The organism is Dactylosporangium sp. NPDC006015 (assembly GCF_040614215.1).
Lineage (GTDB): Bacteria > Actinomycetota > Actinomycetes > Mycobacteriales > Micromonosporaceae > Dactylosporangium > Dactylosporangium maewongense.
Genome location: NZ_JBEXUD010000015.1, coordinates 166,242 through 223,715 on the forward strand (window position 1 = coordinate 166,242; position 57,474 = coordinate 223,715).

General features: G+C 73.2%; 48 protein-coding genes, 1 pseudogene and 1 riboswitch (1 of these 50 cut by a window edge). Of the genes and pseudogenes, 31 read left to right on the plus strand and 18 right to left on the minus strand.

Features of this window, described 5'->3' with window-relative positions; translation table 11 throughout:
• Both ABZ321_RS26865 and ABZ321_RS26870 read left to right on the plus strand, forming a co-directional pair.
• On the plus strand, positions 1 to 17 hold the final stretch of the coding sequence (locus ABZ321_RS26865; RefSeq protein ID WP_344505627.1) for an aminoglycoside phosphotransferase. Its footprint begins 958 nt before the window's first position; 17 of the gene's 975 nt are visible here — the last part of the coding sequence; its start codon lies off the left edge, out of view; its stop codon occupies positions 15 to 17.
• A 10-nt stretch (positions 18 to 27) separates the two neighbouring features.
• Complete coding sequence (locus tag ABZ321_RS26870) at positions 28 to 885, plus strand: hypothetical protein (RefSeq protein ID WP_354896011.1); 858 nt, start codon at positions 28 to 30, stop codon at positions 883 to 885.
• Here the strand turns inward: ABZ321_RS26870 and ABZ321_RS26875 are convergent.
• The 9 genes and pseudogenes from ABZ321_RS26875 to ABZ321_RS26915 form a co-directional block, all read right to left on the minus strand.
• Complete coding sequence (locus ABZ321_RS26875; RefSeq protein ID WP_344505629.1) at positions 860 to 988, minus strand: hypothetical protein; 129 nt, start codon at positions 986 to 988, stop codon at positions 860 to 862. The two genes, ABZ321_RS26870 and ABZ321_RS26875, sit on opposite strands and share 26 nt — an antisense overlap.
• Positions 985 to 2,415: an aminotransferase class V-fold PLP-dependent enzyme gene (locus ABZ321_RS26880; protein ID WP_344505630.1), complete on the minus strand. Its 1,431-nt coding sequence runs from the start codon at positions 2,413 to 2,415 to the stop codon at positions 985 to 987. Before ABZ321_RS26880 ends, ABZ321_RS26875 begins: the two co-directional genes overlap by 4 nt.
• Positions 2,415 to 3,035, minus strand: coding sequence for an XRE family transcriptional regulator (locus ABZ321_RS26885; protein ID WP_354896014.1), 621 nt, complete (start codon positions 3,033 to 3,035; stop codon positions 2,415 to 2,417). Before ABZ321_RS26885 ends, ABZ321_RS26880 begins: the two co-directional genes overlap by 1 nt.
• Positions 3,036 to 3,193: 158 nt before the next feature.
• Positions 3,194 to 3,286 (minus strand): annotated as a pseudogene (locus ABZ321_RS26890) (transposase); the annotation flags it as partial.
• Between the two features lie 396 nt (positions 3,287 to 3,682).
• On the minus strand, positions 3,683 to 4,294 hold the full coding sequence (locus ABZ321_RS26895; protein ID WP_344505633.1) for a hypothetical protein: 612 nt from the start codon (positions 4,292 to 4,294) through the stop codon (positions 3,683 to 3,685).
• Between the two features lie 34 nt (positions 4,295 to 4,328).
• Positions 4,329 to 5,561 (minus strand): MFS transporter, encoded by a 1,233-nt coding sequence (locus ABZ321_RS26900; protein ID WP_354896016.1) that lies wholly within the window; start codon positions 5,559 to 5,561, stop codon positions 4,329 to 4,331.
• A gap of 141 nt (positions 5,562 to 5,702) precedes the next feature.
• Positions 5,703 to 6,509 carry a HEAT repeat domain-containing protein gene (locus tag ABZ321_RS26905; protein WP_354896018.1) on the minus strand — a complete coding sequence of 269 codons (807 nt, stop codon included), beginning with the start codon at positions 6,507 to 6,509 and terminating at the stop codon, positions 5,703 to 5,705.
• Positions 6,510 to 6,530: 21 nt separating this feature from the next.
• Positions 6,531 to 7,193, minus strand: a complete 663-nt coding sequence (locus ABZ321_RS26910) for a response regulator transcription factor (RefSeq protein ID WP_344505636.1) — start codon at positions 7,191 to 7,193, stop codon at positions 6,531 to 6,533.
• Between the two features lie 529 nt (positions 7,194 to 7,722).
• Positions 7,723 to 8,790, minus strand: coding sequence for a sensor histidine kinase (locus ABZ321_RS26915; RefSeq protein ID WP_354896021.1), 1,068 nt, complete (start codon positions 8,788 to 8,790; stop codon positions 7,723 to 7,725).
• Positions 8,791 to 8,903: 113 nt separating this feature from the next.
• On the opposite strand from ABZ321_RS26915, the gene ABZ321_RS26920 reads away from it, so the two are divergent.
• The 4 genes from ABZ321_RS26920 to ABZ321_RS26935 all read left to right on the plus strand — a co-directional run bounded on the left by ABZ321_RS26920 (position 8,904) and on the right by ABZ321_RS26935 (position 16,040).
• Complete coding sequence (locus ABZ321_RS26920; RefSeq protein WP_354896024.1) at positions 8,904 to 11,723, plus strand: PAS domain-containing methyl-accepting chemotaxis protein; 2,820 nt, start codon at positions 8,904 to 8,906, stop codon at positions 11,721 to 11,723.
• Positions 11,720 to 13,231, plus strand: a complete 1,512-nt coding sequence (locus tag ABZ321_RS26925; protein ID WP_354896027.1) for a chemotaxis protein CheW — start codon at positions 11,720 to 11,722, stop codon at positions 13,229 to 13,231. Before ABZ321_RS26920 ends, ABZ321_RS26925 begins: the two co-directional genes overlap by 4 nt.
• The gene (locus tag ABZ321_RS26930; RefSeq protein WP_344505640.1) at positions 13,182 to 13,946 is read left to right on the plus strand and encodes an aminotransferase class IV; all 765 of its coding nucleotides are present in this window, start codon (positions 13,182 to 13,184) and stop codon (positions 13,944 to 13,946) included. The genes ABZ321_RS26925 and ABZ321_RS26930 overlap by 50 nt, the downstream gene beginning before the upstream one ends.
• A gap of 93 nt (positions 13,947 to 14,039) precedes the next feature.
• Complete coding sequence (locus tag ABZ321_RS26935; RefSeq protein WP_354896030.1) at positions 14,040 to 16,040, plus strand: MMPL family transporter; 2,001 nt, start codon at positions 14,040 to 14,042, stop codon at positions 16,038 to 16,040.
• Positions 16,041 to 16,219: 179 nt separating this feature from the next.
• Here ABZ321_RS26935 and ABZ321_RS26940 read toward each other — a convergent pair whose 3' ends face one another.
• Positions 16,220 to 18,409, minus strand: coding sequence for a discoidin domain-containing protein (locus tag ABZ321_RS26940; RefSeq protein ID WP_354896033.1), 2,190 nt, complete (start codon positions 18,407 to 18,409; stop codon positions 16,220 to 16,222).
• Between the two features lie 224 nt (positions 18,410 to 18,633).
• Here ABZ321_RS26940 and ABZ321_RS26945 point away from each other — a divergent pair, with 224 nt between their 5' ends.
• From ABZ321_RS26945 to ABZ321_RS26960, 4 genes are all read left to right on the plus strand, one after another.
• A complete protein-coding gene (locus ABZ321_RS26945) occupies positions 18,634 to 19,545 on the plus strand; it encodes a hypothetical protein (RefSeq protein WP_344505643.1) in 912 nt (303 codons plus the stop codon).
• Between the two features lie 36 nt (positions 19,546 to 19,581).
• Positions 19,582 to 20,769 carry a HEAT repeat domain-containing protein gene (locus ABZ321_RS26950; protein WP_354896036.1) on the plus strand — a complete coding sequence of 396 codons (1,188 nt, stop codon included), beginning with the start codon at positions 19,582 to 19,584 and terminating at the stop codon, positions 20,767 to 20,769.
• Between the two features lie 5 nt (positions 20,770 to 20,774).
• Positions 20,775 to 21,155: a VOC family protein gene (locus ABZ321_RS26955; RefSeq protein ID WP_354896039.1), complete on the plus strand. Its 381-nt coding sequence runs from the start codon at positions 20,775 to 20,777 to the stop codon at positions 21,153 to 21,155.
• Positions 21,156 to 21,267: 112 nt separating this feature from the next.
• Positions 21,268 to 22,185, plus strand: coding sequence for a hypothetical protein (locus tag ABZ321_RS26960; protein ID WP_354896042.1), 918 nt, complete (start codon positions 21,268 to 21,270; stop codon positions 22,183 to 22,185).
• A gap of 374 nt (positions 22,186 to 22,559) precedes the next feature.
• Here the strand turns inward: ABZ321_RS26960 and ABZ321_RS26965 are convergent, their stop codons facing one another.
• Positions 22,560 to 23,615 carry a DUF2855 family protein gene (locus tag ABZ321_RS26965; protein ID WP_354896044.1) on the minus strand — a complete coding sequence of 352 codons (1,056 nt, stop codon included), beginning with the start codon at positions 23,613 to 23,615 and terminating at the stop codon, positions 22,560 to 22,562.
• A 150-nt stretch (positions 23,616 to 23,765) separates the two neighbouring features.
• On the opposite strand from ABZ321_RS26965, the gene ABZ321_RS26970 reads away from it, so the two are divergent.
• Positions 23,766 to 24,263 carry an HIT domain-containing protein gene (locus ABZ321_RS26970; protein ID WP_354896047.1) on the plus strand — a complete coding sequence of 166 codons (498 nt, stop codon included), beginning with the start codon at positions 23,766 to 23,768 and terminating at the stop codon, positions 24,261 to 24,263.
• Positions 24,264 to 24,311: 48 nt separating this feature from the next.
• On the opposite strand, the gene ABZ321_RS26975 is transcribed toward ABZ321_RS26970, so the two are convergent.
• Positions 24,312 to 27,050, minus strand: a complete 2,739-nt coding sequence (locus tag ABZ321_RS26975) for a beta-L-arabinofuranosidase domain-containing protein (protein WP_354896050.1) — start codon at positions 27,048 to 27,050, stop codon at positions 24,312 to 24,314.
• 273 nt (positions 27,051 to 27,323) lie between these two features.
• Positions 27,324 to 27,541: riboswitch (cobalamin riboswitch) on the plus strand.
• A gap of 174 nt (positions 27,542 to 27,715) precedes the next feature.
• Here ABZ321_RS26975 and ABZ321_RS26980 point away from each other — a divergent pair.
• The 8 genes from ABZ321_RS26980 to ABZ321_RS27015 all read left to right on the plus strand — a co-directional run bounded on the left by ABZ321_RS26980 (position 27,716) and on the right by ABZ321_RS27015 (position 41,169).
• Entirely contained in the window at positions 27,716 to 30,034 is a 2,319-nt protein-coding gene (locus ABZ321_RS26980) for a ribonucleoside-diphosphate reductase subunit alpha (protein WP_354896120.1), read from the plus strand.
• A gap of 38 nt (positions 30,035 to 30,072) precedes the next feature.
• Entirely contained in the window at positions 30,073 to 31,068 is a 996-nt protein-coding gene (locus ABZ321_RS26985) for a ribonucleotide-diphosphate reductase subunit beta (RefSeq protein WP_354896053.1), read from the plus strand.
• Positions 31,069 to 31,384: 316 nt separating this feature from the next.
• Positions 31,385 to 33,157, plus strand: coding sequence for a thiamine pyrophosphate-dependent enzyme (locus ABZ321_RS26990; protein ID WP_354896056.1), 1,773 nt, complete (start codon positions 31,385 to 31,387; stop codon positions 33,155 to 33,157).
• Positions 33,158 to 33,162: 5 nt separating this feature from the next.
• Positions 33,163 to 36,171, plus strand: coding sequence for an FAD-binding and (Fe-S)-binding domain-containing protein (locus ABZ321_RS26995; RefSeq protein ID WP_354896123.1), 3,009 nt, complete (start codon positions 33,163 to 33,165; stop codon positions 36,169 to 36,171).
• Positions 36,168 to 37,277, plus strand: a complete 1,110-nt coding sequence (locus tag ABZ321_RS27000; protein ID WP_354896059.1) for an enolase C-terminal domain-like protein — start codon at positions 36,168 to 36,170, stop codon at positions 37,275 to 37,277. Before ABZ321_RS26995 ends, ABZ321_RS27000 begins: the two co-directional genes overlap by 4 nt.
• Before the next feature lie 44 nt (positions 37,278 to 37,321).
• A complete protein-coding gene (locus tag ABZ321_RS27005) occupies positions 37,322 to 37,903 on the plus strand; it encodes a TetR family transcriptional regulator (protein ID WP_344505652.1) in 582 nt (193 codons plus the stop codon).
• Positions 37,900 to 38,559 (plus strand): maleylpyruvate isomerase family mycothiol-dependent enzyme, encoded by a 660-nt coding sequence (locus ABZ321_RS27010; protein WP_354896062.1) that lies wholly within the window; start codon positions 37,900 to 37,902, stop codon positions 38,557 to 38,559. The genes ABZ321_RS27005 and ABZ321_RS27010 overlap by 4 nt, the downstream gene beginning before the upstream one ends.
• Positions 38,560 to 41,169, plus strand: a complete 2,610-nt coding sequence (locus ABZ321_RS27015; RefSeq protein WP_354896065.1) for an AAA family ATPase — start codon at positions 38,560 to 38,562, stop codon at positions 41,167 to 41,169.
• A gap of 7 nt (positions 41,170 to 41,176) precedes the next feature.
• Here the strand turns inward: ABZ321_RS27015 and ABZ321_RS27020 are convergent, their stop codons facing one another.
• A complete protein-coding gene (locus ABZ321_RS27020; RefSeq protein ID WP_344505655.1) occupies positions 41,177 to 41,773 on the minus strand; it encodes a VOC family protein in 597 nt (198 codons plus the stop codon).
• Between the two features lie 151 nt (positions 41,774 to 41,924).
• On the opposite strand from ABZ321_RS27020, the gene ABZ321_RS27025 reads away from it, so the two are divergent.
• Positions 41,925 to 43,367 carry a TerD family protein gene (locus ABZ321_RS27025; RefSeq protein ID WP_354896068.1) on the plus strand — a complete coding sequence of 481 codons (1,443 nt, stop codon included), beginning with the start codon at positions 41,925 to 41,927 and terminating at the stop codon, positions 43,365 to 43,367.
• A gap of 4 nt (positions 43,368 to 43,371) precedes the next feature.
• Here the strand turns inward: ABZ321_RS27025 and ABZ321_RS27030 are convergent, their stop codons facing one another.
• Complete coding sequence (locus tag ABZ321_RS27030) at positions 43,372 to 44,325, minus strand: NADP-dependent oxidoreductase (protein WP_354896070.1); 954 nt, start codon at positions 44,323 to 44,325, stop codon at positions 43,372 to 43,374.
• Positions 44,326 to 44,422: 97 nt separating this feature from the next.
• Between ABZ321_RS27030 and ABZ321_RS27035 the strand changes: the two genes are divergently transcribed.
• Both ABZ321_RS27035 and ABZ321_RS27040 read left to right on the plus strand, forming a co-directional pair.
• On the plus strand, positions 44,423 to 45,022 hold the full coding sequence (locus ABZ321_RS27035) for a helix-turn-helix domain-containing protein (RefSeq protein ID WP_344505658.1): 600 nt from the start codon (positions 44,423 to 44,425) through the stop codon (positions 45,020 to 45,022).
• Positions 45,023 to 45,074: 52 nt separating this feature from the next.
• Complete coding sequence (locus tag ABZ321_RS27040; RefSeq protein ID WP_354896073.1) at positions 45,075 to 45,854, plus strand: NAD-dependent deacylase; 780 nt, start codon at positions 45,075 to 45,077, stop codon at positions 45,852 to 45,854.
• Here ABZ321_RS27040 and ABZ321_RS27045 read toward each other — a convergent pair.
• Positions 45,835 to 46,131 (minus strand): hypothetical protein, encoded by a 297-nt coding sequence (locus ABZ321_RS27045; protein ID WP_354896076.1) that lies wholly within the window; start codon positions 46,129 to 46,131, stop codon positions 45,835 to 45,837. The genes ABZ321_RS27040 and ABZ321_RS27045 overlap by 20 nt on opposite strands.
• Before the next feature lie 2 nt (positions 46,132 to 46,133).
• A complete protein-coding gene (locus ABZ321_RS27050) occupies positions 46,134 to 46,796 on the minus strand; it encodes a DJ-1/PfpI family protein (RefSeq protein ID WP_344505661.1) in 663 nt (220 codons plus the stop codon).
• Positions 46,797 to 46,891: 95 nt separating this feature from the next.
• On the opposite strand from ABZ321_RS27050, the gene ABZ321_RS27055 reads away from it, so the two are divergent.
• Positions 46,892 to 47,830, plus strand: a complete 939-nt coding sequence (locus ABZ321_RS27055; RefSeq protein WP_354896079.1) for a helix-turn-helix domain-containing protein — start codon at positions 46,892 to 46,894, stop codon at positions 47,828 to 47,830.
• A gap of 136 nt (positions 47,831 to 47,966) precedes the next feature.
• The gene (locus ABZ321_RS27060; protein WP_344505663.1) at positions 47,967 to 48,473 is read left to right on the plus strand and encodes a GNAT family N-acetyltransferase; all 507 of its coding nucleotides are present in this window, start codon (positions 47,967 to 47,969) and stop codon (positions 48,471 to 48,473) included.
• A 33-nt stretch (positions 48,474 to 48,506) separates the two neighbouring features.
• Here the strand turns inward: ABZ321_RS27060 and ABZ321_RS27065 are convergent, their stop codons facing one another.
• Positions 48,507 to 49,124, minus strand: coding sequence for a DUF4386 domain-containing protein (locus ABZ321_RS27065; protein ID WP_354896082.1), 618 nt, complete (start codon positions 49,122 to 49,124; stop codon positions 48,507 to 48,509).
• Positions 49,125 to 49,269: 145 nt separating this feature from the next.
• Here ABZ321_RS27065 and ABZ321_RS27070 point away from each other — a divergent pair, with 145 nt between their 5' ends.
• Together ABZ321_RS27070 and ABZ321_RS27075 are read left to right on the plus strand one after the other, a co-directional pair.
• Positions 49,270 to 51,996 carry a BTAD domain-containing putative transcriptional regulator gene (locus ABZ321_RS27070; protein WP_354896084.1) on the plus strand — a complete coding sequence of 909 codons (2,727 nt, stop codon included), beginning with the start codon at positions 49,270 to 49,272 and terminating at the stop codon, positions 51,994 to 51,996.
• Positions 51,996 to 52,667, plus strand: a complete 672-nt coding sequence (locus tag ABZ321_RS27075) for a hypothetical protein (protein ID WP_354896087.1) — start codon at positions 51,996 to 51,998, stop codon at positions 52,665 to 52,667. The genes ABZ321_RS27070 and ABZ321_RS27075 overlap by 1 nt, the downstream gene beginning before the upstream one ends.
• On the opposite strand, the gene ABZ321_RS27080 is transcribed toward ABZ321_RS27075, so the two are convergent.
• A complete protein-coding gene (locus ABZ321_RS27080; RefSeq protein ID WP_354896090.1) occupies positions 52,657 to 53,154 on the minus strand; it encodes a hypothetical protein in 498 nt (165 codons plus the stop codon). The genes ABZ321_RS27075 and ABZ321_RS27080 overlap by 11 nt on opposite strands.
• Before the next feature lie 98 nt (positions 53,155 to 53,252).
• Between ABZ321_RS27080 and ABZ321_RS27085 the strand changes: the two genes are divergently transcribed.
• From ABZ321_RS27085 to ABZ321_RS27105, 5 genes are read left to right on the plus strand one after another with little or no spacing between them, the layout of a single operon-like run.
• Entirely contained in the window at positions 53,253 to 53,912 is a 660-nt protein-coding gene (locus ABZ321_RS27085) for a helix-turn-helix domain-containing protein (protein WP_354896093.1), read from the plus strand.
• A 1-nt stretch (position 53,913) separates the two neighbouring features.
• On the plus strand, positions 53,914 to 55,362 hold the full coding sequence (locus tag ABZ321_RS27090; RefSeq protein ID WP_354896096.1) for an MFS transporter: 1,449 nt from the start codon (positions 53,914 to 53,916) through the stop codon (positions 55,360 to 55,362).
• Positions 55,277 to 56,455: a GNAT family N-acetyltransferase gene (locus tag ABZ321_RS27095; protein ID WP_354896099.1), complete on the plus strand. Its 1,179-nt coding sequence runs from the start codon at positions 55,277 to 55,279 to the stop codon at positions 56,453 to 56,455. Before ABZ321_RS27090 ends, ABZ321_RS27095 begins: the two co-directional genes overlap by 86 nt.
• Before the next feature lie 44 nt (positions 56,456 to 56,499).
• A complete protein-coding gene (locus tag ABZ321_RS27100; RefSeq protein ID WP_354896102.1) occupies positions 56,500 to 57,012 on the plus strand; it encodes a GNAT family N-acetyltransferase in 513 nt (170 codons plus the stop codon).
• A complete protein-coding gene (locus ABZ321_RS27105) occupies positions 57,009 to 57,458 on the plus strand; it encodes a DUF2004 domain-containing protein (protein ID WP_354896105.1) in 450 nt (149 codons plus the stop codon). Before ABZ321_RS27100 ends, ABZ321_RS27105 begins: the two co-directional genes overlap by 4 nt.
• Positions 57,459 to 57,474 lie beyond the last annotated feature (16 nt).

Consider the following 57,474-nt stretch of genomic DNA (forward strand, 5'->3'; position numbering starts at 1 on the left):
TCGCCGCCGTCCAGTAGCGTCGCCCGCATGGACGACTGCCTGCGGCTGGCGCTGCTGGAATGCGACTACACGTCGCCCGTGCGCAGGTCGCTGTCGCGGCAGAACGTCCAGGACCGGCAGGCCCGCCACGGGGAGCTGCTGCGGGCACCGGTCGCCGGGAGCGTCGGCGAGGCCCGCTGGACCGAACACGCCCTGCTGCGCAGCGCCGTCCCCGCCGGCGCCGACCCGGTGATCCGCGGCCTGGACGGCATCGCCGCCTTCCCGGACCTGCGGGTGCTGCACCTGCCCGCGTCGGCCGTCCCCGACCTCACGCCGCTCACGGAGCTGCCCTCGCTGGCCCTGCTCAGCGTCGGCGTCACCCCGGCCACCGACCTGCGGCCGCTGCTGGACTGCCCGCGCCTCACCCGCGTCGACGTGCCGGCGTCCGCCGCTCAGCATGATGTGCTGGTCGCGCTGGCCGCGCGCGGCGTCCACGTCGACCAGCTGCTGCCCGCCCGCGACGCGGCGCCGCTCGGCAACCCGATCCTCAAGCTCGCCGTCCTCGACCTCCTCGGGGTGCCGCTGTCCCTGCCCGAGCCGTTCGACGAGTACAACCTGGACGACGCCAACCTGACCCGCGTCCTCGCGATCGAGCTCACCCAGCAGCAGCTGGACTCCGTCGAGCGGCTGCACTGGGCCGGCGGCGGCTACGACATCCAGCACGCCGTCTGGCCCCAGTGGGACGGCGAGACCGGCGAGTTCGACCTGCGCTCGCTGCGGGGCATCGAGTCCCTGCGCAACCTCAAGCAGCTGCAGGTGACCCCGCTGTCGCTCCTCCCGCCCGCCGACCTCGCCGCCCTGCGCGCCACCGGCGTCACCGTCACCGAGCTGTACGGCGGGCACTGACGTCCTTCCGCCCACATGCCTGGGCGAGCCGTTCGAGCCGGCGGGCGTGATCGAAGTGGAACACCACACCGCCGAGGTCGACGACGAGGTAGCCGGTGCTCATGGGTGGATCTCCGCGGTTGCGGTGGTCGCCGCGCCGCGGATCTCGTCGAGCAGCAGGACGAGGTCGTCTTCGGTGGTCGCCGGGTTGAGCAGGCAGGCGCGAAGGGCCTCGGCCCCGGCCAGCCGGGTGCCTGTCAGGAAGGCGCGCCCGCGGTGCTGGACAATCGCGGGGATCCGGCGGTTGAGGTCGTCCAGCCGGTCGTCCCGGTCGACGGGGTGGCACCTGAACGCGACGATCGAGGTGCTGACGGGGGCGAGCAACTCGAAGTCGGGGGCGGCCTCGATCATCGCGGCCAGGGTGTGCGCGAGCCGGACCGTCGTGCCGACCAGCCGGATGATGCCGTCCCTGCCGAGGTGCGACATGGTGGCCCAGGTCCGCAGCGCCCGGAACGGGCGGGTCTGCTCGGGGCCGTACTCGGAGAACCATCCGAGCCCGTCCTCGTGATCGTCGCGCAGGTAGGCGGGTATGAGGCTGAACGTGGCCCGGGCCAACGCCGGATCACGCCAGAGCACGCACCCGCAGCCGACCGGCACACCGAGCCACTTGTGCGGGTCCAGGACGAGCGAGTCGGCCCGCGCCATACCCGCGTAGCCGGCGGACGCGGCGCCGGAGGCGAGCGCACCGAGCGCCCCGTACGCGCCGTCGACATGGAACCACAGCCCGTGGGCGGCGGCGACGTCCGCGATCTCGTCCAACGCGTCGACGGCGCCGGTGTTGACGGTGCCGGCGCTCGCCGCCACGCAGAACGGTCGTAGCCCCGCCCGCACGTCACGGGTCACCAAGGCCCGCAACGCGTCGACGTCCATGCGGAACCCGCCGTCCACGGGCACCACCCGCACGTGACGGCTGCCCAGGCCCAGCAGTTCGGCCGCCTTCCGCAGACAGCTGTGCCCCTCCGCGGACACGTACAGGACCATCGGCGGGAGACCGTAGAGCCCTTCCTCACGGACGTCGGCGCCGTCCCGGCCGACGGCGCGCTGACGGGCGGCGGCCAGCGCGACCACGGTCGCCATCGAAGCGCCGCTGGTCAGCAACCCGCCGCCCGGACGGTGCGGGAAACCGACCAGCTCGGCAAGCCACCTCAGCACGGTGTGCTCCAGCAGCACGCCGGCATGGTCGCCGCCGGCGCAGCTCGGGTTCAGGGCGGCGGCGATGGGTGCGACCAGCACGCCGGCCGCGGACGGTGCGGAGTTCACCCAGCCGAAGAACCGGGGATGACCGTTGCCCATCGGGTACGGCAGCACACGGGTGCGGATGTCGTGGACCAGATCGGTCAACGGCCGGCCCGCTGCAGGCAGATCCTGACGCATCAGCCAGCTGCGGTCGGCCTCCGTCACCGGTTGCCAGACCGGCCGGTCACGGACACCACCCAGATGATCGGCCGTGACGTCGGCGGCGAGCCGGCCCGCACGCCTCAGCTCATCCATCACCGCTCCCTGTCCGGCCAGGCCGCGTGCGGCCCGGCCGTCCCGAGATCCATCACCAGGTAGTAGACGCACTCGACGTCCCCGCTGTTGGCGAACGCGTGCCGGCAGTCGCCGGGGTAGTAGACCGAATCACCCGCCTCCAGCGTCGCTGCCTGACCGTCGATCGTGAGCGTGAGACGGCCCGACTCGACCGCCACGTATTCGCGCGAGCCCGGACGGTGCGGCGAGAACTCCCCGGCATCGACACCGGGTCCCAGCACCGTGCGCATGAACTCGAACTCGACGCCGGGCAGCACCGGCGAAAGGATGCGCCGCTCCCACCCCGCGGGGTCGCGGACCACCCGTTGTTGTCCGTTGCGCAGCAGCACGAATGCGTTGCCGGCAGGCTCATCCAGCAGGCGGGAGATCGACGTGCCCAACGCCGTCGCAAGCCTGTCCAGGACCAGGACGGTCGGCGTTTTCGTGCCTCGCTCCACATCCGACACCATGCTGCGGCTCACGCCGCTCAGCTCGGCCAGCTGCTCCAGCGCGAGCCCTTGCGCGCGCCGCCGAGCCCGTATCCGCAACCCCAGCTCAGTCATCGACAACCCGCTGGAGAGGAAGCCCGCACCACCTGCCACGAATCCACTATAGCGGAGGTTTATCCACTATCAAGGAACGCGACTCGACGACCGTGCGACCGGCCGTCGCACCCCGCGGCGGGCTGGGGGTGCCGGCCCACCGCGGCGCGCAGTTCGGCGCGGAGCCGGTCGGTCAGGGTGATGGTGGACAGGTCGTCCGACCAGCGGGCCAGGAATCCCACCACGGTCCGCCAGGGCGGGAAGTCCGCAGGCAGCGCTCGCCAATTCACGCCGTTGTCGACCAGGTAGAGATCGCGTCGATGATCGCGCGGCGGTGATGACGTTCCGGCTGGCCGGGCTGCGGCAAGCCGATGCCGGCAGCAGCGGCTCCAGGACCGCCCACTGCGCGTCGGTGGTACCGGTCGGACACCTCCTCGCGCGAGTGGCACAGCCGCACGGACACGACCCGCCGGGACGTGGCTTCCCGCCCCGGCGCAGGGCAGAGTGCAATGACATCGCGGGCCCTCGAGGGCAGTTGGTGCAGGAACCCTGCCCCTATCAAGTGCCCGCGTTTGTTCCCCATCGCCACGCTGTCACCCGGCCACCACAACCCACCGCCAAGGTTCAGACACAGGCTCCCGGCCACGGCAGCCAGGCGTCGCCGCTGGTCGTGGTGGCTGGTCACGTCCGTCAGGGTGCGGCACCGGTCAGTCGACGGCGTCGATCAACCTGACCCGCTCGTGGAGGCCGCGGCGCAGACTGACGGCGCGCTGGAGGGACAGCGGGGGTAAGCGGAGCTTGTGGCCGCGCCAGTGGACGAGATCGAGGTGGGCGGCGGCGGCCGGGCCGAAGTCGGTCGGGGCGGGCTGGTCGGCGGCGGGGCCGACTCCACCGACCCACTCCACCCGGGCGCCGAGCATCGCTCTGCCCCACCAGTCGCAGAACCAGTCGGCCGGGGCGACGGGCTCGATCAAGCCGTCCAGCAGCAGGTCGCCGACGCGGCGGGCGTCGGCGGCGGAGACGACCAGGTCGAGGTCGCCCGGGGTGAGCGGGAGGCCGCGGACGGCGAGGGCGGCGCTGCCGGTGAGCCACCAGTCGACGCCCGCGGCATCCAGGCGGCGGCAGACCTCGTCGAGTGCCGTGTCCCACGGGACCGGATCGAGGCCGGCGGACTGGCGCAGCATCAGGACGACCAGGCGGGCGAAGTTTTCCCAGGCGCGGTCCAGGTGCGGGGTGTCCGCCGGGAACCGCTTCAGCCAGTGGCCGTCCTCGCGGGTGAAGCCCGCCTTGCGCACCGCGGGGACTAGGGTGTCGGCCACCTGCGTGAGCCGGAACTCCGAATGTGAACCTGTGTCATGCCGGACCGCCACCGCTTCCATGCCGTCGATACCACCACACGGGTATGACAAAAACGCCGAGGGCGATCGTCGCGGCCGCACAGGCCAGCAGGGTGGGGCGGGCGCCGAGCAGGGCGACGAGCGGGCCGCCGAGCATCGTGCCGAGCGGGACCGCGAGCACGAGGACGGCGCCGTTGGCGGCGAGAACCTGCGGCAGGTCGGCGGCGGGCGTGGTGCGTTGGAAGAGCGCCATCGACGTCGCCATGTACGGTGCCCAGATCGCGCCGGCGAGCGCGAAGCTGCCGATCGCCACCGGGGTCGGCACGTCGAGGCCGAGCGGCAGCATCGCGGTGCCGAAGGCGAGGACGATGCCGATCGTGGTCGGCCACAGTGACAGCCGCCGCAGGTATCCGGTGACGAGGCCGCCGAGCAGCGCCCCGGCGCCGAACGCGGTGTAGTAGCCGCCCAGGAGTGTCGCCGAGCCGTGCAGGTCGGTGGCGACGTGGACCGGCATGGCGACGTAGAACGGGCCGAACAGGAAGAAGAACGCGAACGACAGGGCGAGCAGGCCGAGCAGCGTGCGGTCGCGCCGCAGGGCCGCGAACCCGGCCCTGGACGACGAGCCGTCCGCCGCGGGAGCGCCCGGCGGCACCGCCAGGCGGTAGGTCAGCGCGAGCACCGCGAAGCTGGCCGCGTCGATCGCGATGACGGTCGCCGGGCTGGTCCAGCCGATGAGCAGCCCGGCGAGCGGCGGCCCGGCGATGGTGGCGCCGTTGGCGATCGTGGTGAGCACGGCGTTCGCCGGCAGGTGGTGTACTGGCGGCAGCAGCTCCGCGATGAGCGTGTAGTGCCCGGCGGATCCCCACGCCGCCAGCAGCGACGAGACGGCGAGCAGCGCCACGTACAGCGGCAGGTGCAGCGCGCCGAGCGCGGCGGCGAGCGCGATCGCGCCGAGGGCGGCCGCCCGCAGGATGGCGTTCCACCCGGCGAGCTGGGCGCCGCCGCGGTGCCGCAGGAACCGCCCGAAGAGGACCCCGCCGGCGGCGCTCGGCAGCGAATACGCGGCCACCGCCACCGCCACCCAGGTGCCGCGGTGCTCCTGCGGGGCGAGCCGCAACGCGAGCCACGTGACGGCGACGAGGGACATGCCGTCGCCGAGCGCGGAGACGACGAGTCCGGGCAGGATCCGGCCGAGCTTCGGATGGCTGACGACGGGCCAGTACGGCGACGAACGGACTCCGATGCTCATCCGCCCACTCGACCGCGCCCGCAGCCATCGATCAAGAGTGGTTCACCGGTGGCGGAATCCGCCCACAGCCGAACCGCGGCCGACGCGGCCCACAGCGGAGCCGGCGGCCGACGGCGGGCCACAGCGGAACCGGTGGTGGAATCAGCCCGCGGCCGAGTCGGCGGAGCCGGTCGCGCGCGCCGCCACGGCGGCCTGGATGCGCCGCAGGGTGCGCAGGGCCTTCTTCGCCGCGACGTCGACGCGGCCGTCGAAGACCGTGGCGGCGTGGTCGGTCGCCATGAGCCGCTCGAGGATCGGAGCCGCGAACGAGTCGCCGGTGGAGCCCAGCGCGACCGCCGCCCAGTACCGCACGTTGGGGTCGGCGCTGGTGGCGGCCTCGGCCAGGCGGGGCAGCACGGCAGGGGTGAAGCGGGCGAGGTTGCTGGCGATGTAGCCGATCCGGGGGAAGCGCCGGTGCTCCAGCTCGTGCCACAGCGCCTCGAGCGCCTCGGGCCCGCCGATGTCGGCGAGGGCGTCGGCGGCGTACTGGCGGGGATGCTCCTGCGGGTCGCGCAGCAGCGGCGCGAGCGCGGGGACCACGGACGCGTCGCCGAGCCGGCCCAGCGCGCGGACGGCCTGCTCGCGGATGTTCCAGTCCCGGTCGTCCAGCAGGTCCAGCAGGGTCGGCACCGCCTCGGTGAAGCCTCCGGCCGCGCAGCCCATGGCCGCCCACGCCTGGCAGTTGTAGCGGGTGTCGGCGAGCGCCGCGAGCAGCGGTTCGCGCAGCGACGCGTCGACGAAGGCGTCCGCGCGGTTCAGGGCTCTGGTGTACAGCGACCGGTGATGATCCTGGTAGTCGCGCACGACGGCGCGGACCGTCTCCGCCGCGGCGGGGTCGACGGGTGCCCGGTCGAGCAGCTCGTACAGCAGCTCCTCGCGGTCTTCCAGGGTGCCGGAACGCAGATCCACCGACCACACGCTACACACGTCTCACAGCGGGGCTGCGGGGCGGACCAGCCCGGACTCGTATGCGACGACGACCGCCTGCACACGGTCGCGGAGGCCGAGCTTGGACAGGAGGCTCGAGACGTGGGTCTTGACGGTGTGCTCGGTGACGAACAGCTCCGCGGCGATCTCGGCGTTGGACAGGCCGCGGGCGACCTGGCGCAGCGTGTCCAGCTCGCGCGGGGTGAGGGCGGCGAGCGGGGCGAGCGTCGCGACGACGGGTGCCCGCTGGCGCAGGACGTCGGCGATGAGGCGGCGCGTGACGGTCGGCGCGAGCAGCGACTCCCCCGCGGCGACGGTCCGCACGGCGGCGACCAGCTCCGTGCGGTGCATGTCCTTGAGCAGGAAGCCGGAGGCGCCGGCACGCAGCGCGTCGTAGACGTACTCGTCGAGGTCGAACGTGGTGAGGACGAGCACGCGCGTCGCCGGTGAACAGGCGCTGATCTCCCGGGTGGCGCCGATGCCGTCGAGGTTGGGCATGCGCACGTCCATGAGGACGACGTGGGGGTGGTGCGCGCGGGCGGCGGCCACGGCCTCGACGCCGTCGGCGGCCTCCGCGACGACGGTGATGTCGGGCTGGGAGGACAGGATCATGCACAGGCCGTCACGCACGAGGGCCTGATCGTCGGCGACCACGACATTGAGCACAGCCGTCAACCTACCCGCGCCGGACTCGACCGGGCAGCGGCCACGACACCCGGCGGGCAGCACGGCCATCGCAGCGCCCCGGCGGCCGATCCGGGCAGGTCATCGCCGTCTGTGCCGGCAACGCCACCGGACGCGACGGCACCCGGCCGCCAGGACGGCGACACGCACACGCCGTCGCACACGGGCCCGCCGGCCGGCACGCAGCGCACGCCGCTCAACCGGTCCGCCCCGGCACGCCCCGACCCGGACAGGCCACCGCCTCGAGACCCCGCGGCGCCGACGCGACCGGCAGCGGCCCCGACGCTCGGCTGGCAGAACCTCCGACGGCGCACAGCAGGGCGGCCGGCCGCCCTGCCCGGCACGGTAGAGGTGGATCGCGGAGCGGTCCCGGCCCACCGGCACGCAGGCCGCCGCTCGTCCAGGTCATGGCTGGTGGCCCCGCGGGCCTCCACGACCCCGCGCGACGACTTCCCGGGCCGGCCCGAGACCCCTCCGTCCGGGATCGAGGCCGCCGGGGAGCGCACGCGGGTCAACCGGCCACGGCCGGCAGCAGCGCGGACACCTCGAAGCCCGGGCCCGGATCGGCGGGCCCGGTCCGCAGGGTGCCGCCGGCCGCCGCGACCCGCTCCGCCATCCCGGACAGGCCGTGGCCGCCGGGTTTGGGGGTGCCGCCGCGGCCGTCGTCACGGATCCGGACGCGTAAGGACGGGCCTTCCGCGGCCAGCTCCACGGCGACATGACGCGCACCGGCGTGCTTGACCGCGTTGGTGAGGGCCTCCTGCACGACCCGGAACGCGGTCGCGCCGACCTCGGCCGGTACAGGCGGGACGGCGTCGCGGGTGAGGGTGACGTCGAGGCCGGTCCGGCGGGCGCGCTCGACCAGCGACGGGACGGCGTCGAGGCCGGGCGTCTCGGGGCGCTCGTCGCGCAGGACGCCGAGGGCGTGGCGCAGCTGCACGAGCGCCTCGCGGCCGGTGTCGGCGATCGCGTCGAAGGCCGCCTCGGCGCGCACCGCGTCGGTGCGCACGACCGATGCGCCGCCCTCGGCCTGCACGACCATCAGGCCGACGGAGTGGGCGAGGACGTCGTGCATGTCGCGGGCGATCCGCGCCCGCTCGGCGGTGGCCGCGCCGGCCTGCTCCTCGGTGAGGCGCAGCGTGCGCTCCTCCAGGAACGCGATCCGGTCGCGGCGGGCCCGCATGCCGGTGCCGAGCGCATAGGCGGCAACGAACATCATCCCGACATAGGCGAAGGACGGCGGGCTCTCCTGCGGCACGACGAGGGACACGGTGACCCCGATGGCGGTGCCGGCGGCGGCGAACAGCCGCCATCCGGGCGTGGCGAGCTCGGCCCACGTGTAGGTGGCCACGAGCTGGCCATAGGGCTGGTCGAACAGGTGGTCGGTGACCGAGAGCCAGGTGGTGCCGACGCCACAGGCGAGCGCGACGAGGATCGGGGCCTGCCGGCGCCACAGCAGCGGCACGGACGCGACCAGGGCCAGCGCGACGTCCAGGGTCGTGCCCCACAGCACCGCCGGATACACGCTGGCGGCGGTGACCGCGACGGTGATCAGGATGTCCACGGCCCGGATGCGCATGGCAGCCATTGTCATCGGCGCCCGGTCTGGGCGCCTCAGTCGTAAGAATGGTTCCTCTCAAGGCGGGTGGGCGGCGGCCGAAGATCAGGTCGAAGCGCACCCGAGGAGCAACCGTGCCGGAACCGATCAGCCTCGTGAACGACAGCCACACGCCGGCGCTCTCGGAGGCATCACTGAGCCTGCTGGTGCAGGAACGCATGATCGTGGTGCTGAACGCGAAGAACGGCACGGTCGTGTCCGTGAACGACCGGGTGCTGGAGACGACCGACCTGCCGCCGGCGGACCTGGCCGGCAAGCGGCTGGAGGAGGTCTGGCACCTGCAGTCGCAGATCATGGACCAGCTCCTGGACAGCGCGCGGGCGGGGCGGTTCCTGGAGCAGGTGACGTCGATCGTCGACAGCGGCGGGCGGCAGCGGTGGCTGCGGTTCAACAGCGGGCCGGTGCGCGGCGCGGGCAGGGAGCCGGACGCGATCCTGCTCACCGCGTACGACATCACCGACGACCGGCGCGTCCTGGCGGAGCTGCGCGGGCGCTACACGGCGGTCGACCGGGCGCAGGCGGTGGTCGAGTTCGACCTCAACGGCGAGGTCATCGGCGCCAACGAGAACTTCCTGAACCTGACCGGCTACTCGCTCGGTGACGTGGTCGGCAGGCACCACCGGATGTTCGTCGACGAGGCGTTCGCCAACAGCGCCGAGTACGGCAAGTTCTGGGAGCGGCTGGTCCGCGGGGAGTCGGAGAGCGGGGAGTTCAAGCGGGTCGGGCGCGGCGGCCGGGAGGTGTGGCTGCGGGCGAGCTACAACCCGATCCTCGACCTGGAGGGCCGCCCGTACAAGATCATCAAGTACGCGATGGACGTGACCGACCAGAAGCTGCGTACGGTCGAGTTCGAGGGCAAGGTCGCCGCGGTCGACCGGGCGCAGGCGGTCATCGAGTTCGAGCTCGACGGCACGATCCGGCAGGTCAACAAGCACTTCCTCGACGCCACCGGCTACACCGCCGACGAGCTGATCGGGCAGCACCACAAGATGCTGGTCCCCGAGGACGAGGCCCGTGGCACCGGCTACCGAAACTTCTGGCAGAAGCTCGCCAAGGGCCGCTACGAGGCCGGCGAGTACCGGCGGATCGGCAAGAACGGCCGGGAGGTGTGGCTGCAGGCGTCCTACAACCCGATCCTCGACCTGGAGGGCCGCCCGTACAAGATCGTCAAGTACGCCACCGACATCACCGCATCGAAGCACCGCAACGCCGAGTACGAGGGCAAGGTCACCGCGATCGACCGGGCGCAGGCGGTCATCGAGTTCGACCTCGACGGCACGATCGTCGATGCGAACCGCAACTTCCTGCACCTCACCGGCTACACCAACGTCGACGAGGTGCGCGGCAGGCACCACCGGATGTTCGTCGACCCGGCGCAGGTCGGCGGCGACGAGTACCGGGCGTTCTGGGAGGCCCTCTCGCGCGGCGAGTTCCAGACCGGCGAGTACAAGCGGATCGGCAAGGGCGGCAAGGAGGTGTGGCTGCAGGCGACGTACAACCCGATCTTCGACCTGGAGGGCCACCCTTACAAGATCGTCAAGTACGCCACCGACGTCACCGCGCAGAAGTCGCGCAACGCCGAGTTCGAGGGCAAGGTGGCGGCGCTGAACCGGGCCCAGGCGGTCATCGAGTTCGACCCCAAGGGCATCGTCCTGGACGCCAACCGCAACTTCCTGGACCTGTTCGGCTACACCATCGACGACCTGCGCGGCAAGCATCACCGGATCTTCGTCGAGCCCGCGGAGGCGGCCTCGGAGCAGTACGAGGAGTTCTGGGGGCGGCTGCGGCGCGGCGAGTACGACACCGGCGAGTACAAGCGGATCGCCAAGGACGGCCGGGAGATCTGGATCCAGGCGTCCTACAACCCGATCCTCGACCTCGACGGCCAGCCGTACAAGATCGTGAAGTTCGCGGCGGACGTGACGGAGTCGCGGCTGCGCAACGCCGAGTTCGAGGGCAAGGTCACCGCGATGGACCGGGCGCAGGCGGTCGCCGAGTTCGACCTCGAGGGCAACATCCTGACCGCCAACGACAACTTCCTGCGCACCATGGGCTACACGCTGCGCGAGATCGTGACGCAGCACCACAGCATGTTCTGCACCCAGGACTACATCACCTCGCCCGAGTACCGGGACTTCTGGCTGCGGCTGAGCCGCGGCGAGTTCCTCGCGGGCCGGTTCCACCGGGTCGGCAAGTACGGCCGCGACGTGTACCTGCAGGCCACGTACAACCCGATCTTCAACCTCAAGGGCGAGCCGGTGAAGGTCGTCAAGTACGCGCAGGACATCACCGAGCAGATCACCCTGGAGCACCGGCTCACCACGAAGACCAGGGAGATGAGCGGCGCCATCGACGACCTGTCGACGTCGATCGCGCAGATCGTCGGCAACGCCGGCCACGCCAGCGAGCTGGCCGGGCAGACCCAGTCCAACGCGCAGCGCGGCTTCGAGGAACTGCGCAAGTCGATCGACGCCATCGATCTGATGGAGCGCTCCTCCGACCAGATCGCGGCGATCGTGCAGGTCATCGGCGAGATCGCGTCGCAGACGAACCTGCTGGCGTTCAACGCCTCGATCGAGGCGGCCCGCGCCGGCGAGCACGGCGTCGGGTTCTCCGTCGTCGCCGGTGAGGTGCGCAAGCTGGCCGAGCGGTCCTCGGAGTCGGCGCGGGAGATCAGCCGGCTCATCGTGGAGTCGGCGACCCGGATCAACCAGGGCGCGCAGGTGGCGCACCGGGCCCAGGACGCGTTCGAGGAGATCCTGCGCAGCGTCGGCAAGACCTCCGAGTCGATCCACCAGATCGTCACGTCGACCCGCCACCAGCAGGAGACGTCGAAGACCGTGAACACCCTGATCGGCGACCTGATCGGCGCCGCGCCCACCGAACAGTCATGACCGGGACCCTCTACGGGGTGTTCACCGTCGCCGACGTGCAGGTGGCGCTGCCGCTGTCGGAGCTGCGCGAGGTGATCCCGTGCCCCGCCGCGTTCGACCCGCTGCTCGCCGTCGCGCCCGGCCTCGTCGGCGCCGTCAACCTGCGTCACCAGGTGATCCCGGTGCTGGACCTGCGGCTGTTGCTGGGCCGCCGGGAGGCCACCGGCGCCGAGGTCGTCGTGGTCGTCACCTACGACGGGTCGGTGTTCGGCCTGCTCGCCAACGTGGTCCGCGGCGTCGTCCTCATCGAGGACGACGCGCACCTGGACATCAGCGTCAACGCCGACCTGCCGCTGTTCAGCCGCACGTTCGAGCGGCCCGACGACAGCGCCGTCGTCAGCGTCCTGGACTGCGCCGCGGTGAAGCACACCCCGGGCATGGTCCTCGCCGCCGACACCGGCGGGCCGAGCGGCGCGGTCGCCCAGGCGCAGCAGGCGGCGGCGGGGATCTCCGCCGGCGGCCGGCGCATGATGATGCTGCTGCGCTGCGGCGAGATCGGCCTGGCCGTCGACGTGTCGCACATCCACTCGGTGGTGCCGGAGCTGGTGCTCAAGTCCTCGCCGCTGGACGGCCCCACGATCCACGGCGTCGTCCAGCTCGGCGACCGGTTCGTGCCGACGGTCGACACCCTCGCCGTGCTGGGCCTCGGCGCGCTCACCCCGGTCGACGTCAAGCGCGGCGTGTCGCTGTCGTTCGAGCGGGGGCTGCTCGCGTTCGCCGTCACGGAGGTCGTCAGCATCATCGCCGTGCCGGACGCCGACGTGCTCCCGATGCCCGGGTTCGGCCTGCCCGCCGCGGGCCACGCCATCGGGATCCTGCCCGGCCAGGAGGGCGGCTCCTACCTGGTGCTCGACGGCGCGGCGCTGCGGGCGGACGAGGACCTCGGCACGATCGCCGCGCTCGGCACCCCCGTCGGTGGCGCGCCGCCCGTGACCCGCGTCGCCGAGCGCCCCGAGGCGGCCGACCCGCGCTTCGACGGCCGCGCGATCGAGACCAGCGTGCGGAAGTTCCTCACGTACGACGCCGGCGTCGAGCTCGCCACGCCGCTGACCCAGATCAGCGAGATCGTGCCGTACCCCACCGACGTCATCCCCTTCGTCGGCGGCGGCCCGCTGCGCGGCGTCTTCACCCACCAGCGGGCGTCGGTGCCGCTGTTCTGCCTGACCGGCCTGCTCGGCGGGCACCTCGAGGTCGACGAGGCGACCGCCCGCGTGCTGCTCGTCGAGGCCGGCGACGCCCGCGCCGGCTTCATCGTGCCGCAGCTGCGCGCCATCGAGGAGTCCGCGTGGGAGGAGCGCCGGACCGGCACCGACCCCGGCGCGCCCGTCAGCCTCGCCGGCAGCCCGCTGGTGAAGATCGACGGCCGGATGCTGCCCCGCATCGATCTGGAGCAGGTCCTGCGGACTATGGTGGGCGATCATGGACGGTCTGATCCGGCTGGAGATCGACGGGCACTCGCCAACGCCTGAGGAGCTGTACTTCCCGGCGCTGGTGAACTACGGGCACCTGACCGCGCTGCAGGTCCGCTCCGGCCGCGTGCAGGGCCTCGGCCTGCACCTGAGCCGCCTCGCGTCGGCGTCGCTCGCCCTGTTCGACACCGCCCTGGAGCCGGAGCACGCCCGCTCGCTGCTGCGCCACGCCGTCCGCGACACCCCGGACGCCGCCGTGCGGGTCAACGTCTATCAACCGAGCCCGGGCGGCCCGCTGTCGGTGCTCGTCGCCGTCCGCCCGCCCGCCTACCCGTCACCCACGCCGCTGCGGCTGATGTCCGTGCCGTACCAGCGCCCGGTCGCGCACATCAAGCACCTCGGCGGCTTCGGCCAGATCTACTGGGGCAGGGCCGCGGTCGAGCACGGCTTCGACGATGCGCTGCTCACCACCCCTGAGGGCGAGATCACCGAGGCGGCGGTCCACAACATCGCGTTCTTCGACGGCACGCACGTCGTCTGGCCGGACGCCCCCGCCCTGCCGGGCATCACGATGCAGCTCCTCGAACCGCTCCTGCCCTCCCGCCGCGCCACCGTCACCCTCGAGGACCTGCCGCTCTACACCGCCGCGTTCGTCACCAACTCCATCGGCGTCGCCGCCGTCTCAGCCGTCGACGAGCACGTCTTCGCCGTCGACGAGGCCCTCATGGCCGGCGTACGGCAGACGCTGCAGGACGTCCCCTGGGACGAGCTCTGACGCCGCCTCACTCCTGAGAGGGAGGGCGAAGACCGCTCCCCACGGCGAGGTGCCGGCACGGTCGCCGCGACCAATATCGTCGGCATGTTCCGGATGTTGACAGCGCTGGCGTTGCGCCGGCCCGTGATGGTCATCGTGTTCTGGGTGGCGGTCGTCGCCGTGGGGTTCGGCGTCGGCGGCGGGGTGTTCATGAAGCTGACCGCGCAGGTCGCGACCGTGCCCGGGTCGGAGACCGAGCGGGCCCTGAAGCTGCGGGACGAGGCCGCCGGGCCGCAGCCGGCGCAGCTGACGGTGGTGGCGACCGGTGGGGTGGACCTGACGGCGGCGCTCGCCGACGTGCAGGGGTTCGACGGGGTCAGCCAGGTCGGTGCGCCGCTGCCGGCCACCGACGGTCAGGCGACGCTGCTGCAGGTGACGGTCAAGGACGCCGTCGTAGCGCAGAAGGTCGCGGACCGGCTGCGGTCGGCGGACGTGACCGTCACCGGCGGGATGCTCACCGACGCGGAGTTCGGCGGGCAGGCCCAGTCCGACGTGCAGCGGGCCGAGCTCTACACGATGCCGGTCGTGCTGGTGCTGCTCGTGGTGGTGTTCGGCGGGCTGCTCGCCGGGGCGATGCCGCTGCTGGTCGCGCTCGCCGGGATCGGCGGCACGTTCGGGCTGCTCTACGCGCTCAGCTTCGGCACCGACATCTCCGTCTACGCGATCCAGGTCGCCACGATGCTCAGCGTCGGTCTCGCCGTCGACTACGGGCTGCTGCTGATCAGCCGGTTCCGGACCGAGCGCGCGAACACCGGCGACGTCAAGGAGGCGCTCGCCGCGGCCGTGGACAAGGCGGGCCGCACGATCGCGGTCACCGGCCTGACGGTCGCCGCCAGCCTGCTGGGGCTCGCCGTGTTCCCCGACGCGTTCCTGCGGTCGATGGGTCTCGCCGGTACGGGCGTCGTGCTGGTCAACATGGTCGCGGTGCTCACGCTGCTGCCGGCGGTGCTGGCGCTCGTCGGCCGGCGGGTCAAGCCCGCGAAGCCCCGAGCGGGCGACGGCGTCTTCGGCAGGATCGCGGTCGCCGTGCAGCGCCGGCCGCTGCTGACCACCGTGGTGACCGCGGCCGGGCTGCTCGCCCTGGCCGTCCCGGCCCTGGACATGCGCCTGGGCAACAGCGACGCGCGGGCGCTGCCGGCCTCGACGCAGACCCGACAACAGCACGACCAGCTGGCCGCGCACTTCCCCGAGCTCGTCGGGCCGGGCGACATCGTCGCCGTGGTCCGCGCCTCCGCCACCGACCCGGCGACAGTGCAGTTCGCCGAGCGCGTCCGGGCGGTCCCGGGCGTGACGAAGGTCGAGGTCGAACCCCTGTCGGCGACGGTCGCTCTGGTACGGGCCGCGCCCGCCCACCGCCCCGAGACCCCGGAGGGCCGGGCGACGGTGAACGCGGTGCGGGACGTGCCGGCGCCGTTCGAGGTGCTCGTGACCGGCGCCGCGGCCCAGCTCGTCGACTACCGGGGGATGCTGGCCGACTACGGCCCGATCGCCGCGCTGGTGGTGGTCGCGGCGACGATCGCGCTGCTGGCCGCGTTCACCCGGTCGGTCCTGCTGCCGGTGAAGGCGGTCGTCACCAGCGTCCTGAGCATCGGCGCGGCGCTGGGCGTGGTGACGCTGGTGTTCCAGGAGCGCGGCGACCTCGGCATGATCGACCTGACCGTGCCGGTCCTGGTGGCGGCGATCGCGTTCGGCCTGTCGGTCGACTACGAGGTGTTCCTGCTCGCCCGCATCCGCGAGCACCGGCTCACCGGCGCGGACTCCCGCCGGTCGGTGGCGGTCGGGCTGCAGGAGACCGGCCGGATCGTCACGTCGGCGGCGCTGCTGCTCGTGGTGGTGTTCGCCGGGTTCCTGGTCGGCGGGTTCGCCCCGATCCGGGAGATCGGCCTGGGCCTGGTCGTGGCGATCGTGCTGGACGCGACCGTGGTCCGGATGCTGCTGGTCCCGGCGACGATGACCCTGCTCGGGAAGGCCGCCTGGTGGCCCGGCCGGGTCCCGCCCGCGGTCACCGCCGTCCAGGAGGACGTCCGTACACCGGCGGCGGCAGCGACAAGGTAGGCCTGACCCGACTTGAATGGGCCCGCCCGGCGCTCCCATGCCGGACGGGCCCTGTCTGCGCGGTCATGAGGAACCTGCCCGGGCCGGTGGCGGCCGACCCGGGCAAGCCTGCTGAGAGCGCTCTCACAGTGTTGTACGTCGATGGAGCGGAAATGTCAAACGGTGTTAACAGAAATCGGTCACGGGAAGCTGACCAGGTACACGGGGACCGTGTTCTGCCCCTGCGCCGGGCCGCCGGTGGTGTTGATGACGTGGGCGATCGTGCCCTTGCCGCCGAGTGAGACCGTGAGCAGGTCGTGGAACTTCACGCCGGCGGTGACCGGGGTCTCGAAGCCGTGCTCGGCGACGATCGTGGACTCCACGTTGAAGTTGCAGTAGCTGCCCATCCCCCACGCCTCGTGGGTCGTCACACTGTTCGCCACCTTGTACGCGGCGTAGCCGCGCGCCCCGGTCCGCCAGGCGGACTGGCTCGGCGGGTCGTACGGCATCTCGTTCTGGAAGAAGATCGTCCGGCCGCCCTGGCCGTTCCAGACCACCTCGTCCTTCTGGTAGTGCTCGACGAACAGGCCGTAGGCGGAGACGTCGTCGCCGTTGACGATCAGCCCGGTGTCGGCGGTGTTGACGGTCCAGCCCACACCGGCGCCGTGGTCGGCGCGCCAGGCCCAGATGTGGTCGATGATCGTGTTGTCGGAGTTGACCACCAGGCTGTTGGTCGCCTTGCCGGGGCCGGCGCCGCCGATGCGGAAGAACACGTCCTGCACGGTGGTCGGGTTGGTGGCGTGGCTCGCGCCCGAGCCGGCCGGGCCGATCGTGAGCAGCGTGTCGGAGTTGGCCGTGCCGGCGTCGAAGAGCACCCCGGCGATCTTCACCCCGTCGACGTCGGCGACGGTCATCGCGTTGACGCCGTTGTCCGGGATGAGCGTCGGGTACCCCTCACCCAGGATGACCGTGTTGGGGTTGGTCACGTTGAGCGTCTGGTTCAGGTGGTAGATGCCCGGGGTGAAGAACAGGTGCCGGCCGCAGGCGAGGGCCGCGTTGATCGACGCGGCGGTCGCGCCGGGCTGCACGACGTAGAAGCTGCTCAGCGGGATCGACGTGCCCGGCGTCGAGCCGCCCGACCAGGTGGTGCCGGCCGCGTTGGTGCGCAGGTTCGGCACGAACACGTTGTAGGCGCCGCCCGACTGGTACAGGTAGGGCTTCTCACGGATCACCGGGGTGGTGGGCAGGACGGTGTAGGGCGGGCTCGGGAAGCTGTTCGCCGGGGCGCCCTGCACGCCGGAGAACACCATGTTCCACACGCCGTTGACCCAGCCGCCGATCGAGCTGTCGCGGGTGTACCACTGCTGCTGCGAATACGGCCCGACGCTGCCGTCGATCTTGCTGTCGGCGATGTAGCCGCCGCTGGCCCAGCCGTAGCCGTTGGGGGCCAGGTTGAGCTTGCCGCGGATGTGCACCCGCCGCATCGGCGCGGCCTGCGCCACCGCCCACCGGTCACCGTTGTTGGCGTTGCTCGGCACGATCGACAGGTTCTCGATCGAGCGCCAGAAGTTCTGCGTCGCGTTGCCGCCGAACCAGCCCGCGTCCACCGTCACGTCGCCGTTGATGACGACGTCGTCCGGGTCGCGACCCAGGCCGATCACGGAGGTGTAGAAGCCCGTGTTGACGTTGATGCCACTGTACGTGCCGGGCTGGAACGCCAGCACGTAGCGCTGCGCACCGAACTGGTTGGACTCCTGCGCCGTGAAGACCTCGTTGACGCGGGCCTGGATGGTGCTCGCCGGCATCGACGGGTCGAACACGATGAAGTTCGGCGGCAGGGTCGGGTTCGCCGGCTGCGTCGGGCAGACCGGCGGCTCGACCGGCGTGCCGCTGTAGACCGCGAGCTCCTTGATGGAGTAGCCGTAGTTGTTGGCCCGCTGCGTGCCGTACACGCGCAGGTAGCGGCCACTGCCACTGACGGTGAGCGTCTGCGTGCCGCCGGTGCTGGTGGTGGTCGAGTAGATCGAGGTCCAGCTGCCGGCCGCGCCGGTCGGCGACACCTCGACGCTGAACGCCCTGGCGTAGGACGTCTGCCAGGTGATGACGACCTGGCAGACGTCGGTGACCGCACCGAGGTCGACCTGCAACCACTGCGGGTCACTGAAGGCGCTGGACCACCGGGTCGCGGTGTTGCCGTCGACGGCCTTGTTGGGGGTCAGGTTGCCGTTCTCGTTGGACGAGGAGGTGGCGGGCTTGTTGAGCGCGACGTTGGTCGTGCCGCAGGCGGCGTGCGCCGCGCCCGCGGTGGCACCGATGACGGCGACCGTGCCGCCGAGCATGAGCACCGCACTGAGCAGGGCTTTCGCCGCCCTGCTGGGGGCATGGGGCATTGATGCATCTCCCTCGGTTGGCGGGGTGGGGACATGTGCCTCGGACGGTAGTGACGCCCCGACGGCGACGGCAATCGTTTGCCATCCATTTGCCAAAATCGATCTTCGCCGGTCACGTTGAGTCAGAAACCTGACGAACCGGCACCGAGATGGGGACCCGGGTGTCACTCGGCGCGGCGGATGCCTACGCTCACCTGCGAATGCTTCTCCGGGGAGGAAGACAGATGGCCGTTCACGTCGACCTGCAGGCAACGCCCGAGGTGCTCCGCCAACGCCTGTATGACGGTCACCTTCTGGTCATGACGAAGCTGCCGTCCGTGGCGAAGTTCGTCGACCACGCCCGGCAGCAGCTGACCGAGCTCTTCGCTCCGCACGACCCGGAGCACGCCCACGAGCACTTCGAGCCGGCCGCGATGGCCACCCTGCTCGGGCCGTGGAAGCCGCGGTTCATCCACGACGAGCGGTCCAAGAAGCTGGTCCGCAACATCATCGAGGAGGCCGGCTTCACCGCCGAGGAGACCCACTTCGACGTGCCGAAGCCCCGCACCTCGTTCCCTGTCGGCCACCTGACCACGGGCGTCGCGTTCGCCTTCCCGTGGCACCGCGACGTCTGGTACTCCGCGCCCAACCAGCAGCTCAACTGGTGGCTGCCGATCTTCCCGGCCCGCGACACCAACGCGATGTCCTTCGACCTCGACCGCTTCAACGCGCCGGTCGCGAACAACTCCGGCGACTTCGACTACTACGCCAACAACGTCGGCCGGCTCACCACCGCCGCGTCGGTCAAGCGGGAGGCCCAGGTCCGCCCCGGCGCCACCGACCACAACCCGCCCAACGAGCTGGTCGTGCTGCCCGCGCCCGGCCAGGTGCTGCTGTTCTCCGGCGCCCACCTGCACCGGTCGACCCCGAACACGTCGGGCCTCGCCCGCTACAGCGTCGACTTCCGCACCGTGCACGTCCCCGACGTCGTCGCCCGCCGCGGCGCGCCGCTCGCCGACACGTACTGCACCGGCACCGCGATCCGCGACTTCGTCAACGTCGCCGACGAGACCCGCTTCGACGAGGCCACCGTCCGCTCCATCTACGGCGAGCCCCCGGCGGACGCGATGCTCGTCTTCGAGGCCCCGAAGGCCTGACGCGCGACCCACCCCCGTTGTGGCAGGGTGGCGCGGGTGACCGACACCCGGGCCGCCCTCGCCACCGTGCTCCGCCACGCCGCCGCCGAGTTCGCGGAGCTCACGAACGGCCCGCTGGACGCCGATCCCGTGGAAGCCGGCGCCTTGGCGGCGGCCCTGGACGCGCTGGCCGGGTCCGGCGACACCTCGCTGGTGCCGGAGCTGCACGCGCACCTTGCCCGGTTCCTCGACGAGGGCAACCCCGCCGGCCGGGACCTGATCGCCTCGGTGCTCGCGGCGATCGCCGGCCCGGACGCGCTGCCGGCGCTGCTGGAGGCCGCGGCCCGCGACCTCTGCGACAGCCAGGTGGACCTGGACAACACCATCGCCGAGCTGCTGCGGGCCGACCCCTCGCGCGGGCGCCGGCTGGTGACCGAGTACGCCACCGACGGCAGCGTCGAGCGGCGGCGGGTCGGGCTGCACGCCTTCGGGCACCTGCCGGGCCCGAAGGACATCGACCTGCTCGCCGCGGCCCTCCACGACACGGACCGGTCGGTCCGGTTGAGCGCCGCCGGGCAGCTCGACCTCGCGGTGCGGCACGACGCGGCGTACGCGGCGCTGGTCGAGGCGCTGCGCAGCCCGTTCGAGGAGACCCGGGCGGCGGCGGTCGAGTCGCTGCGACGGTCCGGGCGGCCCGGCGCCGTCACCGACCTCACCCCGGCCGCCGACGACCCGTCGCCGCAGGTGCGGGCGGCGGTGGCGAACGCGCTCGGCCGGCTCGGCGGGGCCGCCGCGGTGACCCTGCTGCGCCGCCTCGCCGACGACACCGAACGCTCCGTCCGCGAACACGCCCGGGCCGCGCTCGCCCGCCTCGACGACCTCGACCCACTCCTGGTGCTCGCCGCCGATCCCTCGCCCGGCAACCGGCTCTCCGCCGCCAAGGCCCTCGGCGCGGCCGTCGACGCCGACCCCCTGGCGGCCCGGCGACTCGCGGAGCTGCTGCGCGACGACGTGGCGGCGGTGCGGGCGGAGGCCGTGAGCGCGCTGTTCGCGACCCGGGACCGGGGCCGGTGGGCGCCGCTGGTGCTCGGCCTCGCCGACGACCCCGACCCCGTCGTGCGGCAGCGGGTCGCCGTCATCCTCAGCCACCTGGACCGGGTCGCGGCGGGGCCGGTGCTCCGGCGGTACATGAGCGACAACGACCCCACGGTGCGCTGGGTCGCCTCGACGCGGCTGGCACAATGACGCGGATGCTGACAGTTGGTGCGATCGTCCTCGGCGTCGACGACGTGGCGCGGGCCACCCGCTTCTGGCAGGAGGCGGTAGGGTACCGTCGGCACGAGACCGGGTTCGGTGGTGCCGCGACGATCCTGGTGCCACCGGACGGCGTCGGCACGCCGATCGCGCTGCAGCGCAACGTCACTGCCCCGCAGGCCCACCCGCGGATCCACCTGGACCTGCACGTCGCCGACGCCGCGCAGCAGTCGGCCGAGGCGGCGCGGCTGGAGTCGCTCGGCGCGTCCCGTGTGGACTGGGACAGCTTTCCGGCCGACCCCGACTTCGTGGTGCTCGCCGACCCTGACGGGAACCGGTTCTGCATCGTGAATCTGGGTCACGTTCCTTCGACGTAGTCCACAGTGGACACTGCCGCAGATCTGACTGTTGCCGGCAACAGGGTTGTGATGTTTCGGTGGGACAATGACGGGGTACCGGGCGAGCTCGCGCGGGGAGAAGGGGGAGCCGATGCGATTGGCCGTGCTTGACGTGGGCTCCAACACCGCGCACCTACACGTGGTTGACGCCCACCCGGGAGGCCCGCCGCAGTCGGTGTTCCGGCTCAAGGCGCCGACGCTGCTCGCCGACTCCGTCGACGCGGACGGTGCGCTGTCCGACGAGGCCGTGGACCGGCTGGTGTCCGCCATCACCGAGACCGTCGACGCGTCCCGCCGGCACGCCGTCACCGACCTGATCCCCCTCGCCACGGCGACGATCCGCGACGCCACCAACGTCGAGGAGATCCGCGACCGGGTCCGCGAGGTCACCGGCATCGAGCTGCGCTCGCTCAGCGGCGAGGACGAGGCCCGCGTGACGTTCCTCGCCGTCCGGCGCTGGCTCGGCGACTCCTCCGGCGCGCCCGGCGCACCCGCCGCCCCGCTGCTCCTGCTCGACATCGGCGGCGCGACGACCGAGATCGCGGCCGGATCCGGCGAGCAGCCCGGGTTCGCGGTGTCGCTGCCCCTCGGCGCGGCCCGCATCACCCGCACCATGCTCCCCTGCCATCCCGCCCGCCGCCGCGACGTCGAGGCCGTCCACCGGCACGTGCTGCGCTCCGTCCGGCCGTATGCGTCGGCCGTGCCCGCCGGCGCGCTGCAGGTCGCGACGTCGAAGACGTTCAAGCAGCTCGCCAGGGTCGCGGGCGCCGAGGGCCGGCTCACGCTGCGCGGCCTGCACGACTGGATCCCCCGGCTCACCGCGATGCGCCCCGAGGAGCGCGCCGCCCTGCCCGGCGTCGCCGCGAGCCGCTCCCGCCAGCTCCTCGCCGGCGCGGTCATCGCCGCCGCCACCATGGAAGCCCTCGACATCGACCACGTCGACGTCTGCCCCTGGGCCCTGCGCGAAGGCCTCCTGCTTCGCCGCATCACGGAGCTGTCCCACTCCTGACCGGCCGGCTTCCCGGTGTCAGGCGCCTGCGCCGGTTGGGTCGCCGGTCGGACGGCCAGCCGCGGTCAGAAGCCCCGGCCGGACGCCCGAGGCGATCAGAAGCCGCCGCGGTCAAGGGGCCGAGGCCGGCCGGCGGCGGACCCGATCAGACTCCCGCGACCACAGCCTCTCGAGACCGGAGCGCCCAGCGAGCAGAGGCCGAGGCGGTCAGAGCACCCGGGATCAGAGGCATCGCAGTCAGAGGCACAGGTGGTCAGGTCGGAGCAGCGGGTCCGGGGCGACAGACCAGCGGGCGGTGAGATCGAGGCACCGCTGTCCCGTGTCTGGCCTGGTTCCTTCGGGCGCCTCCCGGTGGGATCGGGTTGGCGGTGGGGTCATGTAAGGCGGACGATCCGGCCGGAGCGGGGGGCGGCGCGGCCGGCGAGCACGTCGAGCCAGGCGGCGCGCAGCGCCTCCGGGCCCTCGCCGGTCTCGACGTCGACCCAGCCGGCGGCGGCCGCGGCGAAACGGCGCCACGCCTCGGCGAAGCGGCGGTCGAGGCCCTCGCGGCCCCAGTCGGCGGTCCGCTTGCGCATCTGGTCGGGGGCGAAGAAGACCTGGCCGGCGGCGTCGGCGTTCGGGATCTGGGCGGTGAGCCCGACCGCCACGTCGCGGACGAGCCGGTCGCCGAAGTGGGCGCGGACCGCCGCCCGGGTGGCGGGCGATCCGGACAGGTCCAGGTAGACGGCGGGCACCGCGTCGAGCGTGGCGACGTCGTCGTAGGACACGACCTGGTCGTAGCAGCCGAGCGACCCGGTGAAGGCGACATTGCCCGGCGAGGTCAGCCCGATCACGCGAGCGCCGCGGCCCCGCAGTTCGAACGCGGCGGCGTAGGCGGTCTTGCTCGACGCCGAGGACAGCAGGACGGCGGCCGCTCCGTGGCAGTCGTTGTCCAGCAGCTGGTCGGCGAGCATGAACGAGGTGAAGAACAGCGGCCGGAACAGCACCAGCAGGTCCTCCTGGTCGGCGCGGTACACCGGGTCGCCCGTGGTCAGGCGGTACGCGTTGTACGGCGACGGCAGCGCGGCCCGGTGCCCGGCACCGTCGCGGAACCCGGTCCCGTCGATCCGCACCGGCCGCACGACGAGGTGACTGGCGGGTGGCAGGTAGCCGTACACGCGCTGGCCGGGCTCGACACCCGGTACCGTCGACGCCGCCACCTCCGCGAAGCCCCACAGCGGCACCAGTCCCAGGCCGGGGTCGCGATGCGGGAAGAACTCCCAGTAGCGCATCGACTCGCCGAGCACGGCGTAGGTGACGTTGTTGGCTGTCATGCCGACCCGGTCGACCCGCAGCAGCGCCTCACCGCCGGCCAGGTCCGGCACCGGCCCTTCGGCGAGCACGGTCCGGGCGAGGTCGTCACGGGCGACGGCGAGGGTCCAGGCGGTCATGGCCGCGACGGTACGAACCGCGGCGCCGGCGGGCAACGGGGCGCCGGGTGAGATCAGCCATCCGGCCGCCCCGGATGCCCGCGACACGGGTGGTGGTGAGGCGGAAACCACATGCGACGCTGGAAGAATGATCTCCGTGTCCTGCCGACCGTGAGGGGTGTCATGTTCAACCACGCGCCGGACGACTACGAGTGCCCCTTCTGCCGGCTGGTGGCGGGCGGCGGGGACGAGCGGCGGACGCAGGAGGACGTCGTGCGGCGCGACGAGCTGGCCACCGCGTTCGTGTCGCCGCGATGGTGGCCGAGGAACCGCGGTCACGTGCTGGTCGTGCCGAACGAGCACCACGAGAACCTGTACGACCTGCCGTCCCGCTACGGTCACGCGGTCCACGACCTGGTCCGCGAGGTCGCGATCGCGGTCCGGCGGACGTACGGCTGCGACGGGACCTCGGTGCGTCAGCACAACGAGCCGGCCGGGAACCAGGACAGGTGGCACTACCACGTCCATGTGTTTCCGCGGTACGCCGGCGACGACCTCTACTTCACCCACCCGGAGAAGGATTTCGCCCCGGCTGAGCAGCGGCGGCCGTACGCGGACAAGCTCCGCGCGTACTTCGGGTCGGCCACCGGCGGCGCGCTCGATCGCTGACGCGTGGCGTGCGTGGCCGGCACGTGCACCGGCCACGCACGGCCACGGTCAGATGAAGCGCCAGAGGTGGTCGTTGGTGCCGTTGTCGTCCCAGATGAGGACCTGGGCGCCCTGGGCGGTGGAGGCGCCGTTGACGCCGAGGACCCGGCCGCCGTTCGCGGCCTGGATGCGGAAGTAGCCGTTCGCGCCGTACCGCAGCCGCCAACGCCGATCGGAGGACGAGGTGTCGGCGAGTTGGACGGCTCTGGCGCCGTTGGCGGTGCCGGCGTTCTCGACGCCGAGGACGAGGCCGCTGTTGGCGTTGCGGAGACGGATGTAGCCGCCGGTGTCGGCGACCGCGGTCCACAGGTGGTCGGCGGTGCCGGTGTCGCCCCACTGCAGGACGAGGGCGCCGCTTGCCGTGGACATGTTGGTGACGCCGAGGACGAGGCCGCTGCCGAGGTTCTGGATGCGGCGGGCGCCGCCGGGCAGCAGCCGCCACAGGTTGTCGGTGCTGCCGTCGTCGGTAGTCTGGACGGCCTGGCCGCCGTTGGCGGTCGAGTTGCCCAGGATGCCCAGGACCAGGCCGCTGTTGACGTTGCGGAGCTTGTGGTTGCCGTCGCCGTTGTCGACGATCGTCCAGCGATGGTCGGCGGTGCCGTTGTCGGCCCACTGCAGGGCGACGGCGTCCGCGGCAGTGGACATGTTCTGGATGCCGAGCACCTTACCGCTGTTGAGGTTGCGGAGGCGGACGGCGGTGCCGTCGACGACGAGCTCCCAGTTGTGGTCGGCGGTGCCGTTGTCGGTCCACTGCAGTGCCAGGCCGCCGTCGGCGGTGGACATGTTCTGCACGCCGAGCACCAGGCCGCTGGCGGCGTTGACCAGCCGGTAGTTCGGCACGGAGGATGCGCCGTTGGCGCTCCAGTAGACGGTGTAGTTGAAGCCGTGCGCGTCCTGGAACGGGCCCAGGCCGACGTTCGTGCCGTTGGCGGTGGCGGTGAAGGCGAGCGAGCCGCTGCCGGTGCGGGTCACCGACGAGGTGGTGAGGGCGGGCAGCGAGGACAGCGCGGTGTTGCCGTAGTTGCCGGCGAGGACGACCGGGCCGTAGGTGACGGCGACGACGTTGGCGTTGTCGTTGGTGGGCCGGACCGCCACGGCCATCGGCAGGCGGACGGTGACGGTGTCGCCGGACGTCCACGACCGGGTCAGCGACGCGTACGTGCCGGGTGTGGTCGCGATGCTCTGCGCGGTGCCGTTGACGCTGACGGTCGCGCCCGAGGTCCACGACGGGATGCGGATCCGCATGGTCCAGGAGCCGCCGACGCTGCCGGTGACCTGCAGCGTGGTGGTGTCGCTGACCGGATACGTGGTGGTCTGCGTGACCGTGATCCCGCGCTGGCTCCAGGTGAGCACCGACGGCACGAACAGGTTCACCGTCAGCGTGGTGCCGTTGGAGAAGTAGATGGAGTCCATCAGCTTCGTGTTGGTCTCGACGCCGGTGCCCTGGCAGCACCAGAAGCTGTCGTAGTCGGTGCTCCACGTGCCGCCGCCCCACGCCGGGCCGACGCCGCGCCGGGCGCCCGCCTGCAGGCCGGTGAAGTAGGTGATGTGGCCGTGGCTGTCGGCGGGGTTCTGCGCGCCGATGAGATGGTTGAGCAGCGCCCGCTCGTAGAAGTCGAAGTAGGCGGCGTTGTTCGGGTCGAGCAGCCAGAGCTCTCTGGTGAGTTTCAGCATGTTGTACGTGTTGCACTGCTCGCACGTGTCGTTGGCCAGGTAGGAGGCGATGGCGTTGGGGGCGCGGAAGTGCTCCGCCTGGCTGTTGCCGCCGATGACGTACGTGTGGGCGTTGACGGTGATGTTCCAGGCGTTGACGGCGATGTCGCGGTACCGGGTGGTGCCGGTCGCCTTGTACTCGCGGGCGGCGCCGATCCACTTCGGCACCTGGGTGTTGGCGTGCAGCCCGTTGAGCTGGTCGGTGTTGGACGCGAGCGGGTTGAACACGGCCGCGTGGTCGAAGCGCTGGGCCGCGGTGAGCCAGCGCGCGTCGCCGGTCTGCTGGTACAGGTCGGTGAGGACCGCGTTCATGCCGCCGAACTCGACGCCCAGCGTGGTCTGCATCTGGCTCGCGCTGAGCCGGCCGGTGCGCCAGTCGGCCCAGCCCGCGAGGGCGAGGAGCACGTCACGCGCCTGGGTGCTGCCGATGTACCGCCACACGTCCAGCAGCCCGGCGAGGGTCTTGTGGATGCAGTACCAGGGGACGTTGCCGTTGCTGAGGGTGCCGGACTCCAGGGCGGTGAAGTCGGACTCCGGGAAGCCGGACAGGTAGCCGGTGCTGAAGCCGGCGGCGGCGTTGTTGGCCTGGCAGGCGGCCATCGCGGCGACCATGGCGTTGGCCTTGTCCCGGCAGGTGGTGTCGCCGAGCACGGCGTAGGCCTGGGCCCAGGCGGTCAGCAGGTGGCCCTGCATGTGGGTGCGGAACGGGAAGGTCGGCGCGTCCCAGCCGCCGGTCGCGGCGGCGCCGGCGGTGGACAGCCGGTGGTTGGCCCGGAAGTTGTAGACGAGCCGGTTGACGTCGACGAAGCGCAGGTAGGCCAGGGTCCGGTTCTGGTTGTCCAGGAAGCGGCCGGTGCTCAGCCGCACCTGCCCGAGGTCGAACGCGTAGGCCGAGACGCCGATGTCGGCGCGGGCCGGGGCGAGGGCGGCGCCCGCGGCGGTCGGGGCGCCGAGCAGGGGCGCGGCCGCCGAGGCGGCGGCGACGGCGCCGGTGGTCTGCAGCAGCCGGCGGCGGCTGACGCTGGGGTGAGGCATGGGGTTGATCCTTTCGACCGTGACGGCGGGCGTTGGATGTGTGAGCGTTAACATGCTTGTGCGACGCGTCCGCACCTCATGACTGGCGGGTGAAGTGAGCGCTAACATCGCGGCGGCATGACGAGACTGCCAGAGGAATCGGCAACCTTCAAGGGCACGGGCCGGGCACACGACACGTCGGCACGGCTGTCACGGGACAGCCGGCCGCGGAATGTGAAGATCACAACACGCCGCACCGACATGTGGTGTGTGCATTTTTCGGCGGCCCTAGATATGGTGCTCGACGCAGCTGGTTCGAGCCGGTCCCCCAGCGGGGCCGGGTCGAGGCAAGAGGGAACCCGGTGCGAGTCCGGGACTGCCCCGCAGCGGTGAGTGGGAACGACCGCCGTCGAGCACACTGGGCCATCCGGCCTGGGAAGTGACGGCCAGTAGGCGACCATCCGTGGTCACGCCCGCGAGTCCGAAGACCTGCCAGCGCGCCACGCACACCCCGTGCGTGGCGGCTTCGAGGCCGCGCGGGACGGCCGACGCCACCATGAACGGTTCACGGACGGGCGACCCGCCGTGCGCGCCGTTCGGCGTCCCCGCGACCTCGGATCCACTGGAACGAGCTCGCGAGGAGAGAGCCAGTGACGGTCACGACGGCGCAGCCACGCCGGCCTGCGATGCGGGTCCGGAACCGCGACGGCGACCTGGAGCCGGTCGACGTCGGCAAGATCGTCAAGGCGGTCGAGCGGTGGGTCGGCGGCCTCGACGAGGTTGACCCGCTGCGGGTGGCGACCAGGACGATCAGCGGCCTGTACGACGGCGCCACCACCGCGGAGCTGGACAAGCTGTCGATCCAGACCGCCGCCGAGCTCATCGGTGAGGAGCCGCAGTATTCGAGGCTCGCGGCGCGGCTGCTCGCCGCGTACGTCGGCAAGGAGGTCCGCGGGCAGGACGTGGCCGGCTTCAGCCAGTCGATCCGCCATGCCCACGGCCTGGGGCTGATCGGCGACGAGACGGCGGCGTTCGTGGCCCGCCACGCCCGCGAGCTCGACGACGCCGTCGACCCGGACGGTGACCTGCGGTTCGAGTACTTCGGGCTGCGGACGGTCGCCGACCGGTACCTGCTGCGCCACCCGACCAGCCGCCTCGTCGTGGAGACGCCGCAGTACTGGCTGCTGCGGGTGGCCTGCGGGCTGTCGCGGACGCCGTCCGAGGCGACCGGCTTCTACCGGCTCATGTCGTCCCTGGCGTACCTGCCGAGCTCGCCGACGCTGTTCAACTCCGGCACCCGGCACACCCAGATGTCCTCCTGCTTCCTGGTCGACTCGCCCCGCGACGAGCTCGACTCGATCTACGAGCGCTACCACCAGGTCGCGAAGCTGTCGAAGTTCTCCGGCGGCATCGGCATCTCCTGGACGCGGGTCCGCGGCCGGGGCGCGCTCATCCGCGGCACCAACGGCAGGTCCAACGGGATCGTGCCGTTCCTGAAGACCCTCGACGCCGGGGTCGCGGCGGTGAACCAGGGCGGCCGGCGCAAGGGTGCCGCGTGCGTGTACCTGGAGCCATGGCACCCGGACATCGAGGAGTTCCTGGAGCTGCGGGACAACACCGGCGAGGAGTCCCGGCGCACGCACAACCTGAACCTGGCCAACTGGATCCCGGACGAGTTCATGCGCCGGGTCGAGGCCGACGCCGACTGGTCGCTCATCGACCCGTCCGACGCGCCGGAGCTGCCCGACCTGCACGGCGAGGCGTTCGACGACGCCTACCGCGTCGCGGAGAAGCGGGCGGTCAGGACGGTCAAGGCCCGTGACCTGTACGCCCGGATGATGCGCACGCTCGCCCAGACCGGCAACGGGTGGATGACGTTCAAGGACCGCTCCAACGCGCTGTCGAACCAGACCGGGGCGCCCGGCAACACCATCCACCTGTCGAACCTGTGCACCGAGATCCTCGAGGTCAACAGCGACGACGAGACCGCCGTGTGCAACCTCGGCTCGATCAACCTCGGCGCGCACGTCACCGCCGACGGCGTCGACTGGCAGCGGCTGCGGGAGACCGTCCGCACCGCCGTCGTGTTCCTCGACCGGGTCATCGACATCAACTACTACCCGGCGGCGCAGGCCGCCGCGTCGAACCCGCGCTGGCGGCCGGTCGGCCTCGGCCTGATGGGCCTGCAGGACGCGTTCTTCACGCTCCGGCTGCCGTTCGACTCGGCGCCGGCGCGGGACCTGTCCACCCGGGTCCAGGAGGAGATCCTCCTCACCGCCGCCGAGACGTCCGCCGAGCTGGCGGAGCGGTCCGGCCCGCACCCGGCGTTCGCCGAGACCCGCGCGGCGCGCGGCGAGCTGCACCCGGACCTGTGGGGCGCCACCCCCGCACAGCCCGGGCGGTGGGCGGCACTGCGGGCCCGGGTCGCGGCGCACGGGCTGCGCAACTCGCTGCTCGTCGCGATCGCGCCGACGGCGACGATCGCCTCGATCGCCGGCTGCTACGAGTGCATCGAGCCGCAGGTGTCCAACCTGTTCAAACGCGAGACCATGTCCGGCGAGTTCCTGCAGGTCAACACCTACCTGGTCCGAGAGCTCAAGGCCCGCGGGCTGTGGACGGCCACGGTCCGCGAGCAGATCAAGCGGGCCGAAGGGTCCGTGCAGGCGGTCGACGGCCTGCCCGAGGACGTGCGTTCGCTGTTCCGCACCGCGTGGGAGCTGCCCCAGCGGGCGCTCATCGACCTCGCCGCGGCCCGCGCGCCGTACGTCGACCAGTCCCAGTCGCTGAACCTGTTCCTGGCCGCACCGACGATCGGCAAGCTCTCCTCGATGTACCTGCACGCCTGGAAGAGCGGCCTGAAGACCACCTACTACCTGCGGTCCCGGCCGGCGACCCGGATCCAGCAGGCGACCGTGCCGGTCCTGCCGGCGATCACCGCGGCCGCCGGCACCGACGCCGTCGCCTGCTCCCTGGAGAACCCCGAAGCCTGCGAGGCCTGCCAGTGACCGTCATTCCCGTTCCCCGCGCCGCCACTACCGCGCCCATGCTGCTCGACCCCGGCATGGACCTGACCCTGCGCCCGATGCGGTACCCGCACTTCTTCGCCCGGTTCAAGGACGCCATCAAGAACACCTGGACCGTCGAGGAGATCGACCTGCACACCGACCTGCCCGACCTCGCCGGGCTCACCCCGGCGGAGCGGCACCTGGTGTCCCGGCTCGTCGCGTTCTTCGCCACCGGCGACACGATCGTGGCCAACAACCTCGTGCTCAACCTGTACCAGCACGTCAACAGCCCCGAGGCCAGGCTCTACCTGTCCCGGCAGCTGTTCGAGGAGGCCGTGCACGTCCAGTTCTACCTGAACCTGCTCGACACGTACGTCACCGACGAGCACGAGCGCTCCGCCGCCTTCGCCGCCGTGGAGAACATCCCGTCGATCCGCCGCAAGGCCGAGTTCTGCTTCCGCTGGATCGACTCGATCTTCGAGCTGCGCGAGCTGAGGACCCGCGACGACCGGCGGTCGTTCCTGCTCAACCTGATCTGCTTCGCCGCCTGCATCGAAGGGTTGTTCTTCTACGGCGCCTTCGCCTACGTGTACCACCTGCGCTTCCGCGGCCTGCTGCACGGCCTCGCCTCGGGCACCAACTGGGTCTTCCGCGACGAGTCGATGCACATGGCCTTCGCGTTCGACGTCGTCGACACCGTCCGGTCCGAGGAGCCGGACCTGTTCGACGACGAGATGGCCGGGCAGATCCGGGCCATGGTCGCCGAGGCCGTCGAGTGCGAGGTCCAGTTCGCCGCCGACCTGCTCGAGCAGGGCATCTCCGGGCTGTCCCTGGCCGACATGCGCGAGTACCTGCAGCACGTCGCCGACCGCAGGCTGGCGCTGCTGGGCGTCGAGCCGCTCTACGGCAGCCGCAACCCGTTCGCGTTCATGGAGCTCCAGGACGTCCAGGAGCTGTCGAACTTCTTCGAACGGCGGGTCTCGGCCTACCAGGTCGGCGTCACCGGCACCGTCTCCTTCGACGACGACTTCTGAGCACCCGCGCCGGCGTCGTGGCCGTCCACCGGGCCCGTGCCCGGTGGACGGCACCCACCCGCCGTCCGGTGGCCTGGCCGAGCGGGGCGAGCAGGAGTTTCGGCGGGCTGTGGACGGGCATGGCAATCAGGACCCGGTTGGCGCCGGCGTCGGTTGGCGCCGGCGGGCGTCGGTGACCCGCTCGACGAGGTGACGCCCGGCCGGGGTGAGTGACACCTGCACCGCGCGCCGGTTGCCGGTGGCTGGGTCACGCCATGCGACGGTCCGGCCGTGCGGTGGCGCGGGCCTGCCCAACACCGGAAAGGACCAACGCCACATGGAAACCATCACCTCCGAGGTACTGATCTCCCGGCTTGCCGACTGGGGCGTCGACACGGTGTTCGGCATCCCCGGCGACGGCATCAACGGGATCATGGAAGGGCTGCGGCGCAACGCCGACCGGGTGCGCTTCGTCCTGACGCACCACGAGGAGGCGGCCGCGTTCATGGCCACCGCCCACGCGAAGGCCACCGGACGCATCGGGGTGTGCCTGGCCACCTCCGGGCCCGGCGGCATCCATCTGGCCAACGGCCTGTACGACGCGAAGCTCGACCACGCGCCGGTGCTGGCGATCACCGGGATGCAGGAGACCTCGGTGCTCGGCACCGGATACCAGCAGGAGGTCGACCTGACCCGGCTGTACGAGGACGTCAGCGTCTACAACCAGCTGATCGTCAACCCGCAGCAGCTGCCCGCGCTGGTGGACGTGGCGATCCGGCACGCGTACGCCCGGCGGGGCGTCGCTCACCTGTGCGTCCCCAACGACATCCAGGTGGCGCCGGCCGACGCCGACCCCTACCAGCACGTGTCCCCCGCCAAGCCGCCGGCCACGGCGCCGGTGTACCTGCCCAGCTCGGTGCGGCCGCGCGACGAGGACGTCGCCCGCGCCGCCGAGGTGATCAACGGCTCGGCGAAGGCGGCGATCCTGGTCGGTGTCGGCGCGCGCGGCGCGGGCGCACTGGTGGAGCGGATGGCCGACACGATCGCCGCCCCGGTGATCAAGACCCTGTCCGGCAAGATGGTGATCCCCGACGACTCGCCCTACACCACCGGTGGCATCGGGCTGCTGGGCACCGCCCCCAGCGAGGAGCTGATCGACGACATCGACACCCTCGTCATGCTGGGCACCAACTTCCCGTACACCAAGCACCTGCCGCAGGCGGGCAAGGTCAAGGTCGTCCAGGTCGAGATCGAGGAGACCCGGGCCGGGATGCGCCTGCCGACCGACGTGCCGCTCATCGGCGACGTCGAAGCGACCCTGCACGCCCTCATCCCCCGGCTGACCCGCCGCACCGACCGGTCGCACCTGCAGCGGTACCAGGCGCAGATGCGCGACTGGAACGAGAAGATGCACGCCCTGGAGAACGGCGAACGGGACCCGATCGCCCCGCAGTACCTGGCGTCCTGCCTGGACGAGCTGGCGAACGAGGACGCGGTGCTGTGCTGCGACTCCGGCACGATCGCCACCTGGGCGGCGCGGCACTGGCGCATCCGCGGCGGGCGGGAGTTCTACCTGTCGGGCAACCTCGCCACGATGGCGCCCGGCCTGCCCTACTCGATCGCCATCCAGCACGCCTTCCCCGACCGGCAGGTGATCGCCTACCAGGGCGACGGCGGCTTCGCGATGCTCATGGCCGAGTTCAACACCGCCTGCCGCTACGACCTGCCGATCAAGGTGGTGATCAACAACAACAACGCGCTGGGCCAGATCCTGTGGGAGCAGATGGTGCTCGGCTACCCCGAGCACGGGGTCCGCTTCGGCGACCCGAAGCCGGACTTCTCCGCCTGGGCGCACGCCTGCGGCGGCTTCGGCGCCCGCGTCGAGAAGGCCGGCGACCTGCGCGCCGCGCTGGTCGAGGCGTTCACCCACCGCGGCCCGGCGCTGGTCGACGTGACCGTCGACCCGAACGAGCCGCCGATGCCCGGCAAGGTCAGCTACGAGCAGGCGAAGAAGTTCGCCCAGGCCTTCCTGCACGGCCAGCCGCACAAGGCGTCGATCGCCACCACCCTGTTCAAGGACAAGATCCAGCAGCTGAAGGCGGACCGGTGACCACCCTGCTGCCGGCGCCCAGGGTCCGCACCGCCCGGCCCGCCGACGTCGACGCCCAGGGTCTGGCCGCCGCGCTGCGGCAGCGGATCCACGGCGGCGTGCGCTTCGACGACGGCACCCGCGCCCTCTACGCCACCGACGCCTCCAACTACCGGCAGGTCCCGATCGGTGTGGTGGTGCCGCGCACCCTCGACGACGTGGTCGCCACCGTGGCCACCTGCCGCGAGTTCGGCGCGCCGCTGCTGTCCCGCGGCGGCGGCACCAGCCTGGCCGGCGAGTGCTGCAACGTCGCCGTGGTCATGGACTTCTCCAAGCACCTCAACGCGATCGAGTCCATCGACGGGCAGCACCGGCGGGCGGTGGTGCAGCCGGGCCTCGTCCTCGACCAGCTCAACGCCGCCACCCGGCACCACGGCGGGCTGGTCTTCGGGCCGAAGCCCGCCACCCACAGCCACTGCACGATCGGCGGGATGATCGGCAACAACTCGTGCGGCTCCACCGCACAGTGGAGCGGCACGACCGCCGCCAACGTCGAGCGGCTGGAGATCCTCACCTACGACGGCGAGCGGATGTGGGTCGGCGAGACCTCCGACGAGGAGTACCGGCGGATCCTCGCCGCCGGCGGCCGCCGGGCCGAGATCTATCGCGCGGTGCGTGACCTGCGCGACCGGTACGCCGGACAGATCCGCGCGTTCCCGGCCCTGCCGCGGCGCATCTCCGGCTACAACCTGCCGGCGCTGCTGCCCGAGCACGGCATGAACCTCGCCCAGGCGCTGGTCGGCACCGAGTCGACCTGCGTGACCGTGCTGCGCGCGCAGCTGCGGCTGCTGCCCGAGCCGCCGAAGCACGTCCTGGTGCTGATGGCCTTCCCCGACATCGCCGCCGCCGCCGACGCGGTGCCCACCATCAACCGGTACGCCCCGACGGCCCTGGAAGGGCTCGACGACAAGCTGATCCGCTACGAGGGCGAGGAGCACATGCGCCCCGAGGCGCTGAAGCTCCTGCCCGAGCCGACGAACCACACCGGCCGCGGGGCGGCGTGGCTGATGGTCGACGTCGGCGCCGACACCGTCGAGGAGGCCAAGGACCGCGTCCACCGGATGCTCGACGAACTGGGCCACGACGAGGGCAAGGTCTTCGACGACCCGGAGCACCAGGCGCAGCTGTGGGCCGTCCGCGAAGGCGGCCTCGGCGCCACCGCCCGCACCCCCGGCGGGCCCGACACCTGGCCCGGCTGGGAGGACTCCGCCGTGCCGCCGGAGCGCCTCGGCGACTACCTGCGCGACTTCCAGCGGCTGCTGCACCGCCACGGCTACGACGCGGCCAGCCTCTACGGCCACTTCGGCGACGGCTGCCTGCACACGTCGATCCCGTTCGACCTGGTCACCGCGGGCGGTGTGGCCGACTTCCGCACCTTCGTGGAGCGGGCCGCCGACCTCGTCTCACACCACGGCGGGTCCTACTCCGGCGAGCACGGCGACGGGCAGGCCCGCGGCGAGCTGCTGACCAGGATGTACGGCCCGGACGTGGTCCAGGCCTTCGAGGAGTTCAAGGCGATCTTCGACCCGGACAACCGGATGAACCCCGGCAAGGTCGTGCACGCCAACCCGCTCGACGGCCAGCTGCGCCTCGGCGCCGGTTACGCCCCCGCCGAGCCGGCGACGTACTTCCGGTACACGGAGGACAGCGGCAGCTTCGCCCGCGCCGCGCTGCGCTGCGCCGGGGTCGGCGCGTGCCGCCGGCCGGAGCCGGACCAGGGCGTGATGTGCCCCAGCTACCAGGTCACCGGCGACGAGGAGCACTCCACCCGGGGGCGGGCGCGGCTGCTGTTCGAGATGGTGCGCGGCGAGACGATCACCGGCGGCTGGCGGGAGCAGTCCGTGGCCGACGCCCTCGACCTGTGCCTGGCCTGCAAGGGCTGCAAGCGCGACTGCCCCATGCACGTCGACATGGCCACCTACAAGGCCGAGTTCCTCGCCCATCACCACGCCGGACGGATCCGCCCCCGGTCCCACTACTCGCTGGGCTGGCTGCCGGCGGCGGCCCGGCTGGCGGCCCTGGCCCCCGACCTGGTCAACGCCGTCACGCACGCGCCCGTGCTCGGTGCCGCGGTCAAACGGCTCGGCGGCATCGACCCGCGCCGCGACCTGCCCCGCTTCGCCGGGGCCGGCTTCCAGCGGTGGATGCGCAACCGGACGCCGGGTGGCACCGGCGAGCGGGGCACCGTGCTGCTGTGGCCGGACACCTTCACCACGTACCTGTCGCCGGGCATCGCCGCGTCGGCGGTCGGCGCGCTGGAGGCGGTCGGCTTCCGGGTCGCGCTGCCCCACGGGCCGGTCTGCTGCGGGCTCACCTGGATCTCCACCGGGCAGCTCGGGATCGCCCGCCGGGTGCTGCGGCGCACCATCGACGCGCTCGCGCCGTGGCTGCGGGCGAGGGTCCCGGTCGTCGGACTGGAGCCTTCCTGCACGGCGGTGTTCCGCGGCGACGCGCTGGAGCTGCTCGGCCACGACCAGGACGCGCTGCGGTTGCGCAAGCAGACGCGGACGCTCGCCGAGCTGCTCGTCACCGACCACGACATCGCGCTGCCCGAGCTGCGCGGCGACCACGGCGGCCGGCCGCACGCGATCAGCCAGACGCACTGCCACCACCACGCCGTGCTCGGCCACGACGCCGACGCCGAACTGCAGCGCCGGGTCGGCCTGGACGTCGAGCAGCTGGCATCCGGCTGCTGCGGGCTGGCCGGGGACTTCGGCATGACCCCGGACCACCGCGACGTCTCCCTCGCCGTCGGCGAGCAGGTCCTCCTGCCGGCGGTCCGGGCGGCCGCGCCCGGCACGATCATCCTCGCGGACGGCTTCTCCTGCCGCACCCAGATCGAGGAGGCGGGCACGGGCCGGCACGCGCTGCACCTCGCCGAGGTCGTCAACGCCGCGCTGCGCGGCGTGCCGGCCGGCGAACGGCCCGAACGCGCGCTGTCGGTGCGTCCGGAGGCGAGAGCGGTGCGGTCGTGACCGCCGCCGAGGCGCCCGTCGAGCGGGTCGCCGCGGCGGTGTACCGGATCCCCACCGACGCCCCGGAGGCCGACGGCACCATCGCCTGGGACAGCACCACCATGGTCACCGTCACCGTGACCGCGGGCGGGCGGACCGGGCTCGGCGCCAGCTACACCGCGTCGGCCGCCCAGCACCTCGTCGAGCAGACCCTCGCCCCGGTGGTCACCGGGCGCTGCGCCCTCGACGTGACCGCCGCCTACCAGGCGATGCACCGTGCCGTGCGCAACATCGGCCGGCCCGGGGTCGCCGCCACCGCCATCTCCGCCGTCGACATCGCCCTGTGGGACCTCAAGGCCCGGCTGCTGGACCTGCCCCTGGCCCGCCTGCTCGGCGTCGTGCGGACCGCGGTGCCGGTCTACGGCAGCGGCGGGTTCACCACGTACGACGACCGGCAGCTCACGGCCCAGTTCGGCGGCTGGGTCCACGAGCAGGGCATCCCGCGGGTCAAGATGAAGATCGGCGAGTCGTGGGGCGGCCACGTCGAGCGGGACCTCGCCCGGATCCGGCTCGCCCGCCAGGTCATCGGACCGCACGCGGCGCTCTACGTCGACGCCAACGGCGCCTACCAGCGCAAGCAGGCGATCCGCGTCGCCCAGGCAGCCGCCGGGCACGACATCGCCTGGTTCGAGGAGCCGGTCTCCTCCGACGACCTCGACGGGCTCCGGCAGGTCCGCGACGCGGTGCTCCCCGACGTGGCGGCCGGCGAGTACGGCTACGACCTGCCCTACTTCGCCCGCATGATCGGCGCCGGGGCGGTCGACTGCGTCCAGGCCGACCTCACCCGCTGCGGCGGGATCACCGAGTGGCGCAACGTCGCCGCCGTCGCCGCCCACGGGCTGCAGGTCTCCGGGCACTGCGCGCCGCACCTGCACCGCGACGTCGCCGCCGCCACCCCCAACCTGCGCCACCTGGAATGGTTCCACGACCACGTACGTATCGAGTCGATGCTCCTCGACGGTGCCGCCGCACCGGACCCCGGCGGCACCCTGGCGCCGAACCTGTCCGCCCCCGGGCACGGCCTGTCCCTCGACCAGGACCGCGCGCAGCAGTACCGGATCGGCTGATACTACGATTGCAGTTGCAGGAACTACCATCGTAGTATCGGTGCATGGCGAACCGCCGGGACGACCTGCTCGACGCCGCGATCACCGTGCTCGGTGAGCGCGGCATCCACGCGCTGACCCACCGCACCGTCGACGCCACCGCGGGGCTGCCGCCCGGCTCGACCTCCAACCACTTCCGCACCCGCGGCGCGCTGCTGGACGCGGTCGTCGAGCGCTTCGTCACCCGCGAGCGCGCCAACTGGGAGGACCTCGCGACCCGGCTGGCGCCCACCACGCCGCACGAGCTCGCCCGTGCCCTCAGCGCGTTCGCGCAGCAGGCGACCGGCCCGCAGCGCACCCTCACCCTCGCCCGCTACGCGATCCTCGTCGAGGCCGCCAACCAGCCGGAGCTGCGCGCCACCCTCGCCGCCGGCGGCGCCCGCGTCAACGCCTGGTTCATGAACTGGCTGCGGACCGCCGGCTCCACCGACCCGCCGCACGACGCGCCGCTGATCATGAACCACTGGACGGGGCTCGTCCTGCACCAGCTCGCCATGCCGGACCCGGCGTTCGACCCGGTCGAGCAGATCACCGCCCTCGTCACCACCGTCATCCGTCCCCGCGCAGCGGAGGTACCGGCGCCATGAACCGCGACCAGATCTGGCCCGTCATCCACGCCCAGCGCGGCGCCGTCGCGGCGCTGCTGGAGACCCTGTCCGACGAGGAGTGGCACCGGCCGTCGCTGTGCGAGGGCTGGACCGTGCGTGACGTCGCCGCGCACCTGACCCTGCAGGAGGTCGGGTTCGGCGGCGCGCTCGGCATGCTGCTGCGCTGGCGCGGCAGCCTGGACCGGACGATCCAGCACGCCGCGTACCGGCGCGCCGCCGCGCTCAACACCGGGCAGATCGTCGCCGGGGTCCGCGGTACACCCGACGCCCGCAGACACAACTTCGGCGTCACCCACCTGGAGACGCTCACCGACATCCTCGTGCACGGCCAGGACATCGCCGTCCCGCTCGGCCGCGACCTGCACACCCCGGCGGAGGCCGCTGCCGTCGCGACCACCCGCACGCTGACCATGCGGCTGCCTCCGCCGCTGCCGTCGGCGAAGCGGCTCGCCGGCTTCCGGCTCGTCGCCACCGACACCGCCTGGGCGCACGGCGAAGGCCCCGAGGTCCGCGCCCCGATGGCTGCGCTGCTCCTGCTCGCCTGCGGCCGCCTCACCGCCCTGCCGCAGCTCAGCGGCGCCGGCGCGGCGGAGCTCACAGGCCGCCTGAGCGCCGGCGCACGGCACAATGGGTAGGTGCGAGCGAAGATCACCCGGCCCGAGCTGCGAGGCCGGCGCCACGAGCGGGAGGCGCTCGACCGGCTGATCCGTGACGTGCGCGCCGGCCACAGCCGGGTCCTCGTCCTGCGCGGCGAGGCCGGCGCCGGGAAGACCGCGCTGCTCGACCAGGTCGCCGGCGACGCCACCGCGGTGACGGTCGCCAGGGCCGCCGGGGTCGAGCCGGAGACCGAGATCGCCTACTCGGCGCTCCAGCAGCTCCTCGCCCCGCTGCTCGGCCACCTCGACGCGCTGCCCGAGCCGCAGCGGCGCGCGCTCGGCACCGCGTTCGGGCTCACCGCCGGCGACCCGCCGGAGGCGCTGCTCGTCGGGCTCGCCGTCCTCGGCCTGCTCGCCGAGGCCGCCGCGGAGCGGCCCCTGGTGTGCGTGGTCGACGACGCGCAGTGGCTCGACCGGATGTCCGAGGTCATCCTCACGTTCGTGGCCCGGCGGCTCGACGCGGAGTCGGTGGCGCTGGTCTTCGCCGCCCGCACGCCCGGCGGCGACCGGATCCTGGCGGACCTGCCCGAGCTGCGCGTCGACGGGCTGCCGGAGGCCGACGCGCGGGCGTTGCTGGATTCGGTACTGCCGGGCCCCGTCGACGACCGCGTGCGGGACCGCATCGTCGCCGAGACCCGCGGCAACCCCCTGGCGCTGCTGGAGCTGCCCCGGGAGCGGACCGCGGCGGAGCTCGCCTTCGGCTTCGGCGGACCGGGCGGCGCGCCCGTCGCCGGGCAGGTCGAGGAGGACTTCCAGCGGCGCGTCGCCGCCCTGCCCGCCGACACCCGCACCCTGCTGGCCGCCGCGGCCGTCGAGCCGGTCGGCGACCCCGCCCTGCTGTGGCGCGCCGCCGGACGGCTCGGCGTCGGCATGGACGCGGCCGCCGCCGCGGAGCAGGCCGGCCTGGTCGAGTTCGGTGCGCTGGTACGGTTCCGCCATCCGCTCGTCCGATCCGCCGCCTGGCGCGCCGCCGGCCCGGCGACGCTCCGTGACGTGCACGCCGCCCTCGCCGCCGGCACCGACCCCGGCCTCGACCCCGACCGGCACGCCTGGCACCGCGCGCACGCCGCGACCGGCCCCGACGAGGACGTCGCCCTGGAGCTGGAGCGGTCCGCGGACCGGGCCCTCGCCCGCGGCGGGCGGGCCGCGGCCGCCGCGTTCCTGGAGCGCGCCGCCGAGCTGACCACCGACCCGAAACACCGCTCGGCGCTGCTGCTCGCCGCCGCGCGGGCCCGGCTCGCCGCCGGCGCCGCCGACCGCGTCCCGGACCTCCTCGCCGCGGCGGGGCTCGGCCCGCTCGACCCGCTCCAGCAGGCGCGCGCGGAGCGGCTGCGGGCCCAGGCGACCCTCGCGCTCGACCCCGGCCCGGCCGCCGGCCCGGCGCTGCTCGCCGCCGCCCGGCGCCTCGAGGCACTCGACCCGGCGGCCGCCCGGGAGACCTACCTGTCCGCGCTCGGCGTCGCCGACCCCGCCGGCGACGAGCTACGGCGGACGGCGGAGGCGGCGCTGGCCGTGCCGGCGGCGGACGACGCGCCGGGAGCGCTGCTCACCGGCCTCGCGACGTGGGCCCTGGACGGACCCGCCGCCGCGGTGCCGGCGCTGCGGCGGGCCCTCGACGCGATCGACCCGGCCCGCGGCCTCGACCTGCTGTGGCTGGCGGTGCCGGCCGCGCTGGAGGTGTCCGACGTCGCGACCGCGCACCGGCTCAGCGGCGCGGCGACCGGCGCGGCGCGTGCGGCCGGGGCGCTGTCCGTGCTGCCCGTCGCGCTGACGCTGCACGCCGGGACGCTGCTGCTCATGGGCCGGTCCGGCGAGGCGGCGGACCTGCTCGCCGAGTGCGAGGGGCTCGCGGCGGCCACCGGCGCCGCCCGGCACGCCGACGTCGGCTGCGGGCACGCGTCGCTCGCCGCGCTCACTGCCACCCCCGCCGCGCTCACCGCCACCCCCGCCGCGCTCGACACGCTCCAGGGCGCGGCGGCGCACCCGGCGCTGGGCATGCGGGCGCTGGTGCTGTCCGAGGTCGTCGAGGCCGCGGTACACGCGAACGAGCCGGCCGTCGCCGCGGACGCCCGGGACCTGCTGGCCACGCACGCCGCCGCGACCGGCACGGACTGGAGCCTCGGCGCCCTCGCGCTCGCCGACGCGCTGACCGAACCCGCCGACGGCCGCTTCCGCGAGGCCGCCGCCCGGTTCGAGGCCGCCGGGCTGGGCCTGCTCACGGCCCGCGCCCGCCTGCTGCACGGCGAGTGGCTGCGGCGCGAGGGCCGCCGCGCCGACGCCCGGACCGTGCTGCACGCCGCGCACGACGCGTTCGCCGGCATGGGCCTGCGCGCGTTCGCCGAGCGGGCGGCCCGGGAGCTCGCCGCGACGGGTGAGACCGTCCGTAAGCGGTCGGAGGGCCCGTCCGACGAGCTCACCGCGCAGGAGGCGCAGATCGCCCGCCTCGCGGTCGCGGGCCGGACCAACCCGGAGATCGGCGCCGCGCTGTTCCTCAGCCCCCGCACCGTCGAGTGGCACCTGCGGAAGGTGTTCGGCAAGCTCGGCATCACGTCCCGGCGCGAGCTCGCCGCGGCGCTGGTCCGGCCCTGACGGCCGCTCAGCTCCTGAGGCCGGCGGCCTCCGCCATGTACGTGGCGTACCAGGCGGGCCAGTTCTCGTCGGCGCGGCCCAGCTCCTGCTCGTGCCGGCCGTGCGCCGCCGCCGCCTCGCGCAGCGCGTGCTCCAGCTCCGCCACCGAGCCGAAGTTCGCGTGGTCGACGCGGCCCGGCAGGCGGCGGGTGATCTCCTGCAGCACGAACTCGTTGCCGTCCGGGTCGGTGAACGACGCGAACGACGCGTACGACTGCCGCCGCGGATCAGGTCCGGGCGCCCGTGCCTCCGTGCCGCCGTGATGGAAGACGCCGCCGGCGTCGTGGAACACCTCGCTCACCTCCACCCCGCGGGTCGCCAGCTCCTTCTGCGCCGCGACGACGTCGTCGACGACCAGGTGCACCCCGCGCACCGAGCCGGGCTCCGCGTCGGTGACCCGGTCACCGAAGATGATCGACGTGGCCGACCCGGGCGGGGTGACCTGCACGACCCGGAACTCGTCGGCACCGGTGAAGTCGGCGTCCTCCCGGCAGCCGATCCCGAGGTAGAACCTCTTGGCCCGGTCGACGTCCGAGACCGGCAGCACGACGATTTCGAGCTTCATGTCCACCATGCCGGTGCACTGCCCACTCCGGCGCGCATCTACCTCCCCCGCCCGACCCATTGCCACCCTTCCGCCTCCTCCGCCCCGCCGCCTTCTCCACCCCCTCGCGGCCCGTCGTATTGTGAGGGTCTGACGGGGAGAGGACGGGTCTATGTCGATGCTCAAGGGCGCCAACATGCCGGTGCAGGCGCCGGTGGTCCGGGCCGTGCTGGGGTGGCAGAGCGGGCCGGGCGTGCCCGACGCGGACGGCTCGGCGCTGCTGCTGACCGGCGGCGGCAAGGTCCGCGACGACAACGACTTCGTGTTCTACAACCAGCCGGCGCACCCGGCCGGCGCGGTCCGGCACGAGGGGAAGGCGACCGCGGGGACCCAGGTCACCGACACGGTGCTCGTCGACCTGGCCCGGGTCGAGCCGGCGATCGAGCGGATCGTGCTGGCCGCCTCCGCCGACGGTGGCACGTTCGGGAAGGTGCCGGGGCTGCACATCCGGCTCCTGGACGCGACGAGCGGTGCGGAGGTCGCTCGCTTCGACAGCCCCGGTGCCACGACCGAGACGGCGTTCATCTTCGGCGAGTTGTACCGGCGGGCCGGGCAGTGGAAGTTCCGGGCGGTCGGGCAGGGGTACGCCTCCGGGCTGGCGGGACTGGCCCGCGACTTCGGCATCTCGGTCGACGACGCGCCCGCGCCGACACCGACACCCGCGCCCGCCGCGCCGGCGCCCGCCACGCAGGGGTGGCCCTCGGTGACCGTGACCGGGCCCGACGGGCAGCCGCAGCGGATCGGGCTGCCCGCGACGGTGCCCCCGCCCGTCGCCCCGCCCCCGCCCGCTCCCCCGGCGCCGCCCGTCGCGCCGCCGGCACCCATCGCGCCGCCGACTGAATACCCGCCGCCCATCTCGAACCTGCCCATGGCGCCGCCACCCCCGGTCGGGCCGCCGGCTCCTGCCGCGCCGGTGCGGCTGTCCAAGGTCACGCTCACCAAGCAGGCGCCGACGGTGTCGCTCGCCAAGCAGGGCGGCCGGTCCGGGTCGCTGCGGGTCAACCTCAACTGGAGCATGCGCTCGCTCGGCAAGCGCGGCCTCTTCGGCAAGCAGAGGACCGCGCACCTGCCCGACCTGGACCTCGACCTGTGCTGCCTGTGGGAGCTCATGGACGGCCGGAAGGGCATCGTCCACCCGCTCGACAACCAGTTCGGTCAGCTGAACGACGCGCCGTACATCATGCTCGACGGCGACGACCGTACCGGCGCCAACGAGGCGGGCGAGAACCTCACCATCAACCTCGACCACACAGACAAGTTCCGCCGGATCCTCGTCTACGCCAGCATCTACGACGGTGCCGACTCGTTCGCCGGCCTCGACGCGGTCGCCACCCTGTATCCGCAGCACGGGGCCCCGATCGAGATGCGCCTCGACGAGTGCACCGTCATGGCGCGGGCCGGCGTGCTGTTCCTCATCGAGAACGTCAACGGCGAGCTGGTCGTGCGGCGCGAGTCGCGGTACATCATCCCGGCGCCCGGCCAGTTCCGGAACCAGGCCGTCGACCTCGCCTACAACTGGGGCCTGTCGTGGGTGGCGGCGGGGCCGAAGACCTGACGGGTCACACGACGACGACCAGCTTGCCGGTGGTGTGCCGGCGGGCGAAGTCGACGCAGGCCTGCGCGCCCTCGGCGAGGGTGTAGCGACGCCCGATCGTCGCCCGGAGGCCGGCGTCCGCGACCTCGCGCATGCCGCCGTGGACGCCTTCCATGTCGAGGACGAACCTGAGCTCGACGTCGTCGCGGCCGGTCCAGTCCTGCCGCGGCACCGGGAACGTGATGGTGAGCAGCCGCCCGCCGGGCCGGACCGCGGCCGCGACGCTCGTCAGCGCGTCGCCCGGCAGGGTGAGGTTGAACGCGGCGTCGACGCCCGACGGGTAGCCGGGCTCGGCGTATCCGATCGTCTCCGCGGCGCCGAGGTCGCGCAGCAGGCCGGCGTCCTCGTCGGTCGCGGTGGCCACGACCTCGGCGCCCGCCGCGGCGAGCAGCGGGACGAGGGTCGTGCCGACGCCGCCGGTCGCGCCGACGACCAGGACCCGCTCGCCTGGGCGGACGCCGGCGGTGGCCATCAGCGCCCGCGCGGTCAGGCCGGTGGTGGCGAGCGCCGCGGCGTGCTCGGCCGTCAGGCCCGCGGGGCGGTGCGCGACGAACGGCGTGTCCGCCTCGACGACCGTGTATTCGGCGAGGGAGCCGGTGCTCATCGACGGGCGCGGGCCGAGCATCGGGCGCAGCGCCCGGGGCGCTGCGTAGCCGAAGATCTCGTCGCCCTCGGCGTAGCCGGTCACGCCCGGTCCGGTTTCGGCGACCGTGCCGGCGAAGTCGTTGCCCGGCACGTGCGGGAACGTCAGGGGCGTCGTGTCGCGGAACCGTCCGCTGGGGATGACGACGTCGCCCGGGTTGATCGAGGCGGCGGCGACACGGACCAGCAGCTGGCCCGGTCCGGGCCGCGGGACCGGCAGCTCGCCGACCGTGTACCCCTCGGGTGGTCCGTAGTCACCGGCGATCACTGCGCGCATGAGGTCCTCCGGAATCCATAAACGGACCAATCGGTCCGCTTCTAGTGGAAACACTAGTCATAAACGGACCGCGCGGTCAACTTGTACGATGGCCACCATGACCTCGAGCCGCCCACAGCGCGCCGACGCCGCGCGCAACCGGGCGGCGCTGCTGGCGGCCGCCGCCGACGAGTTCGCGGAGCGGGGCATGGACGCGTCGGTGGCCGACATCGCCCGCCGCGCCGGCGTCGGCAAAGGCACGGTGTTCCGCCATTTCCCGACGAAGGACGACCTGATCGCCGCGATCGTGCTCGACCGGGTGGACGAGCTGACCGCGGCCGGCGATCGCCTGCTCGGCGAGGCCGATCCGGGCGTGGCGCTGCTGGCGTTCATGACCGCCGCCGCCCACCAGCGCCAGCAGCGCGACCTGTCGTTCCTGCACGGCGCCGGCGACGTCGACCCCGCGGTGACCGGCGCCCGTGAGCGGATGTACCGCGTGATCCACGACCTCGTCGACCGGGCCCGCGACGCCGGGGCGGTGCGCCCCGACGTGACCGGCGCCGACGTGATCCTGCTGATGTGCGCCCCGAACTACGTCGCCGGCTACGTGCCGGACGCGTCACCGGACCTGTGGCGCCGATACCTGGGCATCCTGTTCGACGGTCTCCGCCCGCAGGGCGCCCACCCGCTCCCGGCGCCACCACCCACGCTCGCCTGACCCGCCAGGCCTCGCGCTCGGCTCGACGAGCATCCATGGCAGGATGCGGCGCATGCAGCGTGTCCTGCCCGACGGCGTCGCGGAGCGCATCGCGACCGCCGGCCGGGTCGTCGTGTTCACCGGCGCCGGGATCTCCGCGGAGAGCGGCGTGCCGACGTTCCGCGACGCCCTGACCGGCCTGTGGTCCCGGTTCGACGCGTATGAGCTGGCCACCCCCGAGGCGTTCGAGGCCGACCCCGCGCTCGTCTGGGGCTGGTACGAATGGCGCCGCGCCGCCGTCCGCAAGGCCGAGCCCAACGCCGGGCACGTGGCCGCCGCCGCCCTCCAGGCGCTGGTGCCTGGCACCGTCGTCGTCACGCAGAACGTCGACGACCTGCACGAGCGGGCCGGCTCCAAGGACCCGGTGCACCTGCACGGCAGCCTCTTCGCGCCCCGCTGCGTCGCCGGTCACCCGTTCGACGCGCCGTCCGGCGACGACGACGTCCCCGACGACCTCGGCCCCGTCCCGCCGCCGCGGTGCACGGCGTGCGGCGCGCTGGTGCGGCCCGGCGTCGTGTGGTTCGGCGAGGCGCTGCCCAGGGCGGCCTTCACGGCGGCCGTCGAGGCGGCGTCCTCCTGCGACGTGCTGTTGAGCATCGGCACGTCCGGCGTGGTGTACCCGGCGGCCGAGCTGCCCGTGGTCGCCACCCGCTCCGGGGCGACCGTCATCCAGGTCAACCCGGACGAGACGCCGCTGGACGACATCTGCGACGTCAACCTGCGCGGCACCGCCGCGCGGCTGCTGCCCGCCCTCTACGCCGAGGTCAAGGAGCTCACCGCCGGCGGCCGGTGACCTTCGAGGCGGGGAGGCGGCCGGCCTTGGCGGTGCCCGCCAGGGTGTCGCCGTCGATGGTCACGTCGAAGACCAGGTTGAGCCGCAGGGGCCGGGTGACGGCCTGCTTCCAGGTGAGCCGGTCGCCGTCGAGGGTGACGTCGGTGAGGGGGACCTCCTCTCCTTCACCGGCGGCGACACCGGTCAGGGCGGCACCGTCGCGGCGGATCACCGCCGTGGCGTTGATCCTGCCGATGGGCGTGGCGATGGTCAGGTCCCAGGTGCCTTCGGCCGTCATGTTCACCACGCCCCGGCGGGCTGCGGGCCGGCGTCGCGCCAGACGGTGCCGCGCCGTTCGTAGGCGAACAGTTCCTCGACGGCGTGCGCGATCCGCGGACCGAGCTCGCGCTCCAGGAGGTACAGGGCGAGGTCGAGCCCGGAGGTGACGCCGGCGCCGCTGACGAAGTCACCGTCGTCGACGACCCGCGCGTGGACGGCGCGCACGCCGGTGGCGTCGAGCAGGTCCAGGCCGAGGTGGTGGGTGGTGGCATGGCGGCCCTCCAGCAGGCCCGCCATGGCGAGGACCAGGGATCCGCCGCACACCGAGGCGACCGTCACGGCCGGCTCGTCCATCGCCGCCTTGAGCAGCCCCGGCAGGTCGGTGGTCAGGGTCCGGCCCAGCAGGACCGGGATCGAGTCGTCGGTGGGTTCGTCCTCGGGGTCGCCGACGCGGCCGGCGGCGCCGGGCACGACGACCAGCCCCGGACGCGACGGGTCGAGGGCCGCGGTCGCCCGCAGCGCCAGGCCGCCGGTGCCGCTCACCACCTCCCTGGGGCCTTCGGCGGAGACGAGCGCCACGGTCAGGGCCCCGCCGGCGGCGACGGCGCCCGCGTGCAGCACCTCGTACGGTGCGATGACGTCCAACGGGTCGAAGCCGTCGAACAGGACTATCTGCGCATGCATGCGACTCACGCTAAGGACCTGGTGGCGGCGGCCCCAGTGGCATTCGTGACCACTTCCGACGGGATTTCGCCAACCCGTGCGGTACCGTGCCGGCCATGCACATCGTCGCCGTGCTCGCCTTCGACGGGGTGATCCCGTTCGACCTGGCCACCCCGATCGAGGTGTTCACCCGCACGTGCCTGCCTGGCGGGAGCCCGGGCTACGAGGTCCGGGTCTGCGCCGAGCGCCCGCACGTCGACGCGGGCGCGTTCACCCTGACCGCGCCGTGGGGCCTCGACACCCTGGCCGAGGCGCACACGGTCGTCGTGCCCGGCACCGCCGACCCGGCCGCCGCGCTGACCCCGCCGGTCCGGGCCGCCTTGCGTACCGCGGCGGCGAACGGCACCCGGATCGCCTCGATCTGCGCGGGCAGCTTCGTGCTCGCCGCCGCCGGCCTGCTCGACGGGCTGCGGGCCACCACCCACTGGATCGCCGCCGGCAGCCTCGCGGCCGCGCACCCGTCGGTGGACGTCGACCCCGGCGTGCTGTATGTCGACAATGGACAGATCCTCACCTCCGCCGGCGCGGCGGCGGGCCTGGACCTGTGCCTGCACATGATCCGCCGCGACTACGGGTCCGCGGTCGCCGCCGCCGCCGCGCGGCTGTCGGTGGTGCCGCTCGAACGCGAGGGCGGCCAGGCGCAGTTCATCGCCCACGACCACCCGCCGACCCCGCAGGGCGCCGAGCTCGAGCCGCTCCTCACCTGGCTCCAGCAGCACCTGCGGCGCGACCTGACCCTCGCCGACATCGCCGCGCAGGCCGGGATGAGCACCCGCACCCTGATCCGCCGCTTCCGCGACCAGACCGGCCTGACCCCGCTGCAGTGGCTGCACCGCGCCCGCGTCCGCCGGGCCCAGCATCTCCTGGAGACCACCCGCCACTCCGTCGAACGCATCGGCGCCGAGGTCGGCTTCGGCTCACCGACCGCGTTCCGCGAACGCTTCAAACGCACCACCGGCGTCAGCCCGCAGACCTACCGCCACTCGTTCAGCTGACCCGCGCACACCCCCGCCGCGTCCCGGAAGCCGGAGCCCGCGCCCGCCGCCCGGCGCCGCTGAAGGACCGCGCCCACCTCTAAGGTTTCCCGGCAAAAACAGCGACACCGGGGCCCGGGTCGATGACGATGGGCGGATGGCGATGGTGGTACGGCAGGTACAGGCGGGCGACGGCCCCGGGCGGGCACGGCTGTGGCAGGAGAGCGGCGCGTTCTTCGCCGGCCTCGACCCGGCCACCGCGCAGGAGCCGCAGACCGACGGGCTCGTGGAGTGGCACGAGGAGCTGCACGCGCGGTACGCGGACGACCCGACGGTGCTGATGCTGGTCGCCGAGCAGGACGGGGACATCGTGGGGGCGGCGGTGGCGCGGGTCGAGGAGCCGCTGCCGACCGCGCACTGGCAGCTGCAGCGCGACCTCGCCCACCGGCGGGTCCACGTCGACGCGCTGACGGTGGCCGGCGGCGCCCGCCGCGGCGGGGTCGGGTCCGCGCTGATGGCCGAGGTCGAGCGGTGGGCGGTCGAGCGCGGCGCGGCGGCGATCATGCTGGAGACCGGCGTGGACAACCCGACGTCGATGCCGTTCTACGAGCGGCGCATGGGCTACACCCGGCACGAGGTCGTGTTCCGCAAGGACCTGCGGTGACCGCCGGCCGCGCTCGAAGCAGTCGTGCCGTGATCAGCCCGTCGGTGTCCGGAAGCCCTTCACGAGCAGCCAGACCGCCAGGACCATCTCGTTCACCGCGAGCGGGACCACCAGCGCCGCGTGCGCGGGTGACGCGGTGGTGAGGCCCCCGAACATCACCAGGCCGGCGTCGGTCACGTACAGCGCCACCCCGGCCAGCGCCCAGCCCGGGAGCCAGCGGGGGACGAGCCGTGACCGGAAGAGCACGACGTTGAGCAGCAGCGCGCTGAGGCAGAAGAACAGCGCGGCCGGCGCGTAGCCCCACGTGTCCTGCGTGTCCAGCACCGACCGCACGGCCGGGTCGAGGCCGCCGTCACCGGCCGCGACCAGGATCAGCGGCCCGAACGCGGCCGGCAGCAGCAGCACCACCTCGACCGTCCGCGCCACCACGTAACCGACCGCGGAGCTCTCGCTGTACACCTTGAGCACCGGGAACAGCGCCGCCGGGATCATCGCGATCGCTCCGGCCATCACCAGCACGGCGAGCGCGCCGGCCGACTGCCGGTGCGCGCCGCCGCCGGTGCCGCCGCCGAGCAGCGCCGCGCTGATCACCCCCGCGACCGTCGCGGTGATGAAGAGGGCGCCGGTCACCCGTGCCGCCGTTCGATGCATGTCGTTCGCTCCTGTCTCGTCGGTGCGCCCATGCTCGCGGCCGCCGGTGTGGAGCGGGTGTGCGTCCGGTTGGGGAACGGGGTTGCCGCCGGTTCGCGGCGCGTGGCAAGCTCGCCGCACGTCGTCGGCCCGTGGGAGCAGCGCTGTGGTGCGGATCGGTCTGCTCGGTGGGGTGCGCGTCACCACCGACGACGGTGAGCCTGTCGACATCGGCTCCGCGAAGACCCAGACGCTCCTGGCCGCGCTCGCCCTCTCCCCCGGCACGCCGCTGCCCCAGTCGCGCCTGGTGGACCTCGTGTGGGGCGACGACCCGCCCCGCACCGCGCACAAGACCCTGCAGTGGCACGTCGCGCAGCTGCGCAAGGGGCTCGGCGGGCCGGCGATCACGCGGGTCGGCGACGCGTACCGGCTGGACGTGCCGCCCGACGCCATCGACGTCGCCCGCTTCCGGCGGCACGTCGGCGACGGCGACCCCGGCGCCGCGCTCACCCACTGGGGTGGTTCGCCGCTCGCCGGGCTGGACGCGCCCGGGCTTGCCGGCGCGGTGGCGGGGCTGACCGAGCAGTGGGCGGCGGCCGTCGAGGCCGACCTGGAGCGCCGCGCGGCGGCGGACCCGCGTGGTGTCGTGCCCGCGCTCACCGAGTTCGTCGAGCAGCACCCGCTGCGGGAGCGCGCGTGGGCGGTGCTGATGACGGCGCTGTTCCGGGCGGGGCGCCAGGCGGACGCGCTCGCCGCGTACCGGCGCGCCCGCCATCACCTCGTCACCGAGCTCGGCGTCGAGCCCGGCCCCGAACTGCGCGCCGCCGAGGCGCAGATCCTCGCCCACGACGAGCGGCTCCGCGGCGCCGCGTCCTCGACCGCGCTGTTCGGGCGCGACCAGGACCTGGCGGCGACCCTCGACGCCATCGCCGCGGCGCCGGTCGTGACGCTGGTGGGGCCCGGCGGGATCGGCAAGACCCAGCTCGCCCTGGCGGCGGCGGGCGCGTCCGGGGGCGACCACTGGTTCGTCGAGCTGGCCGGGATCGTTTCGCCGGCGGATGTACCGCAGGCCGCCGCCGACACGATGAACCTCCCGCACCGCCCGGGGCAGACCCTCACCCAGTCGATCGTCACGGCCCTGCGCACCGGTCCCGCGCTGCTGGTCCTCGACAACTGCGAACACGTCCTCGACGGCGCCGCCGCCCTCGCCCAGGCCGTCGCCGCCGGCTGCCCCGCCGCGCGGGTCCTCGCCACGTCGCGGGAGCGGCTCGGCCTGTCCGGTGAGCGGGTCCTCGCCGTCGGCCCCCTCGCACCGCACGCCGCCGTGTCGCTGTTCCACGCCCGGGCCACGGCCGCCGACCGCACCTACGACCCGCAGGCCCACCCGGCCGCCGTCGCGGAGCTGTGCCACCGGCTCGACGGCATCCCCCTCGCCATCGAGCTGGCCGCCGCCCGCACGGTCAGCCACCGCCCGCCGGATCTCGTCGCCCGCCTCGACGACCATCTGCGCGCCACCGGCGCCCGCCGCACCGGCACCCCGCGCCACCGCACCCTGCGCGCCGCCGTCCAGTGGTCGTTCGACCTGCTCACCCCCGCCGAGCAGGTCCTGTTCCAGCAGCTGTCGGTCTTCGCCGGTGGGTTCGACCTGCCGGCCGCGGTCGCCGTGACCGACGTCGCCGACGTTGCCGACGTCGACGACGTGCTCGCGGACCTCGTCGGCCGGTCGATGCTCACGGTCGCGTTCGGCCCGGACGGCAGGCGCTTCCGGCTGCTGGAGACCATGCGGCAGTTCGCGGCCGAGCGGCTGCGCGAGCGCGGGCACGCCGACCTGGTCGCCGCGCGGCACGCCCAGTGGTGCGCCGGCGCGGTCGGCGCCGTCCACCGCCTGCTCACCGGCCCGGACGAGGCGCTGGGCGTCGCCCGGCTCGCCGAGCTCTGGCCGGACCTGCGCTCCGCGGTCGTCCGGGCCCGCACGACCGCGGACGTCGCCCTCGCCGACGCGCTGGTCCGCCCGCTCGTCACGGAGCTGCCGCTGCGCGGCCGGCAGGAGCTCGGCGACTGGGCCGAGCACATCCTGGACCTCACCACGGCGCACGACGGTGACCTGCGCGCGTTCTGGCTGCTCTGGGCCGCCGAACGGCACACGCAGCAGGCCGACCCGGAGGCCTACCGGCGCCTCGCGGACCGGTACGCCGCACCGGACCTGCCGCTGTGCCGCTGGGCTTCCGCGTACGCCACCGGCGACGGCCCGGGGCTGCGGGAGTGCCTGCCGGACGCGGTCGGCGCGCTGCACCGGCAGGACGAGCCGTACCTGGCCGCGTTCCTGAGCATGACGTCGGCGGGGCCGCTGCTCGGCATCGGCCGCTTCGCGGAGGTGGACGCCACCGTCGGTGCGCTCGCCGACCGGTACCGCGGCGGCGGCCCGCCGACCCTCCTGCACTGGGCGCTGCAGACCCTGGCCTACTCCGCCGCGTTCCAGGACCGCTCCGACGACTCGTCCCGCTACTTCGACGAGGCCGCACGCGTCGACGTCCCGCCCGGCACGCTGTCGGCGAACGCCACCGCCGAGGCCCGGTCGGCGTTCCGGCGCGGGGAGCGGCAGCGGGCGCTGCGACTCCTGCTGTCCTATGTGGACGAGCTCCTCGACACCGCGAACGTCGTCGCCGCGAGCGTCGTGTGCATCGAGTTCGTCAACATGACCGCGGCCCTCGGGCTGCTCGCGGAGGCCTCCCGCATGTACGGGTACCTCGCCTCGGCGAACGACTTCGGCGCGATGGCCGCCCGTACCCTCGTGCCGATGGCGCCGGCGCTCACGGTCGACGCCGCGGCGCGCGTCGACGACCGCACCGCGCTGCTCTACATGCGTGAGGTGCTGACCGGCCTGGTGACCTGATGGACCTGCAACCGTCGGAGCTGGCGCTGCGGGACTGGGTGCGGACCCGCCTGAACGCGTCCATCATCCGCGAGATCGCCGCCCTCGACTACGGCATGCGGGTCGACGGGCACCGACGCGCGATCGAGGAGCTGCTGGTCGCCCGGCGCCTGCCCGACGAACTGGAGTGGGAGCCGGGCGAGGTGCTCTCGCTGTGCGCCTCCACCCCCATCGCCGACCGCCACCCGGTGCCCGGCTCCGCCGGCTGGCGCGCCCACGTCGCGCGGCTGTTCGCCTGCACGATACTCACCCGCACCGGTGAGGCCGCCCACCTCAGCTCGCTGGTCGAGTCGGCGCTGGACCTCGGCCCCGAGGCGACCGCGCAGGCCGCGCGCTTCCTCGCCTGGTGCCGCATCCACACCCCGGGCTGCTGGCGCGACGAGCCCGTGTCGCGGCCGTTCCTCACGTTGGGGCTGCTGCTGATGTACGACGACCCGCGGCTGCGTGACGAGTTCGCCGACGAGGTGCGCGCGGCGGTCCCGGTCGAGCTCTGGTGGGCCGACGACACCCCGTCGGCGCCGCTGAAGGAGGCCACCGGCGGCCCGGCGTGGCGGGTCTGGCGCTCGCTCGTCGACCGCCACACCGAGCACGCCCTTCTGCGGTCGTGGTTCCGGCTCGACGTCAGTCGCTGACCCCGAGGTGCAGCAGCCAGACCCGGCCGCCCGCGAGGACGACCAGGTCGACGTAGGCCGCCTCGTACCAGCCACGACACTCGACCGTGAGCTCCCACGCCTCGGCGCCGCCCGGCCACAACCGCGCCAGCAGCGCCGTCACCCACGCGGCCAGCCCGTCGGCGACCGCCCGCGGCGCCGCCGCCCCGGCCCAGGCGTCCGGCTGCCGCGTCGGCACGAAGAACCCCGGCAGCGCCGCACCGACCACTGTGGACCAGTCGACCGGCGCCAGCCGGGCGACCGCGCAGTCCTGCGGCAGCAGCGCCTGCACGCTCGCCGGGACACCGCCGGCCACGAGGGGCGCGTCTTCAAGCGTGAACGTGCACGCGTGGTCGGCCTCCTCGAAAAGGTCCTCGAGGACCTTCAACGCGTGCCGGACCATGTCGGGCACCGCGTCGATCCGTGCGTTGCGGCCCGCCGACAGCGCCGCCCAGTCGAATCCCGTCACGCGGGCCACAGTAGCGGCATCCAGTGCTCCAGCTGGGGTCTTCTCCGCCAGGTGCTGCCGACCCTGACGAGTCCTCCAGTACAGGAGCGATAACGCCGTTGCGTGCGCCGATTCCAAGCATCTGCTTGACATTGCCAGAAGGGTGGCAGCACACTCCAAGCATGTCTTTGGAATCTCGCCACACCCAGCGGATCCTGGACGATCCGGTGACCATCCGGGCGCTGGCCCACCCACTTCGGATCAAGCTGCACGAGCTGGTCGGTCGGCAGGGCCCGACAACCGCGGCGCAGGCGGCCCGGCAGCTGGGCGTCAGCCAGGCGTTGGCCTCCCACCACCTGCGTCAGCTCGCCAAATACGGCTTCGTCGAACCGGCCGACACCACCAACAACCGGGACCATCCGTGGCAGGTCACCGCCACGTCATATTCGGCGGCACGGACCGGACAGGACGAAGCCAGTGCCGCGGTCGACGTCCTGGACCAGATGGTGGCCGAGCGTGGCGTCGAACACCTCGCCGCGTGGCACCGCCGTCGCGACCAGTACGACCCGCGATGGCAGCGCAACGCCGGCGTCGCCCAGAGCCTGGTCTACCTGACGGTCGAAGAGTTCACCGAGCTGCATGAGGCGCTGGACGCCCTGATCACGCCACTCGTCGAACGGCGCCGCCTTGGCGAACACGCCGCCCGGCCCGCCGACGCCCAACCGGTGAACCTGACCTTCATCAGCGTCCCGGTCGAACCGACCGCCACCGACGGCTGAGATGCGCACGCTGTGGCGGGTACTGACCCGCTACCGCGACCTGCGGCTGCTGCTGTCGGCCGGGCTCCTCTCGCTGACCGGTGACTGGATCCTGCGCACCGGCCTGGCCTACCACGTCTACGCACTGACCGGCTCCACCCTCGCTTCGGCCGCCACTCTGCTGGCCGCCCTGCTCCCGCAGATAGCGCTCGGCTCGCTCGCCGGGGTCTACGCCGATCGGTGGGACCGCCGCCGCACCATGGTCGTCACCAACCTGCTCCTGGCCATCGGGTTGCTGCCGCTCCTCGCTGTCCACAGTAGAGACCAGGTCTGGATCATTTACCTGGTCACCGTCGCGCAGAGCAGCCTCGCTCAGTTCTTCATCACCGCCGAGGCAGCCATGGTGCCCCACACGGTGCCGTCGTGTGACCTCGTGACCGCCAACGCGCTCAACGGACAGAACCGCGACATCGCCCGGCTGGCCGGCGCCGCGCTCGGCGGTCTCGCCGCCGGGCTGGGCGGCATCACCGCACTGACCCTCATCGACATGGCCAGCTTTGCCGTCGCCGCGGCGATCATTGCCCTGATCCGCCACCCGGCCGGTCCCGCGTCTCGACCGGCGCCAGCACACCATGCGATCCGCGAGCTCACCCATGGCGCGCGAATCGCCACTCACCACCCAGCGCTGCGCCTCCTGCTCCTTTTCGTGCTGATCATCGGGTTGGGCGAGGCGATCATGGGCACACTCATGGCCCCGTTCGTCCGCGACATCCTGCACGGCGATGCCGAAACCTACGGTCTGATCCTGTCCAGCCAGGCCGTCGGCGGCATCATCGGCGGCCTCATCGTCGCCGCCGCTGGAAACCGCTTCTCGCCACGCCACCTTCTCGGCTACGGCGCCCTCGCCTTCGGCGGGCTGGACCTGGCGCTGTTCCTCTACCCGCTCCAGACCCAGGCGCTCTGGCCGGCGTTCGTCCTCATGATCGCCATCGGACTGCCCGGTGCTCTCACCATCACCGGCCTGTTCACTCTGCTCCAGACCACCACCGACGACGCCCACCGCGGGCGGATCTTCGGCCTCGTCAACGCGATCCAAGGTGCCGCGATGCTCGCCGGGACACTCGCCGCCGGCGTCTTCAGCAGCCAGCTCGGCATCATCCCTGTCATCGCTTTCCAAGGCGTCGGCTACTGCGCCGCCGGCGCACTCATGCTGCTGTTCTTGACCCGAGCAACCAATCCGACCCCCCAACCATCAACCACGCCAGCAGCATCACTCGATCAACCAACGCCCGTATGGCGCGACGTTGCCGCTGCCGCATGGGCCGTACGAAACCCCGATTGTGGGTGTCCAATACCCGTACCACGGGCGCGGTACGGTGGGCGGCGTGGAGCTGGCCGGTGGACTGGTGGTGCGGGCGGCGCGGCCCGCGGATCTCGAACAGATCGGGGTGCTGCTCGCCGACCGTGGTGAGCCCGCCGACCGGCAGGACCACCGGCTGGTGGTCGAGGACGCCGACGGTGGGTTCGACGCGTGCGGGGTGGTCGTCGACGGGGACCGGGTCGTGTCGACGGCGACGCTGCTGGACGAGACCGTCGTCCTCAGCGGGGTGGCGATCCCGGCGGGGCAGGTGGAGCTGGTCGCGACCGACCGCGAGTACGAGGGGCGCGGGCTCGTCCGGGCGCTGATGGGCTGGGCGCACGAGCGGTCCGCCGCCCGCGGGCACCTGCTGCAGGTGATGATCGGGATCCCGTACTTCTACCGGCAGTTCGGCTACCAGTACAGCATCCCGATCCCGCACAGCAGAGCGGTCCACACCGTGCCGGCTATGCCCGCCGGGTGTGCGGTGCGGGTCGCGGGGCCGGACGACATCGCGGCGATGGCGCGGCTGCAGGACGCGGTGCAGCGTGCGTACGACGTGAGCATGCCGCACTCGCCGCTGTGCTGGCGGGCGCTCGTCGCACGGGCGGGCAGCAGCCAGGTCGTCGTGGAGCGGGCCGGGCGGATGATCGGCACGGGCCGGGTCACGCCGCCGGACGAAGGCGTGGTGCTGGGCGAGGTCGGCGCCACCGAACCGGACGCGGTCGCCGCGCTGCTCGCCCACGCCGCCACGCTCGCGGGCGGCGAACCGTTCTCGGCGAAGGACCGCGGCGGCCTTCTCCACCCGTACCTCGCGCCGCCCTCACCCGAGGCGAACGACTACTACCTGCGCATCCCCGACGTCGCGGCGCTGCTCGACCACCTCAGGCCCGGACTGTCGGCGCGCCTGCGCCACCACGACGGCGAGGACGACGTCGTCGTGTCGTTCTTCCGCCGGCACGTCCGGCTGCGGCGGGCCGGCGGCGCGGTGACCGAGGTCGTCGCGGGCGGCCCGATGCAGGGCCCCGCCTCGCACGGCGGCGCGGGCGTGGCGCCGGACCTCGTCGGCCCGCTGCTCTTCGGCCCGCACGGCATCGAGGGCCTCGCCGCCTGGCACGCCGACGTCTACCCCGGCCCGAACGCCGACCTGATGCGGTCACTGTTCCCACCGGTGACAGCGGACCTGCTCACGTTCTACCTGCCGTGACGAGACCCGGGCCGGCAAGCGGCCGCGAAGGGTACGGTCGGCGGGTGCCCGAACTCATCGCGCCCGATGCCGGCCTGCACAGCGCCTGGCTCGAGGCGCACGCGGAGTGGGGCCCCGGCACGCACGAGGACGGGTTCGGTCTCGCACCCACCGACGACGTGCACTCTCCCGCCGGCTTCGCCACGTGGGTCGCCCGCCTCGCCGCTCGCTCGGTGCCGGACGGTACGGGCCGCCACCGCTGCCGGCACCGCTGGATCGTCGAGGACGGCCGCGTGCTCGGAGCGATCGCGCTGCGCCACGGTGACGACGACTACGTGCGGTGGGCCGGCCACATCGGGTACGGCATCCGCCCCACCGCCCGGCGGCGCGGCCTCGCCACGTGGGCGCTCGCCCGTACCCTCGCCGACGCCCGCGGCCTCGGCCTGACGGGACTCTTCACCGTCTGCGCCGTCGACAACGAGGCCTCGGCGAAAACCCTGGAGCGCGCCGGCGGCGTCTTCGAAGGCATCCGCGACACGCCGTTCGGGCCGGTCCGCCGGTACGGTTTCGCGTCATGACCCCGCACACCGTCACGCACCCGGTCTTCGGCACGGTCGAGTTCGACCCGGCCGGCCGTTCGTGTCAGTGGGAGACGACAACTGGCACGGTCCGTGTGGACCTGACGTTCGACGGCGCCACGATCGCCGCCCCGGCGCTGGACGAGGTCGCCCCGTTCATCACGGACCTCGCCACCTTCGACGCCCACGCCCGCGCCGCCATCGAGGACGACGTCGACGCCGTCCTCGGCGACTACCTCGACTTCGACGGCGCCGACGCGCTGCCGCACACCACCCCCGACGTGTTCCCGGCGGCGCTGCACCTGGTCCGCGTCGGCCTGTACCCCGGCGACCCCGAGACCGGCGCGGTCTTCGACTACACCCTCGGCGAGGACCTCACCGACCACCTCGTCGCCGTCCGCTTCGGCCCCGGCCGCACGGTCGACGACGTCGCGGTGGAGAGCTGACCGATCACCGGGGCGA

Bases quoted from the DNA above. Each gene is read 5' to 3' on its own strand.
- ABZ321_RS26990 (WP_354896056.1), top strand. From the start codon at position 31,385: ATGGAAACCATCACCTCCGAGGTACTGATCTCCCGGCTTGCCGACTGG.
- ABZ321_RS27060 (WP_344505663.1), top strand. From the start codon at position 47,967: ATGGCGATGGTGGTACGGCAGGTACAGGCGGGCGACGGCCCCGGGCGG.
- ABZ321_RS27065 (WP_354896082.1), bottom strand. From the start codon at position 49,124: ATGCATCGAACGGCGGCACGGGTGACCGGCGCCCTCTTCATCACCGCG.
- ABZ321_RS26875 (WP_344505629.1), bottom strand. From the start codon at position 988: ATGAGCACCGGCTACCTCGTCGTCGACCTCGGCGGTGTGGTGTTCCAC.
- ABZ321_RS27090 (WP_354896096.1), top strand. From the start codon at position 53,914: ATGCGCACGCTGTGGCGGGTACTGACCCGCTACCGCGACCTGCGGCTG.
- ABZ321_RS27020 (WP_344505655.1), bottom strand. From the start codon at position 41,773: ATGAAGCTCGAAATCGTCGTGCTGCCGGTCTCGGACGTCGACCGGGCC.
- ABZ321_RS27050 (WP_344505661.1), bottom strand. From the start codon at position 46,796: ATGCATGCGCAGATAGTCCTGTTCGACGGCTTCGACCCGTTGGACGTC.
- ABZ321_RS26960 (WP_354896042.1), top strand. From the start codon at position 21,268: ATGCGATTGGCCGTGCTTGACGTGGGCTCCAACACCGCGCACCTACAC.
- ABZ321_RS27045 (WP_354896076.1), bottom strand. From the start codon at position 46,131: ATGACGGCCGAAGGCACCTGGGACCTGACCATCGCCACGCCCATCGGC.
- ABZ321_RS26915 (WP_354896021.1), bottom strand. From the start codon at position 8,790: ATGCGCATCCGGGCCGTGGACATCCTGATCACCGTCGCGGTCACCGCC.
- ABZ321_RS26940 (WP_354896033.1), bottom strand. From the start codon at position 18,409: ATGCCCCATGCCCCCAGCAGGGCGGCGAAAGCCCTGCTCAGTGCGGTG.
- ABZ321_RS27025 (WP_354896068.1), top strand. From the start codon at position 41,925: ATGTCGATGCTCAAGGGCGCCAACATGCCGGTGCAGGCGCCGGTGGTC.
- ABZ321_RS27055 (WP_354896079.1), top strand. From the start codon at position 46,892: ATGCACATCGTCGCCGTGCTCGCCTTCGACGGGGTGATCCCGTTCGAC.
- ABZ321_RS26965 (WP_354896044.1), bottom strand. From the start codon at position 23,615: ATGACCGCCTGGACCCTCGCCGTCGCCCGTGACGACCTCGCCCGGACC.
- ABZ321_RS26930 (WP_344505640.1), top strand. From the start codon at position 13,182: ATGGACGGTCTGATCCGGCTGGAGATCGACGGGCACTCGCCAACGCCT.
- ABZ321_RS26925 (WP_354896027.1), top strand. From the start codon at position 11,720: ATGACCGGGACCCTCTACGGGGTGTTCACCGTCGCCGACGTGCAGGTG.
- ABZ321_RS26980 (WP_354896120.1), top strand. From the start codon at position 27,716: ATGCGGGTCCGGAACCGCGACGGCGACCTGGAGCCGGTCGACGTCGGC.
- ABZ321_RS26870 (WP_354896011.1), top strand. From the start codon at position 28: ATGGACGACTGCCTGCGGCTGGCGCTGCTGGAATGCGACTACACGTCG.
- ABZ321_RS26900 (WP_354896016.1), bottom strand. From the start codon at position 5,561: ATGAGCATCGGAGTCCGTTCGTCGCCGTACTGGCCCGTCGTCAGCCAT.
- ABZ321_RS27010 (WP_354896062.1), top strand. From the start codon at position 37,900: ATGAACCGCGACCAGATCTGGCCCGTCATCCACGCCCAGCGCGGCGCC.
- ABZ321_RS26975 (WP_354896050.1), bottom strand. From the start codon at position 27,050: ATGCCTCACCCCAGCGTCAGCCGCCGCCGGCTGCTGCAGACCACCGGC.
- ABZ321_RS26955 (WP_354896039.1), top strand. From the start codon at position 20,775: ATGCTGACAGTTGGTGCGATCGTCCTCGGCGTCGACGACGTGGCGCGG.
- ABZ321_RS27105 (WP_354896105.1), top strand. From the start codon at position 57,009: ATGACCCCGCACACCGTCACGCACCCGGTCTTCGGCACGGTCGAGTTC.
- ABZ321_RS27075 (WP_354896087.1), top strand. From the start codon at position 51,996: ATGGACCTGCAACCGTCGGAGCTGGCGCTGCGGGACTGGGTGCGGACC.
- ABZ321_RS27035 (WP_344505658.1), top strand. From the start codon at position 44,423: ATGACCTCGAGCCGCCCACAGCGCGCCGACGCCGCGCGCAACCGGGCG.
- ABZ321_RS26985 (WP_354896053.1), top strand. From the start codon at position 30,073: ATGCTGCTCGACCCCGGCATGGACCTGACCCTGCGCCCGATGCGGTAC.
- ABZ321_RS26880 (WP_344505630.1), bottom strand. From the start codon at position 2,415: ATGGATGAGCTGAGGCGTGCGGGCCGGCTCGCCGCCGACGTCACGGCC.
- ABZ321_RS26945 (WP_344505643.1), top strand. From the start codon at position 18,634: ATGGCCGTTCACGTCGACCTGCAGGCAACGCCCGAGGTGCTCCGCCAA.
- ABZ321_RS27005 (WP_344505652.1), top strand. From the start codon at position 37,322: ATGGCGAACCGCCGGGACGACCTGCTCGACGCCGCGATCACCGTGCTC.
- ABZ321_RS26935 (WP_354896030.1), top strand. From the start codon at position 14,040: ATGTTGACAGCGCTGGCGTTGCGCCGGCCCGTGATGGTCATCGTGTTC.
- ABZ321_RS27030 (WP_354896070.1), bottom strand. From the start codon at position 44,325: ATGCGCGCAGTGATCGCCGGTGACTACGGACCACCCGAGGGGTACACG.
- ABZ321_RS27040 (WP_354896073.1), top strand. From the start codon at position 45,075: ATGCAGCGTGTCCTGCCCGACGGCGTCGCGGAGCGCATCGCGACCGCC.